General features: G+C 56.9%; 45 protein-coding genes and 4 pseudogenes. 16 read left to right on the plus strand and 33 right to left on the minus strand.

Annotation, left to right across the window (positions count from 1 at the left end; all coding sequences use genetic code 11):
* Positions 1 to 572 precede the first annotated feature (572 nt).
* Both E4M07_RS25695 and E4M07_RS25700 read left to right on the plus strand, forming a co-directional pair.
* Complete coding sequence (locus tag E4M07_RS25695; protein WP_136661286.1) at positions 573 to 773, plus strand: hypothetical protein; 201 nt, start codon at positions 573 to 575, stop codon at positions 771 to 773.
* Positions 774 to 795: 22 nt separating this feature from the next.
* On the plus strand, positions 796 to 1,713 hold the full coding sequence (locus E4M07_RS25700) for a LysR family transcriptional regulator (RefSeq protein ID WP_169054395.1): 918 nt from the start codon (positions 796 to 798) through the stop codon (positions 1,711 to 1,713).
* A gap of 69 nt (positions 1,714 to 1,782) precedes the next feature.
* Here the strand turns inward: E4M07_RS25700 and E4M07_RS25705 are convergent, their stop codons facing one another.
* The 5 genes from E4M07_RS25705 to E4M07_RS25725 form a co-directional block, all read right to left on the minus strand.
* A complete protein-coding gene (locus tag E4M07_RS25705) occupies positions 1,783 to 3,513 on the minus strand; it encodes a glycosyltransferase family 4 protein (RefSeq protein ID WP_169054396.1) in 1,731 nt (576 codons plus the stop codon).
* Positions 3,510 to 4,631 carry a glycosyltransferase family 4 protein gene (locus tag E4M07_RS25710; RefSeq protein ID WP_136661289.1) on the minus strand — a complete coding sequence of 374 codons (1,122 nt, stop codon included), beginning with the start codon at positions 4,629 to 4,631 and terminating at the stop codon, positions 3,510 to 3,512. Before E4M07_RS25710 ends, E4M07_RS25705 begins: the two co-directional genes overlap by 4 nt.
* Before the next feature lie 116 nt (positions 4,632 to 4,747).
* Entirely contained in the window at positions 4,748 to 6,556 is a 1,809-nt protein-coding gene (locus E4M07_RS25715) for an NAD(P)/FAD-dependent oxidoreductase (RefSeq protein ID WP_136661290.1), read from the minus strand.
* 623 nt (positions 6,557 to 7,179) lie between these two features.
* A complete protein-coding gene (locus E4M07_RS25720) occupies positions 7,180 to 7,815 on the minus strand; it encodes a hypothetical protein (RefSeq protein WP_136661291.1) in 636 nt (211 codons plus the stop codon).
* A 1,288-nt stretch (positions 7,816 to 9,103) separates the two neighbouring features.
* Positions 9,104 to 10,342, minus strand: coding sequence for a calcium-binding protein (locus tag E4M07_RS25725; protein ID WP_136661292.1), 1,239 nt, complete (start codon positions 10,340 to 10,342; stop codon positions 9,104 to 9,106).
* A 448-nt stretch (positions 10,343 to 10,790) separates the two neighbouring features.
* Between E4M07_RS25725 and E4M07_RS25730 the strand changes: the two genes are divergently transcribed.
* Positions 10,791 to 11,525, plus strand: a complete 735-nt coding sequence (locus tag E4M07_RS25730; RefSeq protein ID WP_169054397.1) for a helix-turn-helix domain-containing protein — start codon at positions 10,791 to 10,793, stop codon at positions 11,523 to 11,525.
* A gap of 278 nt (positions 11,526 to 11,803) precedes the next feature.
* On the opposite strand, the gene E4M07_RS25735 is transcribed toward E4M07_RS25730, so the two are convergent.
* The gene (locus E4M07_RS25735) at positions 11,804 to 13,111 is read right to left on the minus strand and encodes an IS256 family transposase (RefSeq protein WP_136661294.1); all 1,308 of its coding nucleotides are present in this window, start codon (positions 13,109 to 13,111) and stop codon (positions 11,804 to 11,806) included.
* A gap of 110 nt (positions 13,112 to 13,221) precedes the next feature.
* Between E4M07_RS25735 and E4M07_RS25740 the strand changes: the two genes are divergently transcribed.
* A complete protein-coding gene (locus E4M07_RS25740) occupies positions 13,222 to 13,677 on the plus strand; it encodes a GIY-YIG nuclease family protein (protein WP_136661295.1) in 456 nt (151 codons plus the stop codon).
* Positions 13,678 to 13,734: 57 nt separating this feature from the next.
* On the opposite strand, the gene E4M07_RS25745 is transcribed toward E4M07_RS25740, so the two are convergent.
* The 3 genes from E4M07_RS25745 to E4M07_RS25755 form a co-directional block, all read right to left on the minus strand.
* On the minus strand, positions 13,735 to 15,576 hold the full coding sequence (locus tag E4M07_RS25745) for a PP2C family protein-serine/threonine phosphatase (protein ID WP_136661296.1): 1,842 nt from the start codon (positions 15,574 to 15,576) through the stop codon (positions 13,735 to 13,737).
* The gene (locus E4M07_RS25750) at positions 15,573 to 16,286 is read right to left on the minus strand and encodes a hypothetical protein (protein ID WP_136661297.1); all 714 of its coding nucleotides are present in this window, start codon (positions 16,284 to 16,286) and stop codon (positions 15,573 to 15,575) included. Before E4M07_RS25750 ends, E4M07_RS25745 begins: the two co-directional genes overlap by 4 nt.
* Before the next feature lie 220 nt (positions 16,287 to 16,506).
* Entirely contained in the window at positions 16,507 to 17,550 is a 1,044-nt protein-coding gene (locus tag E4M07_RS25755; protein WP_136661298.1) for an ABC transporter substrate-binding protein, read from the minus strand.
* Between the two features lie 422 nt (positions 17,551 to 17,972).
* Here E4M07_RS25755 and cas10 point away from each other — a divergent pair, with 422 nt between their 5' ends.
* The 4 genes from cas10 to E4M07_RS25775 all read left to right on the plus strand — a co-directional run bounded on the left by cas10 (position 17,973) and on the right by E4M07_RS25775 (position 23,132).
* Entirely contained in the window at positions 17,973 to 20,498 is a 2,526-nt protein-coding gene (gene cas10 / locus E4M07_RS25760; protein ID WP_136661299.1) for a type III-B CRISPR-associated protein Cas10/Cmr2, read from the plus strand.
* Entirely contained in the window at positions 20,498 to 21,580 is a 1,083-nt protein-coding gene (locus E4M07_RS25765) for a type III-B CRISPR module-associated Cmr3 family protein (RefSeq protein ID WP_136661300.1), read from the plus strand. The genes cas10 and E4M07_RS25765 overlap by 1 nt, the downstream gene beginning before the upstream one ends.
* Positions 21,581 to 21,779: 199 nt before the next feature.
* A complete protein-coding gene (locus E4M07_RS29915) occupies positions 21,780 to 21,914 on the plus strand; it encodes a hypothetical protein (protein ID WP_281405000.1) in 135 nt (44 codons plus the stop codon).
* A gap of 741 nt (positions 21,915 to 22,655) precedes the next feature.
* Positions 22,656 to 23,132, plus strand: coding sequence for a hypothetical protein (locus E4M07_RS25775; protein ID WP_136661301.1), 477 nt, complete (start codon positions 22,656 to 22,658; stop codon positions 23,130 to 23,132).
* A gap of 140 nt (positions 23,133 to 23,272) precedes the next feature.
* Here the strand turns inward: E4M07_RS25775 and E4M07_RS29920 are convergent, their stop codons facing one another.
* The 4 genes from E4M07_RS29920 to E4M07_RS25790 all read right to left on the minus strand — a co-directional run bounded on the left by E4M07_RS29920 (position 23,273) and on the right by E4M07_RS25790 (position 24,681).
* Positions 23,273 to 23,401 (minus strand): hypothetical protein, encoded by a 129-nt coding sequence (locus tag E4M07_RS29920; RefSeq protein WP_281405001.1) that lies wholly within the window; start codon positions 23,399 to 23,401, stop codon positions 23,273 to 23,275.
* Between the two features lie 292 nt (positions 23,402 to 23,693).
* Positions 23,694 to 23,855 (minus strand): hypothetical protein, encoded by a 162-nt coding sequence (locus E4M07_RS29195; RefSeq protein WP_169054398.1) that lies wholly within the window; start codon positions 23,853 to 23,855, stop codon positions 23,694 to 23,696.
* A gap of 18 nt (positions 23,856 to 23,873) precedes the next feature.
* On the minus strand, positions 23,874 to 24,041 hold the full coding sequence (locus tag E4M07_RS29200; protein WP_169054394.1) for a hypothetical protein: 168 nt from the start codon (positions 24,039 to 24,041) through the stop codon (positions 23,874 to 23,876).
* 166 nt (positions 24,042 to 24,207) lie between these two features.
* Complete coding sequence (locus E4M07_RS25790; RefSeq protein ID WP_136661303.1) at positions 24,208 to 24,681, minus strand: hypothetical protein; 474 nt, start codon at positions 24,679 to 24,681, stop codon at positions 24,208 to 24,210.
* A gap of 436 nt (positions 24,682 to 25,117) precedes the next feature.
* On the opposite strand from E4M07_RS25790, the gene E4M07_RS25795 reads away from it, so the two are divergent.
* The gene (locus E4M07_RS25795; protein ID WP_136661304.1) at positions 25,118 to 26,068 is read left to right on the plus strand and encodes a hypothetical protein; all 951 of its coding nucleotides are present in this window, start codon (positions 25,118 to 25,120) and stop codon (positions 26,066 to 26,068) included.
* A gap of 116 nt (positions 26,069 to 26,184) precedes the next feature.
* Positions 26,185 to 26,427 (plus strand): annotated as a pseudogene (locus tag E4M07_RS29650) (transposase); the annotation flags it as partial.
* Here E4M07_RS29650 and E4M07_RS29655 read toward each other — a convergent pair.
* The 3 genes from E4M07_RS29655 to E4M07_RS25810 all read right to left on the minus strand — a co-directional run bounded on the left by E4M07_RS29655 (position 26,380) and on the right by E4M07_RS25810 (position 29,155).
* Positions 26,380 to 26,646 (minus strand): hypothetical protein, encoded by a 267-nt coding sequence (locus E4M07_RS29655; protein WP_246660619.1) that lies wholly within the window; start codon positions 26,644 to 26,646, stop codon positions 26,380 to 26,382. The pseudogene E4M07_RS29650 and the gene E4M07_RS29655 sit on opposite strands and share 48 nt — an antisense overlap.
* A 368-nt stretch (positions 26,647 to 27,014) precedes the next feature.
* Positions 27,015 to 27,437, minus strand: coding sequence for a hypothetical protein (locus tag E4M07_RS25805; RefSeq protein WP_169054399.1), 423 nt, complete (start codon positions 27,435 to 27,437; stop codon positions 27,015 to 27,017).
* A 731-nt stretch (positions 27,438 to 28,168) separates the two neighbouring features.
* Entirely contained in the window at positions 28,169 to 29,155 is a 987-nt protein-coding gene (locus E4M07_RS25810) for a hypothetical protein (protein WP_136661307.1), read from the minus strand.
* 737 nt (positions 29,156 to 29,892) lie between these two features.
* On the opposite strand from E4M07_RS25810, the gene E4M07_RS25815 reads away from it, so the two are divergent.
* From E4M07_RS25815 to E4M07_RS25825, 3 genes and pseudogenes are all read left to right on the plus strand, one after another.
* Positions 29,893 to 33,072, plus strand: a complete 3,180-nt coding sequence (locus E4M07_RS25815) for a UvrD-helicase domain-containing protein (RefSeq protein ID WP_206057401.1) — start codon at positions 29,893 to 29,895, stop codon at positions 33,070 to 33,072.
* A gap of 288 nt (positions 33,073 to 33,360) precedes the next feature.
* A pseudogene (locus E4M07_RS25820) lies at positions 33,361 to 33,648 on the plus strand (CHC2 zinc finger domain-containing protein); the annotation flags it as partial.
* Positions 33,649 to 33,737: 89 nt separating this feature from the next.
* Entirely contained in the window at positions 33,738 to 34,061 is a 324-nt protein-coding gene (locus E4M07_RS25825; protein WP_136661309.1) for a hypothetical protein, read from the plus strand.
* Positions 34,062 to 34,517: 456 nt separating this feature from the next.
* Here E4M07_RS25825 and E4M07_RS25830 read toward each other — a convergent pair whose 3' ends face one another.
* The 4 genes from E4M07_RS25830 to E4M07_RS25845 form a co-directional block, all read right to left on the minus strand.
* Positions 34,518 to 35,426, minus strand: coding sequence for a hypothetical protein (locus E4M07_RS25830; protein ID WP_136661310.1), 909 nt, complete (start codon positions 35,424 to 35,426; stop codon positions 34,518 to 34,520).
* A 320-nt stretch (positions 35,427 to 35,746) separates the two neighbouring features.
* Positions 35,747 to 37,840, minus strand: coding sequence for an MFS transporter (locus E4M07_RS25835; protein WP_136661311.1), 2,094 nt, complete (start codon positions 37,838 to 37,840; stop codon positions 35,747 to 35,749).
* A 51-nt stretch (positions 37,841 to 37,891) separates the two neighbouring features.
* Positions 37,892 to 38,995, minus strand: coding sequence for an ATP-binding protein (locus E4M07_RS25840; RefSeq protein ID WP_136661312.1), 1,104 nt, complete (start codon positions 38,993 to 38,995; stop codon positions 37,892 to 37,894).
* A 185-nt stretch (positions 38,996 to 39,180) separates the two neighbouring features.
* Positions 39,181 to 40,521: an ammonium transporter gene (locus E4M07_RS25845; protein ID WP_136661313.1), complete on the minus strand. Its 1,341-nt coding sequence runs from the start codon at positions 40,519 to 40,521 to the stop codon at positions 39,181 to 39,183.
* A gap of 131 nt (positions 40,522 to 40,652) precedes the next feature.
* Here E4M07_RS25845 and E4M07_RS25850 point away from each other — a divergent pair.
* Positions 40,653 to 40,969, plus strand: a pseudogene (locus tag E4M07_RS25850) (transposase); the annotation flags it as partial.
* On the opposite strand, the gene E4M07_RS29925 reads toward E4M07_RS25850, so the two are convergent.
* The 3 genes from E4M07_RS29925 to E4M07_RS25865 form a co-directional block, all read right to left on the minus strand.
* Entirely contained in the window at positions 40,956 to 41,321 is a 366-nt protein-coding gene (locus E4M07_RS29925) for a transposase (RefSeq protein WP_281405002.1), read from the minus strand. The pseudogene E4M07_RS25850 and the gene E4M07_RS29925 sit on opposite strands and share 14 nt — an antisense overlap.
* Positions 41,322 to 41,967: 646 nt before the next feature.
* Positions 41,968 to 42,699, minus strand: a complete 732-nt coding sequence (locus tag E4M07_RS25860) for a redoxin domain-containing protein (RefSeq protein WP_246660617.1) — start codon at positions 42,697 to 42,699, stop codon at positions 41,968 to 41,970.
* A 10-nt stretch (positions 42,700 to 42,709) separates the two neighbouring features.
* Complete coding sequence (locus tag E4M07_RS25865; RefSeq protein WP_169054400.1) at positions 42,710 to 43,564, minus strand: LysR family transcriptional regulator; 855 nt, start codon at positions 43,562 to 43,564, stop codon at positions 42,710 to 42,712.
* 406 nt (positions 43,565 to 43,970) lie between these two features.
* On the opposite strand from E4M07_RS25865, the gene E4M07_RS25870 reads away from it, so the two are divergent.
* Complete coding sequence (locus E4M07_RS25870; RefSeq protein WP_136661316.1) at positions 43,971 to 44,357, plus strand: hypothetical protein; 387 nt, start codon at positions 43,971 to 43,973, stop codon at positions 44,355 to 44,357.
* Here E4M07_RS25870 and E4M07_RS25875 read toward each other — a convergent pair.
* The 8 genes and pseudogenes from E4M07_RS25875 to E4M07_RS25900 form a co-directional block, all read right to left on the minus strand.
* A pseudogene (locus E4M07_RS25875) lies at positions 44,358 to 44,587 on the minus strand (IS21 family transposase); the annotation flags it as partial.
* Between the two features lie 371 nt (positions 44,588 to 44,958).
* Positions 44,959 to 45,867: a LysR family transcriptional regulator gene (locus E4M07_RS25880; protein WP_136661317.1), complete on the minus strand. Its 909-nt coding sequence runs from the start codon at positions 45,865 to 45,867 to the stop codon at positions 44,959 to 44,961.
* A gap of 355 nt (positions 45,868 to 46,222) precedes the next feature.
* Positions 46,223 to 46,744 (minus strand): autotransporter domain-containing protein, encoded by a 522-nt coding sequence (locus tag E4M07_RS25885; RefSeq protein ID WP_169054401.1) that lies wholly within the window; start codon positions 46,742 to 46,744, stop codon positions 46,223 to 46,225.
* Complete coding sequence (locus E4M07_RS25890; RefSeq protein ID WP_136661319.1) at positions 46,713 to 46,955, minus strand: hypothetical protein; 243 nt, start codon at positions 46,953 to 46,955, stop codon at positions 46,713 to 46,715. The genes E4M07_RS25885 and E4M07_RS25890 overlap by 32 nt, the downstream gene beginning before the upstream one ends.
* 559 nt (positions 46,956 to 47,514) lie before the next feature.
* Entirely contained in the window at positions 47,515 to 48,111 is a 597-nt protein-coding gene (locus tag E4M07_RS29660; protein WP_246660615.1) for a hypothetical protein, read from the minus strand.
* A 4-nt stretch (positions 48,112 to 48,115) separates the two neighbouring features.
* Positions 48,116 to 51,124, minus strand: a complete 3,009-nt coding sequence (locus E4M07_RS29665) for a UvrD-helicase domain-containing protein (RefSeq protein WP_348640540.1) — start codon at positions 51,122 to 51,124, stop codon at positions 48,116 to 48,118.
* Positions 51,028 to 52,545 carry a DEAD/DEAH box helicase gene (locus tag E4M07_RS29670; RefSeq protein WP_246660616.1) on the minus strand — a complete coding sequence of 506 codons (1,518 nt, stop codon included), beginning with the start codon at positions 52,543 to 52,545 and terminating at the stop codon, positions 51,028 to 51,030. Before E4M07_RS29670 ends, E4M07_RS29665 begins: the two co-directional genes overlap by 97 nt.
* A gap of 923 nt (positions 52,546 to 53,468) precedes the next feature.
* Positions 53,469 to 54,047 (minus strand): DoxX family protein, encoded by a 579-nt coding sequence (locus E4M07_RS25900; protein WP_136661320.1) that lies wholly within the window; start codon positions 54,045 to 54,047, stop codon positions 53,469 to 53,471.
* A gap of 646 nt (positions 54,048 to 54,693) precedes the next feature.
* Here E4M07_RS25900 and E4M07_RS29930 point away from each other — a divergent pair.
* The gene (locus E4M07_RS29930; protein ID WP_281405003.1) at positions 54,694 to 54,822 is read left to right on the plus strand and encodes a hypothetical protein; all 129 of its coding nucleotides are present in this window, start codon (positions 54,694 to 54,696) and stop codon (positions 54,820 to 54,822) included.
* A 17-nt stretch (positions 54,823 to 54,839) separates the two neighbouring features.
* Here E4M07_RS29930 and E4M07_RS25910 read toward each other — a convergent pair whose 3' ends face one another.
* Together E4M07_RS25910 and E4M07_RS29210 are read right to left on the minus strand one after the other, a co-directional pair.
* Positions 54,840 to 55,142 (minus strand): DUF2282 domain-containing protein, encoded by a 303-nt coding sequence (locus E4M07_RS25910; RefSeq protein ID WP_206057402.1) that lies wholly within the window; start codon positions 55,140 to 55,142, stop codon positions 54,840 to 54,842.
* Between the two features lie 408 nt (positions 55,143 to 55,550).
* Positions 55,551 to 55,819: hypothetical protein (locus E4M07_RS29210; RefSeq protein WP_169054402.1), on the minus strand; the 269-nt coding region annotated here is incomplete at its 5' end.

Here is a 55,819-nt window from a genome sequence, read left to right on the forward strand (position 1 = left end):
ACACGCGGCACCGCCCGCCGGGCGCAATCCGCCAGCAGACCGGACAACAGATCCGCCGCAACACCGCAGACACACCCGCCGCGGACCGCCCGTACGGCCCGCCACACCTCCGCCAGACCCGCGAAAGGGCGAAACGAAACCATAGGCAAACGCCGCAAACGCCCCGGAACAGACACCACACCCAACAGGAAAACAGTCACTGTGTCATTCAGGCAACAGATCCGACGCGCAACAGCAACGCGGCCCTTCAAGACCCGCAAGTCCCGCCCGGCAAACGAACCCTGCCGGCAGCATGATCCCGACGCCCCTATGAGGCCCCGCACACCGACCCGTGTCAAACCGACCGCGATCCCGACGTCATCCGCAAGGAACAGAGACCTCAAACCCCGCAGGCGAATATCATCCGCTGGGCATTGAGCGGTGGCGGGAATATGCCTCGAAATTGCAACAATCGTGATGCACGCTGTGCCTGTGACGCGATGTCCGCGGCTCGGCCGAAAAGGACCGCGCGGCGTCGACGGATACCGGGCCGTTCCGGCAACGGGTTTGTGAAGGCAGAAGGAAACGGGGCGATGGCACTGACCGGCACGACGATGGTCTTCAACGGCGCAAGGGACGGCTTCGTATACGTCCCGGCCCGCAAAGGCGCGGCAAAGGCCGCCCTTGCGCAAGGCCGGGGGTGCCGGTCCGACCCGGCACGGGCGCCGCTCGGCAGGCGGCGGCGGGCCACCGGCCTGTTGTTCATTGCCGAACAGTCCCGCGTGTCGGACTGATCCGCGGGACCGCGCGATGCGCATGCATTGTGTAAGATATTTTCTGGCCGTTGCCGAGACGCTGAATTTCACGCGGGCCGCGCAACAATGCCGCGTGAGACAGCCGAGCCTGACGCGGGCCATCAGGGAGCTGGAGGAGGAACTGGGCGGCGCCCTGCTTTGCAGGGAGCGCTCGCATACGCACCTGACCGAACTCGGCCGCTCGATGCTGCCGCTCCTGAAGCGGTGTCACGCCAGCGCCCTCGACGCCAAGGCCCTGGCCGAAAGGCGGTTGCGCGGCGAACAGGCGCCGTTGAGGCTGGCGATTTCGCACACGGTCTCCATGGACCTGCTTGCAGGGCACCTCATGGCCTTGAACCGCAAGTTTCCCGCGCTCGAGATCGGCTACCTCAGGGGCACCGCCGCCGAAATCGTCGACCGGCTCGAGAAGGGTGAGGCGGAACTGGCCATCGCGGGACCGCTCGGCGCGGACCGGCGGCGTATGCACAGGCTTGCGCTGTTCGATGAGGACTTCGTACTGGCCGTCAGCGAATGCCACCCCTGCGCCGGACAGGCCATCGAACTTTCGCAGCTGCGCGACGTTCCGCTCATGATCCGGCCCTATTGCGAGAACCATCCGGACATCGCCGACCTGTTCGACAGGGCCGGCATCGATCCCGGCAAGGCTTGCCATGTCAGGCAGGACAAGGATGCGATCGCGTTCATCAGCGCCGGCCTGGGGGCATGCGTCATTCCCGAAAGCGTCGGCGCCGGCCGCGGGATCCGGACGGTCGCGGTCAGCGGCATGAAGCTGAAACGAAGCGTATGCCTCTACGCGCCCGCGGCAACCGAACGCACCCCCGCCGCCGCCGCCCTGACGGGCCTGCTCTGTTCGGCGGACTGGAAGAGCGCCCGGCGCCGCACCTTCCAGCACCGCACCGCCCGCATCGCGTCATCGTGAACGCCAGGCACCAGCAGTGGATGCACCTCCTGCAAACTCCCTGCAATTCTGAGACTTCACCGGAAAATTCTAACCGGCAACGGTCCAAGCATGGGGTTCATAACTCAGGTCGTTTCCTATACCGACCAGATTGTATTTGAGCATCCAGCAGAGTGAAAAACAGAGCTTTTCTTTGTCCCATAACGGGTGGCGGTCGGCGACGGCGCCAAGATTAATGGGAACGTCTTCCGCGAGCGCAGTAATAAGTTTCCTTATCTCTTTTAGTGGCAAAAGCGAAAAGGCAATAGTGAGATGAGAAATGTTTTGCCATAATGTATCCAGCAAATCTTCGGCATTCTCATTGACCCAGATAATTTGAGCGTTGTCCGAAATATGGTGATTTGCAAAGTCGCCGTAAACGACAAAAGGATTGAGTTGACCCGGATAGGAAACTTTCGCTATGTTGCTCGACCGAAAAGCTTCTTGACGTATGTCTTCCAGGTTTTTCCACAGATCCTGATATTCTCTGATGATTTTAGCCCAGTCAAAGCGCTGCTCGGCGTCATGGCGCGCCTGCCGGCCCATCTCATCTCGTTTGTCTTTATCGGCAATCATCTGCTCAATGGCGGCGGCGCATATTCTTATATCAACACCAACCGTTTGGCTGAGTGAAGCAACCGTATCGGAAAAACTGTCAATTTGAAAAATTGACCGCCTGACATGTCCTGCTCCGACGGTTTGCGGCGGCATCGTCGTGGGGATCACATAACCTGTCCTGGCGTCGGCGATATTTTCCTTAAGGGCGCTCCATTCGCTCACGATACAGGGCAAACCTGCGGCCATCGCCTCGACAACCGTCATACCGAAGGTTTCCTGCATATTATCGGAAAGAGAGATAAAGTAATCTGCCGCATACCAACAGTCACGGGAATCAAACGGGTCATTTCCGTTCAACCAGTGAATTTTTGCTCTGGCGCAGAACTTTCCAGCAAGATCCTCGTATTCCTGCTTCAGGATGGAATTATTGAACTGCCCGACAATGATAAGGTGGACTGGCGTGTCGCCCAAACGCTGCGCCGCCTCTTCAAAGGCCATGAACATTGGCGTGGGGTGCGATTTCGACAGAAAATTCAGGCGCCCGAAATAAAGCCCGACAACGGCGTCGTCTGGAATACACAGCCTGCTCCGCAAAGAGCGCCCGCCTTCAACTTTTGAGGACGTTTTTTCAAATCGCGGCAAGTCGACGCCGATCGGGATAACGGGCGTCTGAAAATCCGGCTCAATCTTGGCGTTGAAACGATCCTCATAATAGTGGGCCCAGTCCTCCATGATACTTTTAACGGTTTTTTTGGCGATCTGCGAAGTGCAGACAATTGCGTCCCATGGCTCTACCGGGTCCGTCACAATGCTCTGCAAACCGACGACGACTTCGCCCTCAGAGAGGGTGTGCGTGATACCGCAAAGGCTATAGGCGCTCGCCCGCCAGGATCGGCGCATCCAGGCCAACCGTCCCAGCAAAGGATCCGGCCAAAATACGGTGCCGGCATGATGAAGGCTATAAAGATCGTTTACATTAATATCATAGGTTGTGAAAGGCGCTTCACGGAACGAGGCGATTTGACCCCGGAATATGCGATGCGCGTCGACATCCGAGGTGACGCATAAAAAGTCGTTGCATCCCGAATGCCGCGCAAATGCAGCCAGAAACTCTCGGCCGGCCGACTGTCGGCCGAGAATATTTTCTGTTTGAACGCCATAGGCTTCAGGAACATAGCATATGGCACAGTTCCTACTGTCATAAGGCTCTGTCCAGCGTTTCATATGCGTCCAATCGCTTCGCGCAACTGAGATTTGATTTCGTTCAGACGCCGCACAGCGATTACGGCACCTTGCCGCCAATCCCACTTCTCGCGTATGGATTCGGACTCGCTTAACGCCTTTTCTTTCAACAGCCGTTTGTTTGCAAACATATACTTCATAATGTCGGCAAGGGCGTTGATGTCCGGTGACGCCCATTCCCCATAATCGCCGTCTTCTCGCTCAAAATGCGGCAGATCAAAGGCGTTCAGCCGCTCAATCTCATAGGGTATGTGCAATGCGTTCCGGTCTGTGACATAGGCCGTTTGACCGCTGTAACGGGTTATGGCCAGGGGCAGCCCGCAGGCCATCGCCTCCAAAGCCGGCAGCCCCCACCCTTCCGCGCGCGAGGGATATATGAAAGCATCGCAGGATCGATACAGATCCGCCAATAGGCGATGTTCCAGCAATGGCTGCACCGGAATGACGTTTTCCCGATTGCGGAGCGTCAGATTTTCGATGAATTTGACGCTGCAGAAACCAGGTATATTGCGATTATGGCAGGCGATGATCAATTTTACATTGTCGTCGGGGGTAAAAGCCTGATCAAAAGCCATGAGGAGTTCGCAAGTCGCCTTTCTGGGTTCGGCCTTTCCTACATGCAGAAATTTATAATCATTGATCGATTCCAGGAAAGGAACGCCATTCCCTTCCGGCTTGAATACAGCTCCGTTCACACCTTCAGGGATGACAATGATCTTTTCCGGCGCGATGGCGTTCTGGATTAAAATCTGACGCCCCCATTGCGTCGGCGTCCATATTTCGTCGGCTATCGCCAGAAAATCGGACCAATTGTCGGGAATGACCGTCGACTCCCATATCGCATAGCATATTTTATAGGCGTCACAGGATTGAAAGTAGCTGAGAACCGAGGGATGGCATACAAGGAGAGCAATATCATCTTTCGTATAGTCTGCAGAAGAAAGCCGCTCAACAATGCTGTCTGGAGAAGATCTAAAAAAATCAATGAATTCGATTTCTCCATTATATTTTTCCTGAATGGCGCGGGAAAACTCCCTGCCGTGGATATGATATCCGCTCGCCTTCTTTCTGAGAGTTCCGAATATGCTGACCTTCGTCATTGATTCTTTCGCTGTACTGATTCTTTAGCCCCATACAAAGATTGCATACAAACGGAAAGCCGGCATGCATGGAAAGGATGCATGCCGGCTTCCGTACAATTTGCCGATCAGATCGTTTACAGTGGAAAATAATTATAAAACGGCTGGGCTAGAGCGTTCGACGGGTTTTTGGCGATTTTCTGTTCCCCGCCCAGAACATTGATCACTGCCGATGCTGCATTCAGCCCTGTCTGCAATGCGCCTTCAGCCCATCCGCCCGTCCAAGAGACACAGTCGCCAGCGATAAAGATCTTGCCTGTATTGGTAACCCCGTACGATGCTCTGGTGAAATCCTTGAACATCGTGTTCACAAAGGGATCCTGCCCCGGGCGTGCCAGAGTGAAGGCGCCAAACTGATTGTCGGTGCTCTGCCAGTCGATGGACTGAAGGTCTTGGTCAAGATTGCCGGTAAAGGGCTTCAACTGGTCTGCATAATCAGGAAAAGGACTGTCAGCGGTGATTTCCCGTACGGTTTCCACGAATAGATGGTAACGATCAACCGCCGAGAGGGCCTGTGTCTTCACCGCATCATCTTCCCACGTATATGTCAGCAACACCACGCCGCTGCTGCTCGGGTCCGTATTATCGTCATATTCCAGCGTATAAACTTGTGGAACCTTGGTATCGGAAAGAAGATTTCGGGGATATTTGCATCCTTGTATATTACCGGGGATGCGCCAGAATTTTCTGGTTCGCAGGAAAAGTTTTGTGGATGAGATTACATGGGTACGGTTAATCGCCTCGGCGACGGGAGCTGTGACTACAGTGGCGTTTGGCGCCTGACCGACCGGCGGATATTGCGAAAGGCGCAACCCCATTTCCATGGCCCGCGTATTGGTTGCGACGATAACTGCATCAAAATATTTCTTTTCGCTACCAAACGTCACATAGGGGCGACCCTGACGTTCATCATATTTGACTTCATCAACATGCAATCTGTCGTAATATATACCTCCGGCCTGCTCAAATAGGCTAACGAATTCGTCGCACAGCGTTGATATGCCGGCGCGTACGAATTGCTGATCGGTTTCCAGCGCGTTGGTTAGAAGCCTGAAGATATAGAGGAAACCGATATTGTACAGCGGGCCGAAGCCGCCAGACCCTATTCCCAGCGCGCCAAATCTGGTGAAATCCATATCCGTCCATTCTTCTTTGCCGGGGATCGACCATTCGGCGTTTTTTGAGAAAATTTTGCGCAATCCGCTATACCAGCTGTCATTTTCAAATTCATTAATGTAGGCTTGCCATTGCGTAATTACCTGGTTACGGAAACTGCTGTTGTTGGCAGAAAGCCTGAGACGTTGCTTAAACCATCCGGGGGATTGTAGAACCGTTTCACCGTTGTGATCCGTTATCCCGTTTTGAGTGAGGGCTCTAAAGCCGTTTGATACAATGTTGAAGTCCTTTGTCGGCGGTGTTTCGGGGTCCATCCAGACCACTCCTTTGCCTTGAAAGGAAACCCAGGTGGGTTCTTTACCGGGATCGGGAAAAGTCTCATCCGTTTCTATTCCAAATCTTGAGAAGTAATGGTACAAAACTTCCTCGGTTGGCGGAAAACGCATAGCGCCCATTTCAGCGATATCATTTGTCTTTGCGCCATTTTTCATAAAATGCTTGCTGTAAAGACGTCCGCCATTATGGTCCTTTGAATCGTTAAATAAGATGACGTTGTATCCGCATCTCCGAAGTTCATACGCGGCGCAGCATCCGGCCGGCCCGGCGCCGACAATGCCGACCTCTTTTTTGTCGCCTACAGTTCCGATTGGCGCGTTATCGTCGGCCTTCAGCCAGTCTGAATAGACAAAATTGGGCGTATCGACATACGCCTGCACGACATCATTAGCCGCTTCCTTTGTGGTTCGTAGGTTTGGAATAAACGTAACCATGGCTGCCTTTAGCTCCCTTATCTTGCTTGCCAAATAATCGCTTAAGAACGGATGTTTAAACTTCAGGCGGCATGAGAATTGTCTGTAGAGAGCCTCTCAAACCATTCTGTTCCGCGGCACGGCATCATCGAACGGCGCATCACGCGTGGCAGGCTCATTGGCGTCCGGGTCCTGAAATCCATCGCACCACTCGAATGAACAGGCCGACAAGCACGGCCAGCGCCACAACGAAAACCAACAATGTAAAGAGCGCTTCAATTCCAAATGATCCCACTTAACTTTCCTCCTCAGGTGTCTGGTCGCGTCAGGACTTCTGTTCCTCGACACTGCATCCATCTGCCCGGTCAGGGAGCCGCGCGGCGGAAAGGCCCATCCGGTTCAGGCGTTGCCGGTCCCGGAACCTCGTGACCGGGCCGCGCCAGCGAAAGCCATCGCACGCATCGTTCATGCACCTCCCGCATTTTGTCGTCACCTTCGGGTATCATACCTCCCCGCGAATGCGGCTATGAAACGAATAGGCAAGCGTGCCGCAACAGACGCGCGGAAACCGGGCCGCAAGGATGCCAAACGCCCGGAGCCGGTCTGCCCTTTTTTAAAGTCCCATTTTTGGCTCGAGCCGACCGTCAGGGGACCGCGCCCTTGTCGGACACCGTGTTCCCAGTCACCGCGTGTATACCGTGGCGGCGCGCCGCGATCGTCCCGCGCGCATCGACCGTCACGGAACCGCCATCGCCCGAGGACGAGGCAAGGATCCCGTCGGAACCGGACCCCGTCGTCGTGATCGTGCCGCCCCTTTCGTGCGTCACCGCAACGGCCCCCGCCGTCGTCGAGCCGCCCCCCGCGGCGACGGCCGTGGACCACACGTGAATGCCATGCGCACCAGTCCCCTTCGTCGCGATGTCTCCCTCCGCCGTCACCGTCACCGCAGCCGACCAGGCATTGCTGTTGCCGCCGCTGACCCTGAGCTTGGACTCGGCCTTGATGCCGCCGCCATCCGTGGTGTCGATGGAGAACTGCCCACCCGGACCATCGGTTGTGTCGACGACAACGGTAACGTCGCCCCGGGGCCTTTCGGCGCCCGTGTTGCCGTCGGAGTTGACGACCGTCCCGCCTTGCGAGATCGTGCACTGGCTGTCCGCGGGCACGACCTGCGCGCGCGCATCGCGGCCATGGCCCGCCGCCATCGCCATGCCCATCGAGAAAGGAAGATGCCTGCGTCGCGCATTCCCACTCATCCCGTCTGTTGCCTTCCCGGTCATCTCGTCCGCTCCTTCGCTCGGGTCTCATCCGCTCCGCTGCCGCCCGCGAAAAGCAGCGCCGCGCCAAGATGCCGGCCAGCCCGGACAGCGGCGGCGCATTCGCGTCACGGGAAGTGTTGCCCCGAGGAATGTGGCTATGGAATGAATAGAGACTGGGATCGTGCCTTCACGGCAGACTATGCGGCATCGTATGGCGGGCCGAACCGGGTGTGGATCAAGCCGCCGGCACGCCTGTATTGCCAGAACGCCTCTATTGAAAGGGATTGCGGTATGCGCGGCCGGCGCCGGGACGAAACCGGCGCCGTTCAACGCGAGGCTCCCGGCGCCAGCCGGACCAGAACAGAGCCGGCCCGGGAGCTCTCGTGCTCCCGGACCGCGATACGCCGGACCGTCAGGCCATTGCACAGGGGCGCAACACAGAACGTGTTGACATCGTCATCCGCGGGCGTTCGAGAATGTTGGGGGTTTCCCGCGGACGATGTGCGTGTCGCCTGCGATTCGCATACCGTGGTTCGTTAATGACACATGCAGCGCATTCGCCGGGCTATCGTTTTGATTCTTGCGCGGCATCCGCCTGCGCACCGGCCGTGTCCTTCGCCATGACGGCGGCCCTGCGGATACCGCATCAGGCTCAAGGCGCGGCCGGAACATACGCAAAGCACGCCCGCGAGAGCCATGTCCAAACCGCGGAGTCCAAAGCGCGGAAGCACGCGGTTTCAGCAGCAACCGCCCTCACATCCGCAGGTCACGTGCAGCGGACCGAAGGGCCTGCCGCAATGACCGTGCTCCGTCGCCATGGCAGCCGCAAGATGGCAGCCGCAAGGCGCGTACCGGGTCCGGGTGACATCCCGGCCGGTCCGGCTGATGCCGCCATCGATTTCACGGTCATCCTCCCGGAAGCGCCTTGCGGCCTGAAAGGCTGTCTCGACGCCTGTTCCGCACGTCCGCCAGGAACCTCCGAACCCGGATCCGGTGTCAGCCTGTTCGCCTATCCGGGCCTGCTGCCCCGGCACGGCCGGCGGCGTCGGGAATACGCCTCGAAATCGCGACGCCAGATCATTGGGCTGAGCCGAACTTTCAGATCCCGGGCGAAGCCCGGGGAACCGCCGCCGGAAGAAGGTCGCCAACAATTGACCCCCGGCTTTTTGTGCTCTTCATATGCCGCGCGCCACAATTCGCGCCTTCACCGCTTCCGACCGGACCTTTGCTCCCGCCACAACCCGCAAAATGAAGCGCATGGGCCGGCGGCACAGGCGCCCGCAAACCTCCCGAAGGTCCAGCCGGCCGTTCAGGCGAGGAATTCGAAATCGGCATCGGTAAGGGTTGACACGGACACGCCTTGCAAGGTGACGGTGCCGCCGTTGTTACCGTCGCCATAGCTGATGACGGTGTCGGCACCGTCCTGCTTGATGGTCAGCCCCGCAAACCCGCCGGAAACTCCTCTGAACTCGATCGTGTCGCCCTCCTCGAAGTCGGTGATGGTGTCGTTCCCGTCCCCTGCGTTGAACACGAAGCGGTCGGCATCGCTGCCGCCTGTCAGCGTGTCGTCGCCCTTGCCGCCATTCAGCGTGTCGGCGCTATCGTCTTCCTGCCCCACGATCGACAATATAGAGTAGCCCCAAAGGACATCGTCGCCGTCGCCGCCGTTCAGCGTGTCGGCACCGTAGCCGCCCATCAAAACGTCATTGCCGTTGCCGCCATTCAGCGTGTCGGCACTGCCGCTGAACCAATTGTCACCGTAAAGTTCGTCGTCTCCGTCACCACCGTAAATGGTATCGGTGCCCAATCCGCCATAAAGTTTGTCATTGCCGCCCTCGCCATAAAGCGTGTCGTCGCCCTTGCCGCCTTTAAGGCTGTCGTCGCCGTCGCCGCCGTAAAGGTGGTCCTTGCCGTCATCCCCGTAGAGGCTGTCGTCGCCTGATGTGCCGCGCTGCGTTTTGAAGTCCGGCGCCTGCTGCTGTGCGCCCGTACCGGTCGTCTGAGTCTGCGCCTCGCCGGGCGCCTGCCGCTGGGTGCCGGGCAGGGGCGTATCGCCGTCGTTGCCGCCGTCCCTGTCGCCGGCGCCCTGGACGCCCCGGTCGCCATTGCCGGGCGCCTGCTGCGTCTCGGGCAGCGCGAAGTCGTCCGCGCCGAGCGTTGACGCCGTCACGCCCATCAGCCGGATGCTGTCGCCGAGGGTGCCGTAGCGGATGACGGTATCGTCGCCGTCCTGCTCGATGTCCAGCCCGGCGAACCCGCCGGAAACCCCGTCGATGCTGATCGTGTCGCCGTCCTCGAAATCGGCAATGGTGTCGTTGCCGTCTCCCGCCGCGAACGCGAAGGTGTCGGTGCCCCTGCCGCCCGTCAGCCTGTCATTGCCGGTACCGCCATTCAGCCTGTCGTTGCCCTTGCCGCCCCGCAGCGTGTCGGCGCCGCCGCCGCCCCAGAGCCTGTCGTTGCCGTTTTCGCCGGAAAGCTTGTCAGCGCCTTCAGTTCCTACGAGCGTGTCCGCAGCATTACCGCCATAAACTGTTTCGTCGCGTGCCATGTTTCCTCTCCCGTGATCGCGTGTCGTGTACCGGAAACCGCGGCCGCAACCGGGGTTGCCGCCCGCGCCCAGTGCCCCAGTGCCGCACCGTGTGAACCGGCGGTGTCCGGATACCTTGCGTGCCGGATACCTTGCGTGCCGGATACCTTGCGTGAAAGTGTACCCCCCGGGGTGGATGTGGCTATGGAATGAATAGGCAAACGCGCCGGACCGGACCCGCGAAAGGGCGGAACGAAAGCGGACTGGACACACACACAGGCTGTGCCGATGATTTCCGCCACAGGGCACCCAACGGGGCAGGACTCTGCGACAAGCGAAGCTGCTTGCAAACCCGATGGGGCACGGTTCGGAAAAGCGGATAAACCATGCCTATGGAAACAATCACTCCGATGGTTGTCCGTAAATCATAGTTATGAATCCCCATGAGCTTGTTCAAAAGGTGCGTGCAATGGGTAACTCTGAAGCAGCCAGTGCCAGCGGGAGTGCTCCGGCGAATGGTTTTCAGTTGCAAAATGCACAGGCGGTATCGGAAACCGCGATCGAATTGGAGATCGCATTGAGGGAGTTGCAAAATGAAATTAAGGCCCGCGGGTTTCTTGTATGTCGCGTAAACCTTCTGGGTGTTTCTTCGAGTTGTGGCCCTAATTTCATTTGCGGCAATCTCGATAGTACTATGGTGAAAGATGTATCACCACTGGATAATGCTGCCACATTGCACATGAGACGCTCATTCCTGCCATTTAATTGGTCAAGTAGAAGTGGCGAAACTTGTGCCCGCGGGTTATTTCTGAACCCTTTGAAAACCGGTTCGTACGAAGTGTCAGGACTGGGGTTTCCTGCCGTGCTTGGACGGATTGCGACCGGTTACTGTTTATTCTTCGGGCAGGAACTGCACATTTCCAATCACAGTATTTTTGAAGTTCATCAAAGGACCTGTGAAATTGTAAGGAAACTTTTTTTGCTGGACAGAGCGCAGAGCGCACGGCAAAGCAATCTCTCAAGCCGGGAGCGATCGTACCTACAACTCGTGGCAAATGGATTCAAGAGTGAGGCGATTGCCAATGAGATGGGTGTGTCCGTAAACACAGTGAATTCTTATTTAATTGATATTTCAAAGAAGCTTAACGCCAACTCCAGGATGCACTCAGTATCCATTGCAATTCGGTTTGGTCTGATCGTATAGCACCGAGGTGGAAATGCGAACAAAAAACCAAATCCTTGATGCACTTAAGAGCCTCGCGATCCGATCGGGCACCACACCAGGACAGGGGACTTTTGAGCGCGAGACAGGCATCCAGCGTCATGAGTGGCATGGGAAACACGGTTGGCGAAAATGGGGCGATGTTGTTGCTGAAGCGGGTCTTGAAGCAAACTCCCCGCCGACGAGGTTTTCCGAGGACCAGCTTTGTGAAATGCTCTATTTGCTAGCTGAGGAGTTGGGGCGGTTTCCGTCTATGGCGGTCAAGTCCGAGAAGTGCTGGATATTTTTTCGGAGTGCTTTTCCTTTGAGGTGGGTTTGCCGAGGCCGATCTGAGCCTCGTACTCCTTGTCGAGCTCGGCCCTGACGGCGGCCATCTGGCGGCGCTCGAATTCGGTTATCCGGATTGCCTTCCAGCGCTCGGCAGCGCGTGTCATGGCGGCGAACATCAGTTTGAGCACCGGTTTTTCGCCCCAGGCGTTGGGGATGATCTTCAAGCGCCGGCGCTCTTCGACGAACAGCCTTTCCAGCAGGTTTGTCGTGCGGACCGCCCGGCGATGGGTGACCGGTATTCTCAGATGTGCAATGCAGGCCTCGAAATCATCCATGAAGCAGGCAACGGCGCTGGGCAGCTTCCTGTCGTAATCGGCCACCAGTCCGGCAGCCAGGTCACGGGCAATGGCACGGCTGGGAGCATGATAGGCGGCTGTGGCCCGGGCCTTGAAATCGGGCCACAGATCCTCCGGAACCTTGGCCGCCAAGTTGCGCATGCGGTGCGCCAGACAGCGTTGACGCGCCGAGCGCACGAAGCAGGTCTCTATCGCCTTGACAATGCCTGGCGCGCCGTCCGAGACCACCAGCAGCGGATCGCCAAGGCTGCGGCCGCGCATATCCTGGAAGAATGCACTGACGGTCTCGTGGTCTTCCTTCGAGCCGGCCATCAGATGCAGCAGAACCTTGCGGCCTTCGCCGGTAAAGCCCCAGGCCGCAAGCTCCGGCTCGCGTTTCTGACCCGGCCGGATGCGCTCGGCAACGCCGTCGACGAACAGATAGGCGACGTCATATTCGCACAGATCGCGGCCGGCGAACTCCTGGTAATCCGCCCACAAGCGCTCGCCGATCTCCGACACCGCCGTTCTGGACAACAGCAGCCGTCCCTCTTCGTCCCTGAAGGCAGCCTCGATGTCGCGCACCGAAAGGCCGCGCGCCAGCATCTCGACCGCCAGGTCCTCCAACGCTTCCGAATGACCCTTCAGATGCGCACGCAACTCCGAACGGAACGGCGCGGCCGTGCCGGCAACCTGCGGCGCCGAAAAGTCGATCGCCCCTTCCGCCGTCTTCAGCCGGCCGCGCCGAACGCCATTGCGATAACCGTCGCCCAGACCGGCGCCGTGCTCATAGTATTCCCGGCCCAGAGCATCGCGAACCTCGGCCTCAAGGCCTTCTTCAATGATCAGCCGCGTCGCAAGCTTCACAAGCTCGCTCCTGGCGTTGTCAACGCGCAAGCGTTCGTCGATAAGGTCATTCAGAGCTTCACGTGTGCACTCGGATGCTGGTAGTCTCCTGGTCATGGAGGTGCCTCCCGTTGTGGGCCGGCACACAGGCCGAACCCGGTTGAGATGATTCACCTCAAAGGATGCACCTCCTGCAAATTCCCAGCAACTCTAAGACTTAACCGTCTATGGCTGACATGAGCATCGAAGGCGACAAATATCCCAATTTCCCTGCACGCCAGACGATCACAAAGCGACTCGGGACCGAACATGAGCGCGCAACGGCAGTGCTTCATTGGGCGGAACGACGTTGCTTTGAGGGCAGGACAGTTGAAATATTTCGTGGAAGATCCAAGACACGTGAAAGAAGACAACTTACGCCCTCCATGACCGGATGGGTCTATCTCATGAAGCAAGGCCGCTACCACAAGCTGGGAAAGACGAACGACCCGGTCCGTCGCAGTAAAGAACTAGGAATACAAGCGGCCGAAGAAACGACGCAAGTTCACGTAATCAAGACCGACGACCATGATGGTATCGAAACATACTGGAAAAACCGTTGGAAGAAGCTACGTCATCGCGGCGAGTTCTACAAACTACCGCACCGTGAAGTTGTTTCTTTTCGGCGAATGAAGCACTTTTAGGCCATTTTTGCAGGTGGACATCTGCCCCCGCAGATGCTGGCGATATGGCGGGTCATTTCAATTCAACAATCTGATAGTCAAAATCGTGATATCGTCAGCCTGCGGCGCACCTGCCGCAAACTCGGCTATACCGTCAAACAGGCCGTCTGCAAGCTGTTTGCTCGACACATCGTTGGAGGAACAGGCTTCTGAAAACATCTTTATCACTCTTGCGGTTCCAAGCATGTCTCCGTTCTCCTTGTGCGCCTCGTCAAACCCGTCACTATACAAAAGCAACCGGTCTCCGGCCTTTAAGTCGAATCGGTGCGTGGTCCAGGTAAATTCGCGGGCGACGCCAAGAACGGGTTCAGGGTCGGTCACCGCCTGCTCGACCTGCCCATCGAACCGGAAAATCACAGGAGGGCAATGCCCGGCATTGACAAAGTAAACCGCCCCGCTTTCCGGAGCGACTATCATCAAGATGCAGGTTAAGAACATATCTTCCGGATTACGCTCGCACAAAGCCTGATTCGTCAGACGGACAACTTCTTCCGGCTCTTGGGTCTGATGGCAATTTGCTCGTAATATGGCGCTGGCCTGGGCCGCGAACAGGGCGGGCGCAAGACCCTTACCGGAAACGTCGGCGACCAACACCGCAATCCGCGCATCGTCAAGTCTGAATATGTCAAGAAAATCGCCCGCAACATCCAGAGCCGGACGCATGTATCCAAATGCATCCAATCTTGGGTGCAAATCGAACCTACCAGGAAGTAGGGATTGCTGAATACGCCTCGCATTTTCGAGTTGTTCTCGCACTGCGATCAATGCGTTGTTTGCATCAATGGCAGCCCCGACGCTCTCCACGGTACTCAGCAATGTGCTGATTTCACGATGCGGACGCCTTTCGACTCGCGATGAATTCTCGGATGCGGTCTTTTGGTTTTCGCTTTTTCCGGAAACCGGCAAAGATTGCGTTCCGGCATGTCGGTACCGCAATCCCGTATTGCCACCTGACATCGCTTCGAGAAGTTGCACTATCGCCCCCAACGGCCGGAACCCGAGCCTGAGCGCGCGTGCAAGGAGGCCAAGCGAAATCAGGATTACTACAAAAACCGTAAAATACGCCAGTGTTGAAAAAAGTTCCTCTCTGGCGAGAGCAGCGGTATTCTCCTTAAGAAAAACCAGTTCGCCGGCAAATACATCATCAAACCGCAATGGAACGAACAAAGCCTCGAAACGCTTTCCAAACGTCTCTGAAAACCTAACTGTCCGCACACCAGGCTCAATGGAACGCGCAACCGGGAAATGCCCAGATAAAGGCATTAGGACATTGTCGGAACCCCGGAACGCCAGGCCGGCAAGGTCAGAAAAGAGTTCTGTGGTGACGTTGGCAATCGGCAAAAGAACCCAAACATGTCCCACAACCCGTTGACCGCGCCTGATCAAGGCGTGATGAAGCAGCGCGGGCGCACCGTCGGAACCAACCAAAAGACGCGTTCCCGCATTGGCAAATTCGGGAACTGAAAACAGTGACCCATCAATCGTAACGGACCTGTCGATGGAGGTTGCCAGAACCTCGCCGGAAACTGCGGTCACCGTCAGGGCGACCGGTAGGTTTTCCCGAGCGATATCCAGCACTGTTTCCAAGTTTTCGGCCCCGTTGAACAATGCGGCATCAACCTGCGCATTGGAAACAACACGTTTTGCCAAGTTAGCCAGTTGCTCGTGTTTCAAGTTTAAACTGGTTTCAATGAGGGCCACGTGAATTTTGTGCACTTCCAACCGCTGCCGGTGAGCCTTTGTTGCACTGCGGATTTCCGCATAAGCGATCAAGACGATCGATACGCATATTAGTGCTGTTCCCGCTGTCAGGGTGATGCTGTACCGCAGGCTTGGCTGCTTGCGTATCCGTAGGATCATTTTTTTTTGGCGTACACGATAACAATCGGCCGGCTTCTAATCACCTGAATTCCGACAAATCCCTCGTTCAGAATGGACTTGTGGTCAGATAGGCCTTCGGAAGGTGTCAGCACCAATTTTCGTCGGCAGTTCCGCGCTCCTTTCTCTCCGCCATGAATGTCATGGCGGACCAGAAACCGAGGATAATTGTCCAGCATAGTTTTCAGACCGGAAACTTGAAAGCCGCTATCGATAAGATTGATAAGAGAAGGAATGTTTGATGGCGACACCGTGGACTGCACTTCAGAAAATCCGGAATTCTTGAATATCTCAACACGAATATCAATTAGCGATTTCTGCCATCCTTGACCACGCAGAGCAGGATCAAGCGCAGTGCCAAACAATAATCCGGCCCGACTGGTAGAGGTCACTGGAAGAAATGCTTCGTTGCATTTGCCTGCGGGAACAGCAACGGAATACCCAAGAGCACGCCCTTCTTTCTCCAAAACAATGGCTACGCCGTCGGCAACCATCCTGGTAAAGAACGCTTCTGGCATTGGCATGAAAAGACCTTTACTGCCCAAATACCGGATCGAACTTGTATTAAGTTCCATAAGGGACGCAATATCTACAATTCCTGCCCGACGCACGAGAACGCCGTTCCTGCGCTTCTGACGGTTAACAACCCTAATCGCCGATTGCGTAAAGTCCTGATCGCCCAGAGTGACCATTACAATGCACAAGGGTCTTTTGCATCAGAATCCAAGCAGCGTGCCCCGCGTTGCCTATGAAGTCGAAATATCCCGTCAAACCCACCGGTTATGCGTCTACAATACTTGATGTCACCGCCAAATACGCAGGCGACAAAGCACATTGGCGCTGTTGACATATATTCAGCAAATCGAGACATTATGATCATTCCATCAGTGTTCCTGCCCCTATCCGTAGCACTCAGGGCTCTATGAGCTCGGCATATTCCAGAATTGACAGAGCAGGAAAAATACCCAAGCCACGGGCAACATCAGCCCGGATAACATAGGAAAACTCGGGAAGGACCTCGACCGGTATATCAGAAGGATCCTCGCCACCGAAAAGTATACTTTCGGCTTTAATTGCGGTTAATCTCCCCACCTTCCTGTACGGCGCCACCAAACCATAGAGAGCGTCGGCGCCCTTGAGCATGCGCTCGGCGGATGCGAAGGATGGCAGTCGGTGCGCATTTGCCAGCTTGGTCACATGCGGTGCGTACTGGCCGATGAAACTGTCCGGCCCAAGATAAAGAACCTGGGAGCCGGTTGCAGCAGCCGCGGCAACAAGATCTGGCAAAGCTTCGGCATCTGGATAACCTTCAGAGTCCAACGAGACAGGAAACCGGAAAACACGGATGTTCAATCGAACTCCGATCTCGGATATTTCCTCCACCGCCGACACGGAATTCACCTCCGTGGGCGTGAATATAATTGCGATCCTGTCGACGGGCATGTATTTCCGCATTGCTTCGATCTGCGATTCGATCGGGACAATATGACTTACGCCGGTTACGTTGCGCCCTGACGCCCCGAACATCTTAACAATGCGTGACTTTACGGGCCGTGATACCATCGTAAAGACAACCGGCCGATCGGTGATCTGCGGCGGATAGTCGTTCACCCCTTCCATCAGTCCGGGATCACGCCCGGCGACCCCAAGCGTCGCGGTTGTTCCCCAACAATAAACCAAATCGGGACCGGTCTCCCGGATTTCATCCAAAACATGCGGAATACGTTCGGACCGCCGATCTAACGAGCGGGGCAATATTTCAACCGGTAAGTCCAACTGGTCGAAATATTCCCGGAAACCCGATTCGACCTCGGTTTCCCCGCGCCACAATACCATAAATACGGTCTTCGCCGGTTTCGGACCCGCACGAGCATGAAAGCCGTTGACCGCAAAAAGAGCCGCCAAAAGCTCACGCCTGGATATTTGCATCAATGTCATGGTGTTCGTGCGCCACACTCATCGTTTTCCCCAAAGGTACCAGTTCTTTGCGGATGTTCAGCGTATAGATTTCATTCCCAGACTTCTTCACGTTGCGCAGATGACGGCGTGGCGCACTGCCATTTCTGCATTGCCCGCCACCATATCTCAAACTGAGCAGCGTGGCTGTTTGAAACGGGGCCCAAAAGGGTTGGCTTCGCGGTGAACGAATTCATGCCGTTTTGCTGATGATGGCGATGTTCGGACCGAGGCCGCCGGGATCAAAAACAGGTCGCCGAACCCGGATTGATCGCGCGCTTCCAAAGAAGCCGAATTCCTGCGCGCACCGCCGGGCCACGCCGGCGCCACATCGACATCGAAACATAACTATAGATTTCATAATCATATTTGCGCTGGATTGCTGCAAAATGCAGGCGGCCCGAGCTTGAGGGCACTGGTTTTTGCCGAAGCCATCAAAAAACGAGGCGAACAAATTGACAACGGTTCCTTTGGTCGACTGGGAGCAATTGATAATCGCCTATCTGTGCGGTCCCATAGACAGTTTGCCACACAAAAAGGGCGATGAGGAATTTGCCGTGCGTCAGATATCAGCGGCTCTGGGAAGAACTGTCAGCAAAGGCGAAATCGAAGCGGTGAATTCGACTTTGGATCGGCTGTTTTCTGCTAGCGGATGGTTGCCATTGCCGTCGGCTGATGAAGGCCCCAAATGCGACCGTCCTACCGGTTTGTTCCAACCTGAACACACCCTCAGTGGACATGAGCTTGAAGTAAAAAGCAAATTCATATGCGAGGTAATTTCACGAACAGTTGAGGGTCTGGAAACTTCGAAGCAGCGGTTTTTCGCGCTTTGGCGCATTTTGCCAAGCGCGCTTGTCGGTGAGTCTGGCGATCGGGTCTCGCATCTTCCTGCCGATGCACGAATGCCAGATCATTCGAATGTCGAAGGCGCTGACAGCGCCAGCGGGTTATTGGCAGGCACCTGCCAGGGCATGTATGGCTATGCATATTTGTCCGTCGCACTAAAAATGCAGCAACCGTTTACGGAAACAGCCAGTTCGGTGCAAGATCTGTGGGCGGGTAACGCCATAATGTCGTGGCTGGCATTCAAGGCCATGGAGCCTGTAATCGATCGTTTTGGTCCTGCCTCAATATTGTTTCCCTCACTGCGCGAAAATCCATATATGGATATTTGGTTGCATAAGCGCATGAACCTTAAAGCGATTCCGACGGTTAACGATCAATTGGTCCGCATGCCATCGCTGCCAAACCGGTTTCTTGCCTTGGTTCCGTGCAGGCCGGACAGATTGATTGCATCTGAACTGGCTGCATTATCTGATCACGCGGCACGTGAAGCTTGGACCCTCTTGGCTGCAAACGTACGGCATCAGATCGGTCGAGATTTATCCGGATTATACAAGGACTGGGACCGTTCGTGGCGAAACCAGATCGAAAATGTACTGGATGTTACGTCAACGGTAATACTCGAACGCGAACTTGACGACGATGTGATTGCAAGGCATGTCGGCAGCCGGTGTTTCGGGGATGCCTGGCTGGCTGCCGCCGAAGTCCGGTCACTTGCAACCTCTAATCCCCCTGATCACCGCTCATACAACGCGCAAGCTTCGGCAGGACGCTGGCGGGCACACATGGAGATTTTGGAACGTGTTGTAGATGCAAATTGCGCAGTACGACACATACCCCGGACCGTGGGCGGCAATTCAAATGGCTCATCACCCAAATGCAGCCAGTGCGGTTCGTTTGAGCAGATGGGGCCAGCCGAAGCCAGCGCGTCGAACGCGTTCTGGTCGGCGGCTTCGAGTAAGCTGAGCGTGAACGGAACACGGCTGCTGGATGGCGAGCATCTTTGTGCGATAGCGCTGACAAGGCGATTTGCAGGCCCCGCGTTTCTCGCTTCAGAATTTGGGGTAGAGGCCCGAGACTTGCGAATGCCCGATACGGCCACCATTGCAGCCGCGGACTGGCTGCAAAAATCCGGTATGGATCCCTCTGAACTTGAAAGAGAATATGGACATTGGAAATCCTCACGGCTTCACCGGTCTCAGCGACACAAAGTTGTTCCGCCACCCGGTCTCAGAAACAAAGTCGAAGCAGCCATTCGCGAATATGGCCAACCGCCAACCCACTTCGCGGTTCTGAAAATGAACGGAGATGATACCGGTGATTGGTTATGTGGAAGGAAGGCCCCCGGGCCTGATGATGTTGTGCATCCCGCGATCGAAAATCATGGCGGGCAAGATTACTCCAACGGGCTATTGCGCGCATCCCGCCCTGCAGGACCGTGTCAATTCAACGCAGTGACCGCGATCCTGGGACAATTTACCGCGCTTTCCGCGCCACAAATCATTCAACACTATAATGGAGCCGTAATCTTCAGTCGCGGCGATGAAATTTTGGCTTTGCTGCCCGCGTTGCGTGCGGTCAACTGCGTGAACGAATTGCATGAAAGTTTCAAAACGGGCGGTAGGAGATATGGCGGGAAGGAAAAAGGGGCAACCATTTCGGCCGGAATTTCCTACGTGCATTACAAGGATGACCTTCGAAGAGCAATCTATACGGCGTGTGAAGCGCAGAAATGGGCTAAGGACATGGGCAAAGACCTTGTTTGTGTTTCTTTCAACCAATCGTCTGGACCGCCGGCATCCGCTCCATTGCCCTGGTCGCATTTGGACTGGTTTGCAAATCTGACTTCCTACTTCACCGAGGGCACTGATCTTGGCCGGTCTAAGCAACCAGTCGCCAAACGGTCAACTGTGTCTGATCCATCGAATGACAGAACTCATCGGCCCGTTGGCGGCGCCGACGCAGGAAAATCCGCTGGTTGCAAAGGTCAGTGGCTGGAAGATTATCTGGTTGAAATCACCCGGCGCCGGGTCACGCACAAACAGGCGCGTAAAAACTACATCGCGCTGTGCCGGGGAGCGAAATTTATCGCAAGAGGTCATTAATGAACAACTCTGAAAGCGGGTGTTCTCGGGAAAAATCAAGCTTGCTTCTTCGTATCATGCAAGCCGACGCCGCCGATGGCCAAACAAATGAACACCTGATTGCACGCGCGCTTTCGACACCCCAATTGTTTTCTGTCGCAATCCAATTTGCAATATGTCGCCAGGTTGGCATCGACATAAACAATGTGACTGAACAGATCCGCTCTGGAACGAGCCTGAGAGAGGCCATTGCCTGCGAGGGGCCGATTGGCGAAGGCATCTCATCAATCGGTTTGCGAGGACCATGGTTGGGGCACAATGGTCAAATTCTGTATGCCGTACCCGCGACGCTGAGGCAACCGCAAAACCGTGAAAGCGAATTGTTTCGGCTCGACCCGCTCGCCGAAGCTCTGCCGGGTTGGAATGCACCCCTGCCTGGAATGAAACCCCTCTCGTGCAAAGATCGCTATCGCCGGAATAAAGTCCAGGACTTCGTAACGGAAAGCGGCATGAAGCGTTATCTTGAGGGTGGCGTTCCAAGGCAAGAAGAAATCCTGAGATTACACGGGAAGGAATTCATGAAGAACCCCTGGCCGGCCGCACGTAAGGTTGGGGCTTCAATTGGTTTGACCGAAGCGGCCGTGGTACATCGAAGTGAGCTTTATCTTTACGTCGAAATTACCGGACAAAAGCTCATCATCGACACAGTTTCTGCAGTAAATACAACAATCACATTCAATATAGAAGGTCGGCATGCGGTCCTTGAGACTGTCAAGATGTGCGAACCCATATTTTCAGGCAATACCTTTGAAGCGGCGGACCGTCGTATGCTTGTCCTTACAACGCCGGCGCTTTTGAACGGCTGGCGCCCAAACGGATTGAAGCTGATTGCGGCTGCAATATCGGACTGTGATGTGGTGCCGGGCGCTGAACCAAATCAGGTATTCCATGCGCCCGGCTTATTCGCGGTGCCGGCCGGCTCTGTATTTTTTTTGCGGGCGGGAAGGAATACCACCAATCGGCAAGTACAATCCTTGGGTTTGGAAAGGGACGCCGTGAACGGTTGGGGCTCGGTTCTCGAGGGGACTTGGAATTATGCATGAATCTGTTGTGCTGAGATTTGCTGCTGTGCTGGTTTTACTCGCTGTCCTGGTTGGTTGCGCAAAGGCACCTGAGTCCATCGCACCGGCATATGTGTCCGCGGTCAATTATTCGGGCTGGACATGAAACCAGCTTAGCCAGGAAGCGTTGCACCTGGAAGGTGCTCTTGCCACGGCTTCGCAACAGCAGGAGAAAGCCCGGGTGAATGATGTCGTCGGCGTCATACTGATTGGCTTGCCGGTATCATCCTTAAGCGGCGACAATATCGCCCCGCAGATTGCCCGATTAAAGGGTGAGAAGGAAGCAATCAGACAAGCGCAAATCAAACGCTGTTGAATAACTTGGGCAAGGAACTGTTTCGGCTGTCCTCCGTGCTTTGTTCCCATTCCGAACGGGATGATTACCGCACAATCATGTCTTTTGATGCTGCAACCTGGCCCACAGGGATGGTAGGCACCGACAAGAGCGACGACACTTTCATCATGTCCGATGGAAAAACTGGGAAAACGTTGGCAAGTTCATCAACCAGGCGGTGTCAAATGTCCTTCGCATGTATGGACCTCCCTCTCATTGCAAGCCTTTTCGATCACGTTGGCATGCGGGCATGTATCCGGCCTGTGACCTGGCCATAATGGGGTAGCGCCAAACACATTGGAGGCTTCATGGAGCCGGTGCGAAAACACGGCGTGATTTCCGGTCAGGGTTGCCCTGGCGGTCCATCATTGAGCTTGCGATTTCCGGGGTGGATTGAGCGGTTCGATGGGGCGGAGAGTAGAACTCCTCTTGTTGTTGGCGCAGGACGGCCCAGATAATTCGTGCCAGTTTTATCGGCGACGGCGACACAGACATTATTGATGTGCGCGGTCTTCATCTTGATTGTCGCGCCGCAGGCGTCCCCAAAACCCACCATTCTTCTGTACCGCACAGCCCCGTTCCAGATCAGTATCTGATCTTTGGTCAGGCTTGATTTTCGGCGATGTGAAGGCGCTGATCCGAAGGCGTATGGAAATGTGGCAAATTATGCAGCCTCTGACGTGCGATCATCAAAGCGCACGATCAAACAATCAGAGATATGCATTGAAATTCTTCAGATCAATTGCAAATTATTTATCTATACTTTTTCTTGTTTGGCTGATATTCGCTAATTTTGACATTTCGTTTGATCGCAATGTGATCCGACTGTATGCAACTTCTGAACCATCTGATATTGGAAACAAAGACATAATTGGATTTTCTCGGCAGGTCCCTCTTGGTGTTTTGGAGGTACGTTTAAGGCACGGTTCTGTACAAATTACAAAAGATTTTGTTGTAAGTACTTACAAAAACTGCCTGATTGTCGACTTGAAAAATTGGACCTGCATGGAATCGAATGGTACCTGTGGTTTTGGTCTCTATGAAGGCGTTTACTATACTTGGGCGTGCCAACATATATCGCCTTTTGAAAAATACACTTTTGTCACCCGCTTGAGATATATCGTTCTTGGCTGCAGTTGGGATTGGGAAGGCGGGCCGCAGCAAATGTTTACTTGTGCTTTGCGTCCATTTGTCAATTAGCACTTACAAGAGATTTTAAGGTGACGCTTTCTGACCAGCGCAACTCGCTGGTGGTCTGCCTCAGATGTGATGAGCAGACGACTGCCGGACATACAGGATGGCTTTGCGCTCCAGATGGTGTGGCCTGATCTTCTCATGCATCATGGATCCGTGCCCTCCCGCTGTACGACGGGCTCGCCGTCGATGTGGTTCAGGATCAGGCTGATCATCAGCCTCGTCACGGATTGACGCATCTCGGCGGGCAGCGCCTGCCATTGCGGCGTCTGCATCTCATCGCTGGTCCCGTGGGCGTTCCGTCGTTGAGCTGTACAACTGGCGCCGGCCACACACCGCATTGCGAGGCAAATCACAGAGGTGGAAGCGGCCTCCGATCCGACGAGAGAACGCATTCGAGAGCAAAATTACGCGCTTGATTGAAATGATGTCTACGAACCCCGCAGAATCGATTTGAAACCCGGTGTTTGCGATAGAAGAAGCACACAAGCGCGTCCTTGCAAAGTCGAGCTACCACCAAGTGCATTTGCCGAATATAGTCATCATCGCGCCGCATATCCGATACCTCTATGCCTCCTCCAGCTGGTCAATTTTCGCGATTAGCGTCTCCTTCGCCAATACAAGTGCCGCCTTGACATCCTCGACATTCTCTTCTGCCTCGGCCAACTCAAGAGCCTCGACCGCTTTATTTACGGTACGAATGACCGATTGGAGGTCGAATTTTGTCAAGTATGGCCCCGATGGTGGTTATTCAGCTTCGTCTTTGGGCCTGGCAGACGGGTATGGTAATTGCCCGCCAGCGATTTCCGCTATCCTGCCAGCATTGACGCCAAAATACGCGGCGATGTCATGTTGTCGGTCTCCGCGCTGCAGCATCCCCAAAATGAGTTCGGTTTGACGGTAGCTCAATGCCATGGTTATTGTCCAACGGAGCCGGAACGTTTCCTGAAATCAAGATCACTGCGAACCTGCCGGGCTATCGTTTGCACGTGCTCGTACATCTCGAATGAAGTCATCGAGATTCCAAAGCCGAGCCCGCTGGTCATTCGAGTTTGCGTCTTCGCTCTTGCGAATGAGACAGTCATTGGACACAAGCAAACAGGTGTTCATTTACGCAGTCGGTTGGGCTACATGACGTGAAGCCTATATTGGCGTAAGTCTGGCATATGGTGCCATTGCATTTCTGCTGCGTGCTTAAATAGAGCGGTTCGCGATTGTGAATGGCACATCCCTCTCTGGCTTTGGCGCGCACTGTTTCTGTACCTTCATCCTTGTCCGCCTGGATAACAACTTTGTCCGTTTGAAGGTCGGAAATCACAAGAGGTTTTGGAGCGGTGCACCCAACCGGCAAAACGCACACAGCGACCAATGCAATCAATTTTCCTTTCGTGTAACGTGATTTCATGTGCGGCATAATGGTTTGCCAGGCAAACATCTCATCTGTGTCCCGTGTAGTGGGCGCCGCTGAAACATGGCTTACAACCACTGCCGCATTCTCCCTTATGGTGCCGACGCGTAAACCGGAGCGCTTAAATACAGAAAGGCCCAGAAGCACAACGGCTCCTGGGCCGCGATACGCCACCCCGCTAGGCTGTCGCACAGAAAGCTTGGCAAAGGGCGGTGAGCCAAGCCTACCGCCCGGCGTATGAGAATTTAGGCGCCGGAACGGAATGCGTGCCTTTGCTTTGCGTACCGCAGCTTGACAAATACACGGTCCGTGCACTCAAGGGGGTATTGTTTCCATCCTGCCGCGGAGAATTTTACCGTCGAGCGGGCAGCCCAGTTTCACCGGCTGGCCTTCCAGGTATCGGGCACCTGGCAACAAACGGAGGATCACGTTGTCTCGGACCCTTTCACTCGCGGATGCAAAGATGTTGCTTTTCGGCCACAATGGCCGTTTTTCATCACACAGTGGCAGAACAGCGTCCACTTCCCTGACAACGTAGAATTGACCCCACAACCCGGCGCTGATTTATGTTGTGGGAGGCGAATTGGTTGGTAAGGTTTTTGATATGAAAACAATGATATTTGCTCGCAGCGCTGGGTTGATCCCCGCGCTTGTTTTCAGCAGCAATGTTTTGGCCGCCGATTTGATTGATAGTGAAACGATCACCACTGAAGAATTTGTTGAACGCAGCAGACCGGCTTTTTTCGGCGAGGCTGAGATTTATGGAAGCCATTTCCACCTTTCCGGAAGTGCAGTTGAGGCTGCGGAGGATGTAGATTATCAGTCCATCGGGGGAGGCATAAAGCTCGGCATCAACTTCGCAGGCAACTGGATGATACAAGGCGATTTGGCAGGCGAGGCAACAAATGTCGGCAGCGCAGATGATTCCTATAAAGACAGCATCACCACCACCGGACATGTGGCTTACCGCAATGATATGGGACTGATCGGTGCATTTGGCGGGTATCTGGCCACCGATCAGGACAATGATGCCACGGATAGCTCGAACCGTTATTTTGTTGGCGGCGAAGCTCAGTATTTTGTCGGCGACACGGCAACAATCTACCTGCAGGGTGGTTATCTCGATGGCACCGGAGGCGATGACGATCTCGGCGAGGACTCAATCACCGACGCCTGGTTCGCACGCATTGCGGCACGCTATTTCTTCACGCCGAAAACAAGGCTGGACGGTTCTTTTGCCTATGCGGACGGGATCATGGACAACGATATCGACTCCGTCGATTTGTATACGCTTGGTGTAGGGCTGGATCATCAGTTCATGGATAACGGTTTGTCGGGTTTCGTGCGCTATGAGTATTCGCACTACAACCAGCCAACCGAGGCAGACACAATCAACGAACATGTCATTTTTGCCGGTTTGAAATTCAGTTTCGGTGCAAACTCCTCGCTTCTTGAAGCCGACCGCAGCGGCGCATCTCTCGATACGCCACCGCTTGCAAGGTGGGTGGCGCAAACCGGCGGGCCTCTGGAATAGACTTGCTCTCGACCTAAGAGGCGATTCGGGAATTGACGGTTGAGCGAAAAGGGAAGGTGTGATTCACCGAGGACCCTGGACCCCTTTCGCTCGGCTCGATCATGTCAGAACGTCCCTGGGACCGCATTCACGATGCACTGCACATCGACTGCCGCGACTTGGAAGGCCGCGAGCCGCAACCAAGCGCGGCTATCATCGACAGCCAGTCGGTCAAGACCGGAACGAACGCCAGGGGCGATGTCGGCTATGATGCGGGCAAGAAAGTGAAAGGGCGCAAGCGCCATATGCTGGTCGATACGGAGGGATTATTGCTATGCTGCGACGTGCATTCGGCGGGCATACGGGACCGTGACGGTGCCCGCCGCTTGTTCGACAGACTGACGATACGCCTTCCCTTCCTCCAGGTCATCTTCGGTCGGCGGCACGGGCGGCACATCGAGCGGAGCGCGCAGGCTTATGCCGGACGGCGTTTCGTAGACCGGCGGCTCGGCGATGCGTATGCGCCCGGTCTTCAGCGAACGTCCCAGCTTCCGCCCGTCCCCTTGCGGTCCCAGGACCCTGTCCAGCGTCTCGGTCACACAGTCCGCCATCGCCGGGCCACACCCGGGGCGGCGGAAGGTCTTTGCCGAATAACTGTTTCAGGATGTCGGCTTTCGCCTCCGCGACAACCACAGTCGCGTCGATCATTAACGCGGCGGCCAGCACAGCATGTCTGATTTTCTTGACCAGAGAGGGGTACATTGTCAAAGCCAGTTTCCTCCTGCGATGCGGACGACGTATGCGACGCCTGGACCTGACGCTGTCGCGCCTTTGCCAGTTCCAGTTCCCGGCGCCGCCCGATCGTTGTGCCGGGCGGCGTGACAGGGCGGCGGAATGACCTCCCGCGCCTGCATCCTGTCGCATCTTCCCGGGTTCGCGCTCACGTTACGGGCGGATACCGCGAGCATCACGTGCGGTCCTTCCGGTCACCCAGCCGCCACAAGAGGCGGAGGATTACAAAGACAAAGGCAAAGAAGATCGTAACAAAAGTTAATCCAAATATCTGTAATATTAGGCGTTCGCGGGCGATCTCTGCTTTTATCAAGTCTGTGGAGCGGTCAACACGGTCTGTCACTTGAAGTTCACCTGTTGCTCGATGAGTTCGTCGATCTGTTTGTCGGACAATCTGCGGCTCGGCGACCGGGATGCGGCCGGTCTTCGACGTGCCACCGTCCGGCAATTCTCTCTCCGCCGTGTCAAGCCCGCGAGTCCTGGCCATTCCCTCGGTTATCCAGTCCGCCATCACCGCGCCTCCAGTCGCGTCGGCCATTAACGCGGCGGCCAGCACAGCATGTCTGATTTTCTTGACCAGAGAGGGGTACATTGTCAAAGCCAGTTTCCTCCTGCGATGCGGACGACGTATGCGACGCCTGGACCTGACGCTGTCGCGCCTTTGCCAGTTCCAGTTCCCGGCGCCGCCCGATCGTTGTGCCGGGCGGCGTGACAGGGCGGCGGAATGACCTCCCGCGCCTGCATCCTGTCGCATCTTCCCGGGTTCGCGCTCACGTTACGGGCGGATACCGCGAGCATCACGTGCGGTCCTTCCGGTCACCCAGCCGCCACAAGAGGCGGAGGATTACAAAGACAAAGGCGAAAAAAGTGAAGAAGACGATCATCACCACTAACCAATGTACTAACGAAAAACTACCCATCATCATCTTTCCCTCAGTGGCTGATCCGCCTCCGGCACTTTGGCGCGTTCATAATGCTATTGCGGCGGCCAGCATTTCGCCTGCCACATACGCGGCCTCCGGGGGATAAAGGTTTTGATAGCTGGTCGTATTCCTTGACGGCCATATCTGCATCTGATGACCTTGCAGCAACGGCGCGGCCGCATGAGCTGTAAGGTCGCGTAGCAAATCGATTTCGGGAGGCTATGAATTCCAACCGGTTCGCTGACGATGGAATAGAATGCGGGCCACGCCCGGGAGGGGCCTGTCGTATGCGCGGGTTCGCCCGGCAGCCCGTATGAACCGACGACGTCGGCCCGGCTTGCGGAACCCGCCCGGTTCTGCGTCTCGAGCACGGCTGCGGCTCTCCGGTCCACCTGCGCGCCGCTGGTCAGTCTTGCGGCACTTCCATGACCGGCGGGTCCTGTCGGTTGACATCCGGCGCGACGTCATCGCTGACGTTAAGCATCGCGGCGGCTATGGCGGCAAACAGGACCAAGGCTGTCACAACCTCGATGACGATCCATGGAATGTATCTGCCGGCGGATGTTTCGTCCGGGGCCCGCAAGGCGCGCACCCGCAAGACATCCGCCTCGTTCCGCACGGCCTCCACCTCGCACTGCAGAGCTCCAACGGGCTCCGGCACCTTCGGGCGTGCCGCCCGCAAGCCATTGTGCGGGTCGTGCCTGGCGGGTTCCGGTTGCCGTCGGGCGGCCATGCGGGCTTTACGGAAAGCCCTGAGCGCGTCCCGCACCACACTTGCCGAGAGCGGTATGGCGCACGTCATCGCCGCGCCGCAGACCAGCATCGTTGCATGGTGCGCACCGTGCCGGAAGGCCATTGCCTGCAAGGACGGCACGATGTCATCGTCGCCGGTGCTTTCGTCGGCATGCAATAGCAGTGTACCCCCGTTGGCTGTACGCCAGGATGTGGGTCGGTCATCCGGCAAGGGACCAAGAACGCGCCGCCACGAAAGCACGCCGGTCTCCGGGCTGCGAAGCGCGAATACCGCATTCATCAGTTCATTCAATTCGGGCAAAAGCGCGGACCAGTCGGCGAATTGCGGGCGTGGTTTGTGCGGGTCGGGTTCAAGCGCGATGCCGGCGCCCATGAAGCCCGCCCGGTTATGGGCGTCCCGGCACGGTGCCAGCATTCCGACCAGATTGACATGCCCGGCGCCATTCCCATTGTCGAGACGGCGGAAGAACAGAGCGATTTCGTCTTGCCTCATTCGGTCCAGGAGCCCGCTTCGCCTTCGACCGGCATCGAACTCGAACGCGGCCACCGGCGTATTCGCAAGCACACCGTTTCCCTGCATCACGAGGTCGCGTGCGGTGCCAAAGACCGCGCGCCCCATGATGCGAGACCCGCCGGTCATGCCCGCCCCCGAATCATGTCGGCCTTCCGCAAGCCGCCATCCACAATCCGCGCAACGGCTGCCACCCCTTGCGATGAGCTTCGAAACGCGCTGCGGGCGCACGCGTTGAATCGGCGGTTCTCCAACAACAATCCGGTCGTGTGCCGTTCCGGAATATTTGCCATGGAAGGTAAGGTCGTCGCGCCTCATGCTGCTGCCTTCGCCAATCGGTGTCGCAGGGAAACGAAGCATGGTTGCACATCACGGCCAGACGAAGGCGCTCGGGGGAAATTTCGTTTCCATGCATTTCAAGACCACTTCGGCTATCTGCCCCAACCCCAATGTTTTCTGTCCGTGCCCGCCTGCGACATTATCTGGTCCGCAGTCAGGCTGACGTCTCACCGACCTCAACCGGCCCTGAGCGCGCCGCGAAGGCTCGATTCCGGAACACGGCAATCGATCCCGGGCGGTAGGCATATTCGGTTTCCGGTGTTGGTTCGCGTATCGTTATCATAGCGAACGCGCATAAAGGCTGCCGCGATATCACTTCCAATGGCTTCTTCATGCGCGGCTGGCGCTTGTGACCGTGGCGGCGGAGGTCCTATGCGCCACCAGAGTCGGGTGAGACGCCAAGACCGCTGCGAAAGGGCCTTGTTGTTTATCGCGGTTCGCATGCAAACCATAGCAGCGAATGGTTGCCTGGAGGCCTATTACTTCAGGGCAAGATGGTTGGGTATTTTCGCAGTATCGGGATTTTGGTGCGGATTATCCTGATATTGGCCGGTCTTTATGCGGTCGCGCCGGAGAAATCTCAGGCGCAGTCTGCGCAGGTTCGACAGATCCAGATCCAGCTCAACGCTTATGGATATGACGCAGGACCGGTGGACGGGTTGGAGGGGCCGAGGACGCGCGCGGCAATAGCTGCATTCCAGGAAGCGAACGGAATTCCGGTGACGGGTCAGCCGGACTCGACAACGACAAGACTCCTGCTGGACAACAGGCTCGAGGCACCGACGCCGCGGAAACCCGAAAAACAAAGATACGAAGCCAACCCGGACCGGCAGCCCTTGCTGCAGAAGTCGCCGCGTCTCAACACGCCGCAAAGCAGCGATGAAGGCATCGGAGAAGTCGCGGCGCCGCGTATGCCCGGACCGCAAGGCAGGGTGCGGGAAGGCCGGGAAACGGGCAAAACGCCGGTCAATACAACAACGCTCATGATCGGTTTGGCATTGCTCGGATCCATGCTTGCGGATGCGCTTGTGCTTTCGAATTTCATCCGCCGCCGGGATGCGGAGGTTGCGGAGCGTTGCAGGCCGGTCTCTCCGCGCGGCTTCGCCCTCGCCGGCAAGGCGCATGCGCGGTCGGTCGAACAGTTGCTCGCCCTGGCACCGGTGATCGATCGTCTCAAGCAGCCAGACCGTTATCCGGCAGCCTGTTTGTTCAATCCGTTTGTCGAAACGGCCGTTGAAGCCGCCAACGTGCTTCCGATCCATGCCGGATCACTGCCGGAAAGTCAGCGGGAACTTCTGCGCGAGGTCGTTGCGTTTGCCGCCGATCCAGGGCGGGCGCGGCGGGCGGCGGTCGAGGTGTTCGTGAAAGGCGAAATCGGAGAGATGCGTGCATTCTTCGACACTATCGAGCGGAACCCGCTGACGCCCGAACAACGGCGCGCGGTCGTCACCGACGAGGACGCCACGCTCGTCCTTGCAGGCGCGGGTTCCGGAAAGACCGGCGTCATCGTTTCCAAGGCGGCCTATCTGATCGAAAGGGGGATTCGCAAGCCGGAGGAAATTCTCCTGCTTGCCTTTGGCAAGGACGCCGCCGCCGAAATGACGGACCGCATCAGGCGGCACTCCGGCGCCGCCGTCGACGCGCTGACCTTTCACGCGCTTGGCAACAGGATCATACGCGAGGTCGAAGGCCGTGCACCCCCGCTGGCGGCCCATGCGAGCGATGACAAGGGGCTGCGCGCGTTGTTGCGCGACATACTGGTCAACGATGTCGCGAAGAAAGCGGCTATGGGCGGCCTGCTTCTGGACTGGTTTGGCGGACTCTTGCTGCCCTACGCAAGCGCGTGGGATTTCAGGACACTTGCGGAATATTATCAGTGGGTAAGGGCGCATGAATTGCGCTCGCTCGCGGGCTACCGGGTAAAGAGCTTTGAGGAGTTGCTGATATCCAACTGGCTCTACCGGAACGGCATCGAGCACGAGTACGAACCGGAATACCCTTTACCGGCCGATGCCCGCGGCACCTACAGGCCGGATTTCCGGCTCACGCAGAGCGGTGTCTACATCGAACACTTCGGGGTTCGAAATAGTTGCGCGCCGGACGGGTCCATCCGCCTGGAGACCGCCCCCCAAGTCGACCGGGAACGGTACCTTGAGGAAATGGAATGGAAGCGGAAGGTGCACCGTGACAACGGAACAATCCTCGTCCAGACCTACAGCTTCGAAAATGTGGAGGGCCGGCTGCTTGAAGCACTCCGGCAAAAGCTCGCCCTTTATGTCGAGCCGAAGCCTGTCCCGGAAGATCAGCTCTTCGAAAGACTGTCGGAACTGGGCCAGATCGATGCCTTTACGCAAACGCTCGCAACGTTCCTGCGCCACTTCAAGGGTTCAGGCGCGTCGCTCGACCAGTGCCGTTCCAGGTGCGCACCAGGGCAAGCCGGGGCCCGCAATCGCGCGTTCCTGAAAATATTCGAGAAGGTGTTGTCCGCCTATGAGGAGCGCCTGGGCGACCAGATCGACTTCGAAGACATGATCACTCGTGCGGCCGGCCATGTCGAGGCGGGCCGCTATCAAAGCCCCTTTCGGCATCTTGTCGTCGACGAGTTCCAGGACATTTCGGAAGGACGGGCGCGGCTTCTGCGCGCCCTGAAGGCACAGCATGCGGATGCGCGGCTGTTTGCGGTCGGCGATGACTGGCAGTCGATCTTCCGCTTCGCCGGCTCGGACATCCGCCTCATGCATGACTTCGGCAAGGAATTCGGCGGGTCCATGGGCTCCGAACGCGGTGTCCACAGCATGATTGACCTGGGGCGGACCTTTCGCAGCGTGGACAGGATTGCACTGCCCGCGAGGCGCTTTGTCCTTCGCAATCCGTCACAGATCAAAAAGCAGGTTGTCGCGGCGGCCGGCACCGACACGCCCGCCATCAGACTGGCCTTGCATGAGTACGGACAGGACGCCGCCGCGCTGAGGGCCAGCCTTGCGGAACTCTCCGCCGCCGCATGCGGTCAGGCAAGCGTCCTTCTCCTTGGCCGCTACAACGCGCGGAGACCGCCGAACATCGAGACCACGGAGGCGGAATTCCCGAATCTGTCCGTCACATTCAAGACCGTGCATCGTTCCAAGGGGCTCGAGGCGGACCACGTCATCATCCTCAAGGCGGAAGCCGGAACCATGGGGTTTCCCTCGGAAATCGTCGATGACCCGCTGCTCGACCTGGTCCTTCCCGAACCCGAGAACTTCGACCACGCCGAGGAACGCCGCCTGTTCTACGTGGCGCTTACAAGGGCGCGCAAATCGGTCACGATTCTGGCGGATCGAACAAAGCCTTCCGTATTCGTTCGCGAACTGGCCGATGATCCGCAGTACGGGACCATCGAAACCGGCGACCCCGGCGTCGCCGACATGCAGTGCGGCGCATGCGGCGGCCGTATATTGAAGAAGAACGGCAGGAACGGCCGGCCGTATTTTCATTGCGAGCACCGACCGCTTTGCGATCAATGGCTGCCAAGCTGCGGTGCCTGCGGCAATGACCTGCCGGCGGCCGGCGACAGCAGCCTTGAGACCAAGATCTGTTCCTGCGGAGCCGCGTATTCTACCTGTCCGGAATGCGGCGACGGCTGGCTTGTGCACCGCGATGGCCCATATGCCGAATTTTTCGGGTGTGTACGGTATCCTAAATGCAGCGGCAAAAAGATCAGCACATGACCCTGTTTCCGGGGTGCGTCGTGGCAGGGCGCCTTGCGGGTGCGAACCGGCCCGGCACTTGCCGTTTCGATGGCGGCCCGTGCGCATCATGGGAGGCAATGGACGGGTCCGAAGCACCGGGATGGACGGATTTCACCGGGCGGCCATCGGGGCCCAGCACAATGGAACGTTGCGAAAGTGGCCCCGCAGGACTCGCTGGAGGGCATGAAACAATAGACGACAGACATGATGTCGGAATCTACTCTGCAGTTTGGCAGTCAAGGAATGTAACAGGAGTGGAATGCCGTGATGCGGTTTGAGAGGTCCTTCCTTAACGAGCTGCGCGATCGTGTGCCGATTTCGGACATCATCGGCAAGCGCGTCTCATGGGACAAGCGCAAGACCAACATTTCGCGCGGCGACTGGTGGGCCTGCTGCCCGTTCCACGGCGAAAAGACGCCGAGCTTTCACTGCGAGGACCGCAAGGGCCGCTACCACTGTTTCGGCTGCGGCGTGTCGGGCGACCATTTCCGCTTTCTGACCGAGCTCGACGAGCTCTCCTTTCCGGAGGCGGTGCGCTACGTCGCGGACGTAGCGGAGGAACTCGACGGGCTCTCCTTTCCGGAGGCGGTGCGCTACGTCGCGGACGTAGCGGAGATCGCCCCGCCGGGCCCGGGATCCCAAGGTTGAGCAGCGTGAGGAAGATGCGTGAAGGATGGAATGTTCTCAATTTTCTGTGCGCCGCGGCGGCCCTTTTTGCCAGCGTGATGCTGGCTGCTCCGGCCGGCGCGGAAACATGGAAATGCGATGGCGGCTTCGGTCATTCGGGAACCGTAACGGTCACCGCCGATCACGAAGCCGGATCGGGCACGATCGCGGTGAACGGACGATTGGAAATTGAAACTCGGTTCCATGTAAGGGGGCTTAACCTGTATTGGCATTGGACCGATGGGAATAATGAGCGTTTTGGTTTCAGTATCTCCCCGGAACGATGTTGGCGGTTACTATGAGTTTGCAAATACCACGGACAAGGTTCCGCCAAAATTGCGTTATAGAAGTTGCGAGCGGCTCGAATGACGGCTTTCCGGTCCCGGCGGAAATTTGTTCGGCGCGGAAGAAAGACCTCCTGGCACGAACCGGAGCGGCTGCAAGGGCAGGCATCGCGCGATGCCGAACACCCGAACCGCAAGTATTTCGTCTATGTTCTTAAAACCGACTCCGGACATTACGTTGGCCACACTTACTCGGTCAAAAACCGTGTCGCTCAACACAGGCGCGGCGACGTTGAAAGCACACGGGGAACAAACCCCAAATTGGCATGGAACTCCAGGGCGTATGCAACCCGTAGCGAAGCAGCCGACTTTGAGGCCCGCAGCCTTGCGGATCTGAGCTCATTTTCTGGGCCGTGCTCGGGTTGCTGGCCGTAGCTCTTCTGATGGCCGGCTGATGGCATGAAGGCGGTCATTTCATTTGAGCGGCCGCGCGGCGTTGAGAAGCTCAACCTTGTATTCGTCCTTAACGTCCGCCTCTGAGACTTCTTCGGTGAGTTGTCGTTTTGCTTCGTGTATTGCAACGATGAATGCGTCAATGGCACTTTCTAAGCTAGAATTTATACGGGAAGACATGTCGGATTTTTCACCCGTTAACAATATTGCGTTGCCGTGTAATTCTTTCACTTCATAAACGGACCAATACTTTCCCGCATAATGTCGTTTTGAAAAGGTATGTTTAGAAACGTCGATAGCAGTGACAACGGCGCATCCGTAAGTGGTGATCGCATGGCCAAAAACGTCTGCATATATATAAATTCCGTCGGATAAGATCATTCGGGCCTCATCAAATTCATGCATCTCGTAACTACTATCTATTTCGTCGAAACCGGCTTCTATCAGTTCACGCTTGATTTTTGTTTCAGCGGCTGGCGCCGTCAGCCAGCAACCATCTGTGACCCTATCTTTGACAATTAAAACGATGGGGGTGTTTTCATTGATTGTTGCCAAATCGAAATCGGCATGAATGGTTTCTTCCCCATGCGCGGCGCCTGCCGCGAGTCCCCCGGCGACAATCATCGCCCTCAATGCGGTGCGCGACCTGCCGGCCAATGGCTTCGATGATTTTGTTGCAGCCCCGAAATCGCATGGGTCCCCGTTGCCATCATGAGCGCGATTGTCATCGCCGCCGCCAATCGTTCGCCTCATCCGGTTTTCCTGTACAAAGGCCTCGTCAAGAAACCGGCCCGCGACTGGAGGGAAGCGGGCCGGAACATTGCGCCCGGCGCAATCGGCAAAATTTACCCCGGACAGCACCGCCCGTAGTTGTGGGATGGGAAGCGGCGCCACATGATGATACGACAGGGATTGCGTCCCGGCGGGCATGGTTTCCATTCCGGTTGAGGTGTTGAGCAATACACCAGTGGCAAAGGTGTTCGCGAAACCGCCTGAAAAAAGTGTTTCCGGTGCTGGCTGGGGCGGTCATTGCGATAGAGCGCGGGCGGGTGCGAAGCCTCCTCCACCGACCCTGCATGCCCGTGACTGCCGGATGAACGCCGCAGAGCGAATGCACGCATCCTTATATGTCTACCCCGACGGCATCGTCATGAAGCGGAGCTGGGCCGGTGGGGTTCGCAACGTCTTGGCATGACCGCGGACGGCTACCGGGACATTTTGGGTATCTGCGAGGGGCACATGCACGCAAATCAAGTCTCGACAAGCAAGGCATCAATCGCTTCATTTTCATTCCGGTTACCAAAGGCCAAGAACCAACTCAACCCAATTGCGGCCAATGCGATGGCACCAAGGCCCATCCACATCAATGCCGCAGCAGGCGGGTATATTATGAGCAGCATGCCTGCAACAAGCGGGCCGGCCAGGGAGCCTAGCCGCTCAACGAAACGGTACAAACCCAGCACGGGTCCCATTCCGAATTGGGCAACCTGTGGATCCGCCACCCGGAGAATGAAGCTGACCTGGGTCGGGATGGAAAGGGTTTGACCGAATCCGAACAGAATTGTGCCAAAGAGCAGAACCGTCAATCCTTCGGACCCAAAGACATTCCACACATTTGGAAGAACGAATCCCAAACCAGCCGCCATGCCGCCTGTCGCGACCCAAATGCCAAAGCCCCGCCACCGATCGGCCAGCGGCGCCAGTACAGGCAACAAAAGCAGAATTGCAATTCCGTATGCCATAAGCACGCGGGCGCTTTCTATGGCTGCACCGCCAGTTGAAAAGACTGTCAGCGGAATGAGGAGAAACAGGCCTCCTGTCAGCAAAGCCTTGGCCGGAATTGCAAAACAGACGAGCACCACGACAAAACGCGTATTCGAAAGAACTTCCAGAAACATGTTCCAATGCGAACGCCACCCGTCCATCAACTGATTTCGCGCACCATCGACGGCAAGCCCATCCTTTTCGTTGGGCACCGAATTCGGATCCGTTATATCGGGCGGGAAACGCGGTAATAACAGCACACATAATAATGCGGCGAGTGCGATCACAAACGTTGCGGCTTGGACAACCCGCTCCTCACCGAACCGGTCAGTGACCAACCCACCGACCGCCGGGCCGCAGATTTCTGCAGCAACAATCACCGCAAGGAATATCGAGAATCCGGCAGTCCGCTGTCCGGAATCCGTATGCTGTGCGATATATACCTGCGCTGCCGCATAGACGAGTCCATATCCAAAACCAGTCATCACCCTAAACAAGAAGACCGACGCGAAATCCCCGGCGATGATGTGACCATACATGCCGCAGCCGGCAATGATCGCTCCGCACAAAAATATCCATCTTGGCCCGCGGCGCCGTTCCGAATAGATGGAACCGATTAGAACAGAAAGCAATGACGCCACCATGAAGCCCGACATGAGTATACCGATTAGAAGGTGCTGGTCGCCATCCGGCAACCCGAAATTCTCACCCAGAAACCGTGGAAGTATAGGGCGCATAAGCGCTTCCGAAAGAAAGAACAAAAACAGCGGCAGTCGAATATAGCTGACCGCCGGCATGTGCAATGCGCGCGGCCCTCCCGGTCCGGGAAGACGTCGGTCAGTGGCCGATTTCAAAGAAGCCGAGGCGTGAGTCATTATGCCGTTGATTTGCCGGATTATACCACGTCTGCTGCCTTGCAATATAAACCGCAGGTCCCGGTCTCGCAGGCGGGCGGTCAAGAAGTCGATCGCCCATATCGGGCGGATAATATAAGCTGCGAAAATCAGGATCAATATTTCGACGATCAACAGAATAAGCGCAATCGTCACAACAGCAGTATCGATCCACAAGTCCCTCTTTAAAGCCCCCAATTTTTCGACATTGATCCCGGCGTGCAAAAAACCTTCAAGTCGATTCCCATTGCAAAGGGGAAACTTGGTTACCAATAAGTCTTTGGCGCTTTGGTCGATCTTTGTAGAGCCTCCAGTGACACACCAATCCGGGGCCGGACTGGGTGAAAGAAGCGCACCGCGCACCGCAGCATTATCTCCTGCAGACATGTGCAGTATGGTGCCGTTCTGATCTGTCAAGGCGAGTAAGCTGAATCCCGGTACAAACGACCTGACTCGATCAAGCACCGGCTCGACCTCCCGAAGCGCATCTATGCCTCCGAAGGCAGAAACGGCCCGACCAATTTGTCTGTGCAAGCTAACGGCTGCGTTTCTGGTTTGCGCCTCAAACTCAGAAATGAGCTTAGGCTCGACTATTCTCACAGAAAGGAAACTGAACAACAACACCGGCACTGCAAGCGTTACCAGTAACAAAATCAATGATATTGGACGAGCGGAATACATCTTCATGTGTCTGGGCGCACGGAGCAATCCAACTGCCGAACCGACCTGTCGATTGGCTTACAGGGAAGCCAATTTACGACCGGTTTCCGCCGCCCGCATCCTAAAATGAAATTGCCCCTCGATCCGACCAAAAAACGGTACTGCCACACCTACCCACAGCAGGACACAGATCAGCGGGTACAGCATCTCTTTGTGCAATTCCAGTCTCCCAGGCAACGCCGCCATGGCCTCCGCGGCACTGTGGGATAACGACAATGTGCCGACCGCCGCCCCGTCATGCATAATGGACGCATGCACGACAAATCGGTCCGGGTCACCAAAGTCGCGCACAAGTTCATTTTGCAGAGGCGGTTTTTCTTGCAGACGGCCAGAATCAGCGGTTGAAAACAATATCGAACCCTCGCTATCGCGAACAGCAAGGTCTATCGGATCTTCGAATTGAGTTGCCGACCGGTCGATCAGCTGTTGTGTTGTACGGATAGATTCAAGGGGCAGCCCGCTCACTAAGCTACTTTCAATCGCGAGCTTCAGTTTACGTATCTCCGGATCATACCGGGCCGCTGAAACCTCAACCAAGACATCTTTAAATTTCCGATAATTCAACTCGGCAGCAGCGATAAGGCCAACCGTCATAACAACCGACAAAATAGTGACAATCCTGAACGTTATCCCTCTGGGTCGCCACCGAAACGCGGTAGCGTTTGCCTTATCACCTCCATCCATCCGCTGTGGTATCGGACCCCGACCGAAAACCACCGTTAGAATGTTGCGACCATCAACACGTTTGTATTCAGCCCCATCCATCATCTTCCTTACCAGCATAAGGCCGAGGCCGCCTATAGGCCGGTCATTTAGCGGTGCATCGACATCGGGCTCTGGAACATCGCCAATCGGATTGAATGGCGGCCCATCAGCCTCCATGATCAATGCCGCACCTTCGGGCTGCGGCAAAAGGCGGAATAAAAGACCATTACTACCCCCTCGGGCACCTCCATAACTTACTTCGTTCAGGAACAGCTCTTCGGCAACAATCAGTATGTGGTTTTCGTGCATTCTGACCGACTCATGTGTTTTGCAGAAAGCTTCGACCCACGCAATAATCTCTGCTAGATTTTCTCTTTCGGGTTCAACCCGAAGATCATGCCATCCCACCATTGTCATCCTTGCCAATCCATGTTCTCGATTATGTGCATTCGAACACAATTAGTACTTCAACATCCCCGTTTATCCGTATTGGTATAAGTATTTGCATCTAATCTCGCTGAATATCGCAAAGCCGACATCAAAGACGGCTCCCGCAAATTTTTCTTCGAACTTCAGCGGGATCAACGCGCCGCCAATAGGCTTTATATTTCTTCGTTCTCCGGTATAGCGACAAACTCCGGATATGCCTCAATTCCGAGTTCCACCACATCCTGACCAAGATCTTCGGCCAGTTCAGAAATCCGCAGCCCGGCCAGCCTGTCCAGCAGCAACCATAATGCTGCAGAAGCAGAAAATACGAAAATCCCGATCACCAGCACGCCAGTGATCTGTATCCACAATTGTCCGCCTGAGGTCAGGCATACCGCCAAAGTTCCCCAAACGCCCGCGAAAAGATGAGCGGGTATTGCGCCTACGACGTCGTCAATCCCAAGTCTTTCGATAAATTTTGACCCCGACACGGCAATCACGCCCCCGACAGCCCCGATCAGTACGGACCACTGAATATCGACAAAATCAGGCCCGGCGGTGATTGACACCAAGCCCGCAATTGCACCGTTCAAAATCGCCATAATGTCCATTCGACCGAGAATGGGTTTTGAAACACAAAGTGCCGCCACCACGCCGGCCGCCGCCGCTATGTTGGTGTTCGCAAAGATATTGCTGATTGTGACAGCGTCGAGCGCTGAATCGAGCGAAAGTTGCGAACCTCCATTGAATCCGAACCAGCCAAACCAAAGAATGAATATGCCCAGAGCCACAATCGGGACATTTGACGGCGGCATCGGCTTTATCGTGCCTTCCTTGCGAAACCTGCCCCGTCTTGCACCAACTAAAATCGCACCAGATAGCGCCGCCCACCCCCCTGTCGAGTGAACGATTGTCGAACCGGCGAAATCGATGAACCCCAGATTATCAAGCCAGCCCCCTCCCCAAGCCCATGATCCGACCACGGGATAAATTACAGCGGTCAGGAGCAGTACAAAGGCAAAAAAAGGCCACAACTTTATGCGCTCCGCCAGGGTTCCCGAAACGATCGAGGCGGCGGTCGCCACAAAAACCATCTGGAAAAACCAGTCCGACATACTCGAATAGCTGCTGCCCGCAACAACATCAGCACTCGCGCCTTTCACAAGTGCCCGTTCCGCATCGCTAGGCCCGTACGTCAAGGCAAGCGAACCGAACCAGCCTCCCGGCTCAACGCCCACATACATGATGTTGTAACCAATAATGTAGTAAGCCAGACCAGCTATAGAATACAAACCAATATTCTTGAGGCAAATTGTGGAGGCGTTTTTTGTCCGCACACAGCCGGATTCCAGCATGGTGAAACCCGCGCACATCCACATTACCAAAGCACCCCAAATCAAAAACCCGAATGTGTTGAGGACAAAGGCCGACTCGCCCTCCAATCCAGCATGGGCAGGACAAATCAACCCAAACAGAAATGAGAATGAGAAATTTATTAAAACCGCGAAGTTCATAATCCTAGAATGCTATGGTTTTAGTTACATGATACCTATTGTATCAATAGATCGACGGGTTTGTTTCCGATGCGGGAGACGATCCGGCACGCTCCAAGCGGTGGCGTGAAACCCCAAATTGTCGGTCCCAAGTGCGCGAGATCCGCGGCCACCTGGAGGAACTACGGCCTCGATGTTTCGCCGGACCTGATCTCGGCGGTCACCGGCGCCGTTCTGGAGGAGGTGACGCAGTGGCAAAACCCGGCCGCCCGATGTTTGCTATCCGCTGGTCTTCATCGACGCGGTCCGGGTCAAGATCCGCGACGAAGGCTTCGTTCGCAACAAGGCGGTCCACATCGCGCTGGCCATACGGCCCGACGGCACCAGTGAGATCCTCGGCATCCAGATCGAGCGGACGGAAAGCGCCAGGTTCTGGCTGCGTGTCATGAACGAGTTCAATAACCGCGGTGTTGGCGCCACTCTCTCGGTGGCCTTTTCCAATCTTCGGCCGCCTGGTTCAACACCAGATATAGCAGCTTCATGGCCGCGCCGTCACTGGATAAGTGTCCTCTTGTTCGCACAGCGCGCCGTATTTTTGAATTCAGGGCCTCGATGGCGTTGGTCGTTGTAGATGATCCAGCGCACGCTCTAACGATATGTTGGAACGCGCCTGGCGCATTCACACGAAAAAACTGTAATTCAGGAACGATTGTCAAGCAGCGCGCTCGTGACACATCCTTCCGTGCTGCCCTGCAAGTACGCACATCCTGGCTATTAAAACACGCTCTTGCTCCAGTAAGAAATATACTTTTATTAGGCATCACCGAATTTAGGGTGAGGTCATATATTTACTATGTTTGAGGTAATATTGAGGAGACAAATCGGATGTATTATTGATGGCTTAAGAATTCGTCCGTACGCAACAATGGAGACACCAGAAGGAAAAATTCAACTCTCCAGAAAGAAATTTTGCAATACTATAGACCGCTTCGAACTGATTGCGTCCCAAGCTCATGATTTGGCTCAGCGAAGCGAGTCGAGAATAATATTATATCGCCATACCGGTTATTTGGATCTGTCTTTTTTGGATGAGTTGGAAAACGGAGTGGTGCGAATAACGAGAACTACAAAGGTTTTTGAGATTTTTATGAGGCGAATACACTTGTCATCACACTCTGGCAGACAACAAATAAGAATGACGGACAGCAATATTGCTAATGCTAAAATATCTCTTGAGCGGAATTTCGAAACTCTATTAAAATTTCGCAATGCTTTGCAAGCATGATGGCGACGGTGAATTGCGGCGTTTGCGATACATCGAGGCAGCCAGTCAGATGATTCGGCTAGGGTTTAGGAGATGATCAGAATTCCGAATTGGAAAGTCCATCTCATCAGAAGCTTACACTTGCCCGCTTGAATAAGCTCAAGCTGCATTTGTTAGAAAATGAATGACTATAAACTATTTTATTACTTGTTTTTTAAGTATTCAATTATTTTTTCTGCAGACATTCTGTCGCGGAAATCAGAACTTATATGGCAGGCGTCAACGATTCCGTGTCTACTAACTATGTAAGTAGCGGGAGCTGTCACAATGAAACTTTCAACATCATTAGCCGTGTTTTCGTGGCGAGTGACGGGATAACTCAATCGACAAAATGGTTTTGCCAGACGAACCGCCAATCCCAACAACAAAGCATATCCGTTGTATACATCTGTCAAGATCGGAAACGTTAAATTTAGACGATCCGCCAATTGCCTCGCTGCCCAGCGGTTCATTGAAGAAATAGCCACCACGCTGGCTCCACCTGCCTTTATTTCCATGTGGTATTCGCACAGATTAGCCAACTCGATTTCGCAGAATGTGCACCAATGTCCATTGTTGAATGTTATTATCAATGGACCCTCAGAAGTTAAATCCTCCATCTCAACAAGCGACCCATTTTCATCAGGAAGAAGAAAAGGCGGCATAACTTGATTTTGACCAATTGCATATTTATTAAGATTTGCTGCTTTTAATTGATCTAATAAACTACGATACGCTTCTGCTTCTTTCGGCATTTTGTTGCAAATTCTCTCATAATTCCTAGCAAGTTTTTCCTCGAGAGAGGAATGGTTTGTAATGTTATTTTCCATTTTAACTCCACCTTTGATAAGCAAATATTTAGCGTACAGGGCATTTGTTGGGTGAAAAAATGTCACTTTTGTCAATCTAATTTTCCGAACACAGCAGCCCTGTAAGCGCTGCGGCTGCGACGGTTCGCTTTCGTCCGGCGACCGAATAGAGGCATACGTTTCTTTTCAACCCGGCATCCTTGATTGCAATCATGCGAAATCCGTAGCCGGTGCCAACACTCCTGGGGATGAGACTCGCACCCAGACCGACCTTGATGAGCGGAAGCAAATCACCATCTTGCCTTATCAATTGAACCTGCTGAAGAGTAATGCCCATTGCGTCGAATAAATCAACAAAATCTGAATAACTTTCACAATAGGGCCTGATCATGATTGGAATATCGCAAAGCTGCGATAGTTCGATGGATTCCTGGGTGGCGTATGGGTGGCATTCGCTAACAGCCAAAACGAACTCCTCATCGAACAGGGACCAGCTGTCCAGGCGATCCCAGTCCTCACCCAAAGGTCCTGCTATGGCCAGTTCAGCCTCACCGTGTTTCAGAAATTCGATGATGTCCACAGCAGTCCCTCTGAAGTACTCGATTTCCACCTTCGGCAGCACCCGGTTCAACTCCTTTAGATGGTCCGCAAGCAAATCCATGGCGATCGTATGAGAGATCGCCAGCCTCAGAGCCGTGTACTCGCCACGGCGGTGTTTGACGGCCAAAGCTTCTGCGTCAAGTGCACTTGCATAACACTGTTTCAAAAGTGGCAGCATCGAGCGGCCGAGCTCAGTCAGGTGCGTGTGCGTGCGCTCACGATAAAAAAGCTCACCGCCCAATTCCTCTTCAAGCTTCTTGATCGCTCGTGTCAAGGAAGGCTGCCGCACCCGGCATCGCTCCGCGGCACGCGTGAAATTCAAAGTATCGGCAACGGCAAGAAAATACCGCACACAATGCATCTCCATCAGTCGAAAACCTCTGAGAAAATTTTGTCCGAGCGCGAATCTGCGCCGCGTTCGTTTTTGGTCGAACTTGCTATTTTCCCAAGTAAAATCAAATAAATAAAAATTTACTTTTTGACAATTTAAAATGAACCCGCCTACAAATTCCAGCGGCTAGATGAAAATTTGCGATGCTTAGATAGATTCAGATCAATACGCCAAGTGTTTATATTTTAACCAAATTTTCATTCATTGAAAAAGTAATTTTTCAATTTAAAACATAACGCGCGTGTAAAAAAAATACACATACTGTTGATGACCAAACTCGGATGCCCTGCTGAAATAGCTGACCCGGAGGCCATCACACTAGGCGGCTTGCAGTTCCGCCAGCGTGTTGTTTCCCTTTCGATCAGGAATGACACAGAGCTTGTTTTCCCGTTGCGTCTGGTGTGTCTTGCGGGTCCTTTGCGGCGTTGGCCTATGGTTTCGGCTCGCCTTTGCGGGTCTCGCCGGGCGGTCCGCACGGACTAACCTGCTGGAATGGCTGTTCGTCGAAGAGCGCCGGCGCCTGAAGATCATCCCCAACGCCCGGGGCGAAAAACCGGTGCTCAAACTGATGTTCGCCGCCATGAAACGCGCTGCCGAGCGCTGGAAGGCAATCCGGATAACCGAATTCGAGCGCCGCCAGATGGCCGCCGTCAGGGCCGAGCTCGACAAGGAGTACGAGGCTCAGATCGGCCTCGGCAGACCCACCTCAAAGGAAAAGCACTCCGAAAAAATATCCAGCACTTCTCGGACTTGACCGGCCAGGCCTATGCACTTGCCGAAAATGACCTCCTGTTCCTCGCCATGGATTGCACGCCAGGCGCGGATACGCCGCTCCAGCGTGCGGCGCACGCCCACGTCCAGCTCCGGGTGCCGCCGCATCATCTCCTCGAAGACGGCCACGGGGCGGATGCCGGGCGCCGCCTTGAGCAGAGGAACAATCTCGTCGTCGAAAATGCCGGCGAGAGGATCGGGCCGCCGGCTGCCCGCGCGTTGTCGCTGCTGAGCTCGGCCAGAGGATGTCCGGCCCGGTATGCACGATCTCGATCAGGAAGTTCATATGGAGCGCCAACTTGCCGAACCGGCCGGCGGGACGACCTTGCGGTTTGACAGAAACGTCCCCTCGCGAGCGGTGATCCGACACAATCCGTACTGCCGTCGACGCGCCCGGCCGGCTGCGCGGCAGGCGTGTTCCGCCGCCACATAACCAACAATACACTCTCGAAGATCCAATGAATACGGCTTGCCCATAACGCACACCTCCTCATGGGGAAGTGAATCAGACAAACGCAAACTGGGGAATCCCTCAAACGCAATTCGTGTCATGCTGCGGTCAGTCGGGAAGGGTGGCGATTTTCCTAATTTGCCATCTCTTCCCAGTTTTCCGAACACAGCAGCCCTGTAAGCGCTGCGGCTGCGACGGTTCGCTTTCGTCCGGCGACCGAATAGAGGCATACGTTTCTTTTCAACCCGGCATCCTTGATTGCAATCATGCGAAATCCGTAGCCGGTGCCAACACTCCTGGGGATGAGACTCGCACCCAGACCGACCTTGATGAGCGGAAGCAAATCACCATCTTGCCTTATCAATTGAACCTGCTGAAGAGTAATGCCCATTGCGTCGAATAAATCAACAAAATCTGAATAACTTTCACAATAGGGCCTGATCATGATTGGAATATCGCAAAGCTGCGATAGTTCGATGGATTCCTGGGTGGCGTATGGGTGGCATTCGCTAACAGCCAAAACGAACTCCTCATCGAACAGGGACCAGCTGTCCAGGCGATCCCAGTCCTCACCCAAAGGTCCTGCTATGGCCAGTTCAGCCTCACCGTGTTTCAGAAATTCGATGATGTCCACAGCAGTCCCTCTGAAGTACTCGATTTCCACCTTCGGCAGCACCCGGTTCAACTCCTTTAGATGGTCCGCAAGCAAATCCATGGCGATCGTATGAGAGATCGCCAGCCTCAGAGCCGTGTACTCGCCACGGCGGTGTTTGACGGCCAAAGCTTCTGCGTCAAGTGCACTTGCATAACACTGTTTCAAAAGTGGCAGCATCGAGCGGCCGAGCTCAGTCAGGTGCGTGTGCGTGCGCTCACGATAAAAAAGCTCACCGCCCAATTCCTCTTCAAGCTTCTTGATCGCTCGTGTCAAGGAAGGCTGCCGCACCCGGCATCGCTCCGCGGCACGCGTGAAATTCAAAGTATCGGCAACGGCAAGAAAATACCGCACACAATGCATCTCCATCAGTCGAAAACCTCTGAGCATCGCCAATTCCAAATTAGGCGACTAGACGTCTGTGAATGCAACGGTTTCATAGCTTAAGCAACTCATATTGGGCTATCGTTTTAATAGAGAATGCGGCTATCCAGGTGGCGTTGATCAGCCCCTTGCGATCGGTTCAGTTTGATCGGTGTATGAGCGCCAAGTTCTCAGAAGCGACCAAATAAGGAACCGCACTTTGGGACTTTGATGACGAACCGGTACCGCCAGGCCCATTGCAATCGGATCTGCTCCTGCTCGATCTCTTCAGGATGGCGGAATCGTCGGGTGCTTCGGTACGAAGAACGCGCCGACAGGCATCGCGGGAAAGGGTTCGCGCCGGAGCCGGTCTGCCCTTTTTTCAAAGTCCCATTTTGACGCCCGCGGTTGCCTGCCATTTATCGAGGCTTCCATTGAAGGCACCGCGATAGTCGCCTTCGGCCCAAAGGCCCATGGTGCGCAAGGGGTTTTGCCACTGCACGCCGCCACCGAGCACATAGAAGCTGTCCGAAAGGCCCGGCGAAAGCGCCGTTCCGGCAACCGTCGCGATAGGGCTTTCCAGGAACTCGTGCGCCAGGCCGGCCTGTGCGTAGAGCCGCGTGCCCGCCGCCGCGTCCCAGCCGAGGCGCGCGCCCAGGCGGCCCTCGAGACTGTCCGCGTTGCTGGAGGCCGTGTCCAGCCCGGCGCTGTCGCGGTAGCCGGCGATATCGATGCTCTGCCAGGTCAGTTGCGCCTGCGGCGTGAGCGTGAAGCGGTCGGAAAGAACGAACCCCTTGCCGACCTCCCCGGACACCGCCCAGCCGTTGGCATGGGTGCTGCCGAAGGCGCCGTCGGCACCCGTCACGTCCAGATCATAGCGCGGATAGGACGCAACCGCGTCCACACATAAAGGCCGCCATCGCGCCCGCATAGGTCAGCGAAACGCCGCCGCCATAGCCGGTCGTATCGTTCGTGCCGGCGCCAAGGCCCGTCGTCGCGTTGGTCGCATCGGTGTCGATGCGGCCGTAATGTGCGAAGACCGAGCGGGTCAGGCTGCCCGGACCGACCTGCGGGAACACCATGCCGACGCCGCTGCTGACCGTGAACGCGGACACGGCCTCGATGCCGTCGATGGAGAACGGCCCGCCCCCGGGCCGTCGGTCGTGTCGACGAAAACGGTGACGTCGCCCCGGGTCCTTTCGGCGCCAGTGTTGATGCCTGCGTCGCGCATTCCCGGTCATCTCCTTCGCTCGGGTCTCGTTCGCTCCGCCGCCGCCATCGCGCCGGTGCCGTCATGCTGCCGGTACGCCGGTCTGTCTTGGCACGGCATGACTCAAAGCAGAAAACTCGGCGAAAATCGCTTTCCTCATCGAAACCGATGCTCGGCTTCTCGGGCGCCTTGTCGTTGTCGTGGTCGCAGGGCTTGATGGTGGTGGCCTTTACGTTGAGGGCGAGGGTTTTGATCGTGCCGGCATAGATGCCGTTGTCGTATCTCCTGAGAGTAGTCCGAAGCCGCGAGATGAGAGGCCGCATGGGGCTTCGCCGCAGTGTCGGCACAGAACGACACGGATAGTCAAAACCCGTCGGCATGACCGGCGTCACAGGCGGCGGGCAATCCTCCGCCACCATGATCACGTTCGGCTTTGGCATCGTCGCGTGGATTGCCCCGTCGGCTCATGGCCCCGGAGACCCAGCTTCTGACGGTATTTGTTCATCCGGCTCGAACACGAGTTCCGGCACAACCGCTTCCCAGGTGTCGCATTTCATCGAGTCGCGATACTTCAAATCCGATATCTCACGGCTCCAGCGGACAACGGCAAAAACTTCGGCCGAGCGGCAGCGTTGCCCTTGAGGCGGCTTGAAGCCATTTGCCAACCGCCCGACCATCCTGCCGGCCCGGTCCAGCAACTGCCAGCGCCCGCTATCCGATATGCGCACCTTCAACGGATCGCCTGGCGACAACGCGGCAATGGCGCCATGCACGGAATCTCGCGCTTTGCAACGGCCGGCAAAACCCAGATCCACGTCCTGAAGACTGGCCCGGACATGACGATATCCGAGCGAGACTGAGTTGGGCGGAAGCTCCACCGGCTTGCGGTACACCACCGAAGAATTGCCGATTAACGCGTCCTGCAGCCCGTAAGGCCGCTGGAAGCGCGCCAGCGTCAGGGTCCGCCGGGCGCGCGTCATGGCCACATAGTATAGCCGGCGCGGTGCGTCTGCATCCTCGTCCTGTCCGAAACGGTCCCAGCCGCCGTCCAGCACGGCCACATGATCAAACTCCAGCCCCTTGGCCCGATGTGCGGTCAACAGCAGGAGGCCGTGCTGGCGGCGGCGTATGTCCCGGCCCCATTTCCGCCAGCCATTCGATAAAATGATCGATGGGAATTTCCCCGCCACCCCTCTCCAGGGCGTGTTCCTCGATGGCCTGCCGCAGCAGGTCATGCCAGGGATCGGACGGGCAGGTCTCAATCCAACCACGCAGCACCGCATCGTCAACAAGGCGCGGCTCCAATCCGCGCAACCAATCGACGAATGCCCGGGTCTCACGCAAACGCCAAAAGCCCGGTATCTCCTCGTTTCCCATTTGCACTGGAATTTCATTCATCTCGCAGAACGCGCGCACCGGAACCAGATATTTCCACTCGCGCGCGATCACTGCGCAACGTGACCAGTCCCAGTCCGGGTCAAGCGCGGCGATACGCTGCAACTCCGTCATCACGGATTGCGCCTGCGCAACCGGATCGCCCCCAGTGGGTAGGATTTGCACTCGTCCGCACGAAACCGGGTCCAGCTTTTCCCATGCGCCGCCCGGTGGGTTCCCGGTCCGTGCCCAGTTGACGCGGATAGGATGCTCTGCCTTCATCCGCTCGCGGGCCGGTGCAATCATCGCATTGGCTGCCGCAATGATGTGGCCCGTGGATCGGTAGTTTGCCGTCAAATAGACGGGACTGGGCCCGTAATCCGCCTTGAAGCGGCGGATGAAATCCACCGAAGCGCCGGTGAAGGCATACACGTTCTGATCATCGTCGCCGACCGCGAAAAGCGTCAGCTTGCTGGCGTCGCCCTCCAGCGTTCGCCCCGCCAGGGCCGATATCAAGGCGTATTGTTCAGGACCGATATCCTGGTATTCATCCACCAGGATCCAGCGGAACCCGGCCAGCAGGCGCTCGCGGCGCTCGTCTGCATCCTCCGGCGGCAGCCCCTCTCCATGCAGCAAATCAGCGGCACGGCGGAGCACTTCCCGGAACATCTCGTCATCAGGACGTTCGGCCAGGCCGGTAAAGCTGGCTCCGGCCAGGCGCATCGCCAATGCATGGCAGGTAAGTACGGTCACACCGCGGGCATCATCGCCAATCAACTCCGTAAGCCGGCGACGGATATCGATCGCCGCATGGCGGTTGTAGGTCAGGGCCAGGATGCCGCGGGCGCTTTCACGCCTGGCACGTATCAGATAGGCGATGCGATGAACCAGCACGCGCGTCTTGCCGGAGCCGGGACCTGCGAGCACCAATACGTTCTTCTGCTCCCGGCTGTCGGCCACGATCCGCTGCTGAACCGGATTTTTCAGGCTTTCGACGATAACCCGCCAGGACTCGAGTGTCGTCTCGCGGCCGATCTCCCTGTCCCGGTCGGGAAGCCAGCGCGCAAGAAATTCCTGCTCCTTCAAGGTGAAATAGTCCATGGCAAGTCGCAATGCCTCGCGCATGGCCTCGAGGCCACACTCGGCGAACGCCATCATTACATGAACCTGCAGCACCTGTCCTTTGTAATGCAAGGCAAGGGGCGCGAAGTCCGCGCTGGAGAACCCGCGCCGTTCCAGCTGTGCCAGGCGGATAGCCATGGCTGGCCGGAACACGGTCAGACCCTTGTTCAGGCGGATCACTTCCTGCTCGTGCAGCCACAAAAGCGCGCGATCGAGCAGCTTATCCGGGTTTCGAACCCTGCTCTTCAGAACCATATCGGCCTCGATCGCCTGCAATAGCTTGCCAAGCGTGGTTTCGGCCAATAAATCCGTACCTCGGCTGCCGGACGGCAGGCACGCAAGGAGATGCTCCAGCAGGCGCTCAGCCGCCTCACGCCGGATCGTGGCGGTCTCCTCCAGCGCCTCCCATTCGCGTTGCAGCGTCACCTGCACCGTCTCCGCATCGCGCTTTCGAACCGTCAGGCAAGCGGCGGAACCATCCTCGCCCCGACCGTCATAGGAAATGCCGCGAATGATGCGCCACAGCCGTTCCGGCAGAGGATCGCTCAGCCCCCGATCCCGAAGGGCCTGTGCAGCAATGCGCAGATGCAGTAAGACGTCTTTCCCCTGCCCAGATCCGGTGCTGCCTCGCAGATGCGCGATCAGGGCGGTCTCCAAAGCTGCCGCTTCCCTGAGGCGCTTGAGGGAGGCCCGTTCCACGCCGGCATGGACTAATGCGGCCAGAACCGTGTCGTTGTTGGCAATTCCCAGCCGCTCAAGATCGTACAATGCCGCCCGCACGCGCTTGGGGCTTAACCCTGAAATCTCCATCAGTTCGTCGGTGCTGACGCCTTCGTCCGCATCGGCTTCGATCAGCGCTTCGGCGATACGAAGCAGCTGACTACGATAAGAATCGGCGATCCGTGCTTTGGCAAGTCGCATTTCGGCCTGTGCAATCGAGCTTACCCGGAGCGAGGACGGAAATATCTGAACGACATTTTCCTTCCGGGTCAAAAGCTGCGCCTCCTCCAGCCAGGCAACAGCAGTGCGCACGCGCGTATCGTCAGTGGCGGAATCCCGCTCAAAGGCCTTGTCTTCGTCCTCGCCGAGGATTTCGCCTGCCGTAGCGATCACCTCGCCACCCAGGCGCTTCTTCCGATCCATTTTCCGCAACGCTCGCAGGATGCCCTGTATCTCCACCCGGCTCAGCCGCGAACGAGCCGACATACCGAACTGTCGCTCCACGTCATCCGCCGCATAAAGCAGCACGCAACGTGCCGGTTCACGATCCCTTCCCGCGCGGCCGGCCTCTTGCAGATAATTCTCCAGCGAGCCCGGGATATTGGCGTGGACGACCAGCCGCACATCCGGCTTGTCGATTCCCATTCCGAAAGCGTTGGTTGCGGCGATCGCCCGCAGTTCGCAGACGATGAACCGCCGTTGCACGTCCTTCTTGGTCTCCGGCGGCAGGCCTGCATGGTAATGGGCAACGGCCCAATCCTTCAATTGCAGAAACTCGGCGACCTCTTCGCTTTGCCGGCGTGTCGCGCAATAGACGATGGCCCGCCTGCCACGTCCGTCGGCAGATATGACGTCAATATCTGATGAATATGCGCGAACTTCTCGCCGATCGAGGTCGGGATGACCTCGAATGACAGATTAGTCCGCTCTGCACCACCGGGGAAGACGGTCAGCGCGATGCCGAGCCTGTCCTGGAAATGCAGCACGATATCCTCCCTCACGTCCGGCTTCGCGGTCGCGGTCAGGCACAGCACCGGGGGTATTGGTCCGTTGCCCGCCTTCTCGCGGATGAAGCGGCCCATATAGCGGTAGTCGGGACGGAAATCATGTCCCCAGCGTGACAGGCAATGCGCCTCGTCCAACACCCAGCTGCCGATCTCCCGCTGGTCGAGCGCCCGGCGGAGGGAACGGGCGCGGAGCTGCTCAGGCGAGATGAGGAGGATACCCGCATCCCCCAGCCGGACCCGGTTCAGCGCATCCGCGCGCTCGGGCATCGACAACAGCCCGTTGATGGTCACGCAGGAGCCGATCCCGCGGGCTTCCATCCCCGCTACCTGATCGGCCATCAGCGCCACCAGTGGCGAAATCACCACCGTGAGCGCGCCGGTCTTGTCATAGCGCGACAGTGCCGGAATCTGATAGCAGAGCGACTTGCCGGTCCCCGTGGGCAGGATTCCCAGGACGTGTTTTCCCGCCATCGCCGCCTCGACGATGGCCCGTTGCAGCGGATATCCCTCCTCGTCGGCCGGCTCCGGCCGAAAGTCTAAGAAACCGAACCAGCGCTTCAGTTCTTTACGCGCATCGTGCCGCTCCCCGCACCAGATGCAGGCAGGATCGTTACAGGCGGTATCTCTGAGTTGCTGCACCAGGCGCCCGGCTTCCGGGAATTTGTGGCGGACCCAGGGCGGCATGACCGAGTTGCCGCCCGCCACGGACAGCCAGGCCAGCGCATAGGCCAGCGCCCAGCCCATTTCGCCCGCTTCTGCCCCAATTGCGTGCGCCTGGGTCATACAGGCGTCACCGTCCAGCCGTCGGCCGATCTCGGTCCGGGCTTCGGCGTCCGAAGGACGGCGTGCGTTGCGGAGTTCCATAAAGAAACCATCAAGCGCGCGATCGGCGCCATCGGGTTGCGCGACGCACAACCAGTGCAAGATCAAAAGCAAATCCGGCGGAGCCCTTAGCAGCGCGCGCCGCTGATCGACAAAGACGCCCAGGGCCAGGCCTGCGTCGCGTTCCGGGTCGTTGATCTGCGCGCGCTTGAGGCCACCGTCCTGATAATGCTTGACGAGATGGTGATAGGGATTGCGGGGAAAGGCGAGCGGGCTGAGACGCAGGGTGTCCACAACTGGCAACTTCAATAGACGAAGATCCGGCTTCGCTGCAGCAAGATGCGGAAGGTCGAAGTCAATCAGATTGTGGCCGAGAATGAAAGTTGCACCGTCGGCGAAATCGTCAAGCTTCGCCAGCGCTGTCCTAAGGCTACCACCTTGGTAATTCAAGCTTCCGGCCGGTATCCCCGCGCACCGCATCGAAGGCATGGATACGGCAGTCTTTCTTGCTGACTTCGAGGTCGATCGACAGGCAGTTGGGCCGGAAAACTTCGGCCTGCTCCGATAATGCAGCGCCGGTCTGGGCGGGCCAGTACAGCCCGGCCCCCGATCCTGACGACGACGAATGAACAGGACTCCCCGCCATCTATCGAACGCCGTATATGTCGATACTTTCAAGCCAAATTTCGATTAGTTCCGTTTCTTCCTTGATCAGGTGCTGTTGGTATAGGCCAAAGGCGATTGCGCATGTTATCTCCAGAGAACTGAACGATTGGCTTCTGTCTTCAACGGCTATGACGGCATTCCACTTTTCAACGCCAATCAGAGTCCTGCTGACCGGGCACCGAAAGGTTTCACCTTTGGCAGTTCACAGGGGCTATTGAATGAATGCAGCACCCTCGAATATGGATTGGTGGGGATCTTGCCCCTAATCGGTGGCAACTGCGGCAACCTTCCGGCCTTTACACCCGTCGGGGCGTATGATTTGCTGATCGCCGGGCAGGCGGCGGCGCGTTCCATGACGTTGTTCATGTCGTTTTCCCCAAGATGCCGGCCCGGACAGCGGCGGCGACGCCGGCTAGCCCCTCCGGCGGGCCGGGCCCCGGATGCCGGCGACGGCGGCGCCGTTCGCGTCACGGGAAGTGTACCCCCCCCCCGGAATGTGGCTATGGAATGAATAGGCAAAAGCGCGAGGCCGCCCGCCGGGCGCAATCCGCCAGCAGACCGGCCGCAACACCGCAGACACCCACGCCAGACCCGGGCCGGACCCACTTACCGGCTTTGACAGCAGCAACACCCAAGGATTGTATCATGAGCGTTTCAGGTTCATCGGGCGCGAAGACATGCGCGCCCTTGTTATGGATGACACCAGGCTAGGCCGGTGGCTGACCCGCGGCCCGCCCTTGCCACCAGCGCGACAGGAAGGAGTCAAGAGAGACCATTCCCGGTCCCCTGATCGCCACATAGACCAATGGCAAACACCAGAACAGGCGCTGGTCAAGGATATCGCCGGGGCGGCCGTTGAAGAGCGTGCCGAGATCGACGCCATGTTCCGTCCCATCGACATGGGTCTGGACGATGATGAAGACGATCATGCCGACCGCGCCGACGCGGGCAAAAAGCCCCAGAATGAACAGCACCGGCAGAATGATCTCGCCATAAGTGCCGGCATAGACCAAGATATGCACAGGAAGCGGCAGGGCACTGACATGATAGCCGGCGGCCTCGAAAGCCTTGCCGGCGATCTGGATATAGGCGCCGTCCCTGACCTCGAACACGCCGAGCGGTCCGTCCCCGATCTTGGTCTTGGCCGAATTGAGGTAATAGACATAAAGCGTTGCCGCGAAAACGAGCCGCGAGAACAGCCCGAGGAACCAGCCGTCGGTCAGTCTTTCGATCATCCCGAAAACGCCGTCGTGCAAACGGTGGATCAATTCAACCAGCGAAGTCATTTTACTGCCCCTTGTTGTATGGTAAGGCCGGGCCAGGACGGTGAACACGCCAACCTCCAGCATGGCTGCGATCGCTGCAGCCAGGTCAATTTCACCAGATTGCACGACGGCTGCGCCAAGCGTCGCGCCATCGATGAGCGTTTAGAGGAAAACGGCGCCGCCCGGCGGCAATTGTCTACCTCATATCCGCGCCGCGTGATCAACCCGTCCTCCGGGATCGATGCCGGAAAGATGATAGCCCGCCCGGTTAGCCGAGAAAATCGCAACGGCGGCGAAGGCGGAGCACGTGGCAAATGCCGCGGGATGCGCGACAAAGCGGCGCTCAGCAAGGTCATCCCGTGCGATCACACTCAAGCGCCGCCGGGTCGGGCACCGGCGCATCGGCTACATGATAGGCGACTAAAGCGTCGGGTGATTAATGTGATACATAGCCAGCGTCTTTGGGTAATCCCAGCATTCGTCGGGCTGGAAGAGGCCACAGATGTCGCCAACGGCACGCCACAGCGCGGTGCGCGCCCTTTGTCTCTCAGAAAGTTGCGGCGGATTTCGGTGAGCGCCTGGTGAGGTGCGCCGCCGTCGCCCATGATGTTTTCGGCATGAACTCCAGGCAAACGGTCCAGTAGTCGCTCTGCAGGACGGTGTCGACATGGACCGTCCTTATTCCGGCGCAGGCGGCCATCGGCGGCAGCGACCGGACGCGGCTTCGGATGTGATGATGGCCTCCCGCTTCGACGGGCAGTCCAACCGCACGGCGGTGCCGCGCGGCTGGCATTGAAAAGGAAAGGTTCCGACTTATGTCGGCAGGTCGCGGTCAAGCGGCTCAAGGGAACCCATGCGGCCGCCCGGAAGTTCCATGGTCGTGCAGGTGCCGTCTGCAACCAGCGTCCAGGCGTTGCCCTGGTAGTCAACCGTGGACGTGCCGGCGCAGGTGGTGCCGGGGCCGGCAGCGCAGTCGTTCTGGCCGGCAAGCGAAACGCCGTAGCACTTTTCCTTGGCGGATGCCGTGCCGGTGGCGGCAACAAGCGCTGCACCAGTCAGGGTCATGACGACTGCTCCGGCAACAGCGGTTGCACTGACAATTGTTTTTTTGGACATGGTAATCTCCTCGGGGTTTAAAACTCAGGTGGGAAATTCGTCTTCCAGGATCGCGTCAGTGTGAACGCCGCAGGGTCCGGATCACTGTTCCCCGGCTTGGCAAAGCGCTTTCGACAGGGACGGACGACGGACGCGCACGCCCCTGTGCGCTCATTCGCCCAGCAGCGCTTCGCGAGTTTCGCAACGCCGACATCCAAGGCCCTTTATGCAGGGCGCGTCTTGCGTTGCCGTGCGTGCGCGTGCGGCCGCCGGCCGTTTCCTGTGGTGATTGCTTCATCATGATACTGACTTTCCTTGTCGTCTGGGTCGTCTGGGTCGTCTGGGTTGAAGAATGCCGGGCGGCGGCGTCGCCGCCCGGAAGTGCCTGGCGATTGCGGGCCCGGTGCTCGACAGGGCGCCGCGCCGCCTTTAGAAATTGCGCTGCAGACGCAACAGGCCCGTCGTCGCGTCGCCGCCGGCATAGCCCGCGGTTGGGCCCACGGCGGCATTGCTCTTGCCGAACCTGGTGTGGCGAACCTCGCCGCGCACCTCGACATTGGCGACCGGGTTCCACACGAGCACGCCCTCGACCGCCCAGGAGCTGATGCCCGAGCCCGCATCGCCGAGCTTCATGTTGCCCGCAACCGGCATCGCGTAGTAGCCGGACGAGTACTGGCCGCCGACCGAGCCCTTGAAGC

It is taken from the genome of Nitratireductor sp. XY-223, from assembly GCF_004959855.1.
Lineage (GTDB): Bacteria > Pseudomonadota > Alphaproteobacteria > Rhizobiales > Rhizobiaceae > Hoeflea_A.

Bases quoted from the DNA above. Each gene is read 5' to 3' on its own strand.
- E4M07_RS25695 (WP_136661286.1), top strand. From the start codon at position 573: ATGGCACTGACCGGCACGACGATGGTCTTCAACGGCGCAAGGGACGGC.
- E4M07_RS29925 (WP_281405002.1), bottom strand. From the start codon at position 41,321: ATGCCTAATAAAAGTATATTTCTTACTGGAGCAAGAGCGTGTTTTAAT.
- E4M07_RS29200 (WP_169054394.1), bottom strand. From the start codon at position 24,041: ATGGCATTGAGCTACCGTCAAACCGAACTCATTTTGGGGATGCTGCAG.
- E4M07_RS25710 (WP_136661289.1), bottom strand. From the start codon at position 4,631: ATGACGAAGGTCAGCATATTCGGAACTCTCAGAAAGAAGGCGAGCGGA.
- E4M07_RS25810 (WP_136661307.1), bottom strand. From the start codon at position 29,155: ATGACCGGCGGGTCTCGCATCATGGGGCGCGCGGTCTTTGGCACCGCA.
- E4M07_RS25900 (WP_136661320.1), bottom strand. From the start codon at position 54,047: ATGACTTCGCTGGTTGAATTGATCCACCGTTTGCACGACGGCGTTTTC.
- E4M07_RS25715 (WP_136661290.1), bottom strand. From the start codon at position 6,556: ATGGTTACGTTTATTCCAAACCTACGAACCACAAAGGAAGCGGCTAAT.
- E4M07_RS25845 (WP_136661313.1), bottom strand. From the start codon at position 40,521: ATGAACTTCGCGGTTTTAATAAATTTCTCATTCTCATTTCTGTTTGGG.
- E4M07_RS25880 (WP_136661317.1), bottom strand. From the start codon at position 45,867: ATGCTCAGAGGTTTTCGACTGATGGAGATGCATTGTGTGCGGTATTTT.
- E4M07_RS25830 (WP_136661310.1), bottom strand. From the start codon at position 35,426: ATGCCCGCCGGGACGCAATCCCTGTCGTATCATCATGTGGCGCCGCTT.
- E4M07_RS25740 (WP_136661295.1), top strand. From the start codon at position 13,222: ATGGCTGACATGAGCATCGAAGGCGACAAATATCCCAATTTCCCTGCA.
- E4M07_RS25840 (WP_136661312.1), bottom strand. From the start codon at position 38,995: ATGACAATGGTGGGATGGCATGATCTTCGGGTTGAACCCGAAAGAGAA.
- E4M07_RS25745 (WP_136661296.1), bottom strand. From the start codon at position 15,576: ATGATCCTACGGATACGCAAGCAGCCAAGCCTGCGGTACAGCATCACC.
- E4M07_RS25835 (WP_136661311.1), bottom strand. From the start codon at position 37,840: ATGAAGATGTATTCCGCTCGTCCAATATCATTGATTTTGTTACTGGTA.
- E4M07_RS25910 (WP_206057402.1), bottom strand. From the start codon at position 55,142: ATGTCCAAAAAAACAATTGTCAGTGCAACCGCTGTTGCCGGAGCAGTC.
- E4M07_RS25705 (WP_169054396.1), bottom strand. From the start codon at position 3,513: ATGAAACGCTGGACAGAGCCTTATGACAGTAGGAACTGTGCCATATGC.
- E4M07_RS29920 (WP_281405001.1), bottom strand. From the start codon at position 23,401: ATGCAGACGCCGCAATGGCAGGCGCTGCCCGCCGAGATGCGTCAATCC.
- E4M07_RS25750 (WP_136661297.1), bottom strand. From the start codon at position 16,286: ATGGTCACTCTGGGCGATCAGGACTTTACGCAATCGGCGATTAGGGTT.
- E4M07_RS25765 (WP_136661300.1), top strand. From the start codon at position 20,498: ATGAACAACTCTGAAAGCGGGTGTTCTCGGGAAAAATCAAGCTTGCTT.
- E4M07_RS25725 (WP_136661292.1), bottom strand. From the start codon at position 10,342: ATGGCACGCGACGAAACAGTTTATGGCGGTAATGCTGCGGACACGCTC.
- E4M07_RS25735 (WP_136661294.1), bottom strand. From the start codon at position 13,111: ATGACCAGGAGACTACCAGCATCCGAGTGCACACGTGAAGCTCTGAAT.
- E4M07_RS29930 (WP_281405003.1), top strand. From the start codon at position 54,694: ATGGACCGTCCTTATTCCGGCGCAGGCGGCCATCGGCGGCAGCGACCG.
- E4M07_RS25730 (WP_169054397.1), top strand. From the start codon at position 10,791: ATGGGTAACTCTGAAGCAGCCAGTGCCAGCGGGAGTGCTCCGGCGAAT.
- E4M07_RS25700 (WP_169054395.1), top strand. From the start codon at position 796: ATGCATTGTGTAAGATATTTTCTGGCCGTTGCCGAGACGCTGAATTTC.
- E4M07_RS25720 (WP_136661291.1), bottom strand. From the start codon at position 7,815: ATGACCGGGAAGGCAACAGACGGGATGAGTGGGAATGCGCGACGCAGG.
- E4M07_RS25870 (WP_136661316.1), top strand. From the start codon at position 43,971: ATGACACAGAGCTTGTTTTCCCGTTGCGTCTGGTGTGTCTTGCGGGTC.